This window comes from Rhizobium sp. BK619, assembly GCF_014195245.1.
GTDB lineage: Bacteria > Pseudomonadota > Alphaproteobacteria > Rhizobiales > Rhizobiaceae > Rhizobium > Rhizobium acidisoli.
Window position 1 is genome coordinate 1 of the sequence record NZ_JACIBH010000007.1, and the last position, 57,671, is coordinate 57,671.

The 57,671-nt window shown below is 62.1% G+C and carries 47 protein-coding genes, 1 tRNA gene and 1 riboswitch (1 of these 49 running past the window's edge); of the genes, 30 read left to right on the forward strand and 18 right to left on the reverse strand.

The genetic code is table 11. From position 1 onward, the window contains the following. Nucleotides 1-375 precede the first annotated feature (375 nt). The 17 genes from FHX14_RS14325 (at nt 376) to FHX14_RS14405 (ending at nt 20,062) form a co-directional block, all read left to right on the forward strand. The gene (locus FHX14_RS14325; RefSeq protein WP_003590427.1) at nt 376-714 is read left to right on the forward strand and encodes a hypothetical protein; all 339 of its coding nucleotides are present in this window, start codon (nt 376-378) and stop codon (nt 712-714) included. Between the two features lie 141 nt (nt 715-855). Further along, nucleotides 856-1,062, forward strand: coding sequence for a hypothetical protein (locus tag FHX14_RS14330; RefSeq protein ID WP_003590425.1), 207 nt, complete (start codon nt 856-858; stop codon nt 1,060-1,062). 151 nt (nt 1,063-1,213) lie between these two features. Further along, nucleotides 1,214-2,020: a pseudouridine synthase gene (locus FHX14_RS14335; RefSeq protein ID WP_179612309.1), complete on the forward strand. Its 807-nt coding sequence runs from the start codon at nt 1,214-1,216 to the stop codon at nt 2,018-2,020. 14 nt (nt 2,021-2,034) lie between these two features. Continuing rightward, a complete protein-coding gene (locus FHX14_RS14340; RefSeq protein ID WP_184377754.1) occupies nt 2,035-2,718 on the forward strand; it encodes a phosphoribosyltransferase in 684 nt (227 codons plus the stop codon). A 102-nt stretch (nt 2,719-2,820) separates the two neighbouring features. Further along, complete coding sequence (locus FHX14_RS14345; RefSeq protein WP_184377593.1) at nt 2,821-4,563, forward strand: SLC13 family permease; 1,743 nt, start codon at nt 2,821-2,823, stop codon at nt 4,561-4,563. A gap of 86 nt (nt 4,564-4,649) precedes the next feature. Beyond that, the gene (locus FHX14_RS14350; RefSeq protein ID WP_012558797.1) at nt 4,650-5,594 is read left to right on the forward strand and encodes a phosphoribosylaminoimidazolesuccinocarboxamide synthase; all 945 of its coding nucleotides are present in this window, start codon (nt 4,650-4,652) and stop codon (nt 5,592-5,594) included. Between the two features lie 104 nt (nt 5,595-5,698). After that, nucleotides 5,699-6,301 (forward strand): TetR family transcriptional regulator, encoded by a 603-nt coding sequence (locus FHX14_RS14355; protein ID WP_012558798.1) that lies wholly within the window; start codon nt 5,699-5,701, stop codon nt 6,299-6,301. Nucleotides 6,302-6,457: 156 nt separating this feature from the next. Continuing rightward, nucleotides 6,458-7,669, forward strand: coding sequence for an efflux RND transporter periplasmic adaptor subunit (locus FHX14_RS14360; protein ID WP_012558799.1), 1,212 nt, complete (start codon nt 6,458-6,460; stop codon nt 7,667-7,669). A 47-nt stretch (nt 7,670-7,716) separates the two neighbouring features. Continuing rightward, a complete protein-coding gene (locus tag FHX14_RS14365) occupies nt 7,717-10,827 on the forward strand; it encodes an efflux RND transporter permease subunit (protein WP_184377594.1) in 3,111 nt (1,036 codons plus the stop codon). 149 nt (nt 10,828-10,976) lie between these two features. After that, the gene (locus FHX14_RS14370) at nt 10,977-12,419 is read left to right on the forward strand and encodes an efflux transporter outer membrane subunit (RefSeq protein ID WP_012558801.1); all 1,443 of its coding nucleotides are present in this window, start codon (nt 10,977-10,979) and stop codon (nt 12,417-12,419) included. A gap of 174 nt (nt 12,420-12,593) precedes the next feature. Next, complete coding sequence (locus FHX14_RS14375) at nt 12,594-13,640, forward strand: LacI family DNA-binding transcriptional regulator (RefSeq protein WP_012558802.1); 1,047 nt, start codon at nt 12,594-12,596, stop codon at nt 13,638-13,640. Nucleotide 13,641: 1 nt separating this feature from the next. After that, nucleotides 13,642-14,664 carry an ABC transporter substrate-binding protein gene (locus FHX14_RS14380; protein WP_183697412.1) on the forward strand — a complete coding sequence of 341 codons (1,023 nt, stop codon included), beginning with the start codon at nt 13,642-13,644 and terminating at the stop codon, nt 14,662-14,664. 67 nt (nt 14,665-14,731) lie between these two features. Then, nucleotides 14,732-15,559, forward strand: a complete 828-nt coding sequence (locus tag FHX14_RS14385; protein ID WP_184377595.1) for an ABC transporter permease — start codon at nt 14,732-14,734, stop codon at nt 15,557-15,559. Then, entirely contained in the window at nt 15,556-16,335 is a 780-nt protein-coding gene (locus FHX14_RS14390) for an ABC transporter permease (RefSeq protein WP_003590404.1), read from the forward strand. Before FHX14_RS14385 ends, FHX14_RS14390 begins: the two co-directional genes overlap by 4 nt. Further along, nucleotides 16,328-17,353 carry an ABC transporter ATP-binding protein gene (locus tag FHX14_RS14395; protein WP_184377596.1) on the forward strand — a complete coding sequence of 342 codons (1,026 nt, stop codon included), beginning with the start codon at nt 16,328-16,330 and terminating at the stop codon, nt 17,351-17,353. Before FHX14_RS14390 ends, FHX14_RS14395 begins: the two co-directional genes overlap by 8 nt. A 4-nt stretch (nt 17,354-17,357) precedes the next feature. After that, nucleotides 17,358-18,278 (forward strand): nucleoside hydrolase, encoded by a 921-nt coding sequence (locus FHX14_RS14400; protein ID WP_184377597.1) that lies wholly within the window; start codon nt 17,358-17,360, stop codon nt 18,276-18,278. Continuing rightward, nucleotides 18,275-20,062, forward strand: a complete 1,788-nt coding sequence (locus tag FHX14_RS14405; RefSeq protein ID WP_184377598.1) for an adenine deaminase — start codon at nt 18,275-18,277, stop codon at nt 20,060-20,062. The genes FHX14_RS14400 and FHX14_RS14405 overlap by 4 nt, the downstream gene beginning before the upstream one ends. 172 nt (nt 20,063-20,234) lie before the next feature. Here the strand turns inward: FHX14_RS14405 and FHX14_RS14410 are convergent, their stop codons facing one another. The 6 genes from FHX14_RS14410 to FHX14_RS14435 form a co-directional block, all read right to left on the reverse strand. Further along, nucleotides 20,235-21,404: a M20 aminoacylase family protein gene (locus FHX14_RS14410; protein WP_184377599.1), complete on the reverse strand. Its 1,170-nt coding sequence runs from the start codon at nt 21,402-21,404 to the stop codon at nt 20,235-20,237. Between the two features lie 91 nt (nt 21,405-21,495). Next, complete coding sequence (locus FHX14_RS14415) at nt 21,496-23,001, reverse strand: tripartite tricarboxylate transporter permease (protein ID WP_184377600.1); 1,506 nt, start codon at nt 22,999-23,001, stop codon at nt 21,496-21,498. A 9-nt stretch (nt 23,002-23,010) separates the two neighbouring features. Then, the gene (locus FHX14_RS14420) at nt 23,011-23,472 is read right to left on the reverse strand and encodes a tripartite tricarboxylate transporter TctB family protein (RefSeq protein WP_179612298.1); all 462 of its coding nucleotides are present in this window, start codon (nt 23,470-23,472) and stop codon (nt 23,011-23,013) included. Nucleotides 23,473-23,672: 200 nt separating this feature from the next. Next, nucleotides 23,673-24,656, reverse strand: coding sequence for a tripartite tricarboxylate transporter substrate-binding protein (locus tag FHX14_RS14425; protein WP_184377601.1), 984 nt, complete (start codon nt 24,654-24,656; stop codon nt 23,673-23,675). Nucleotides 24,657-24,870: 214 nt separating this feature from the next. Further along, entirely contained in the window at nt 24,871-26,205 is a 1,335-nt protein-coding gene (locus FHX14_RS14430; RefSeq protein ID WP_184377602.1) for a sigma-54 dependent transcriptional regulator, read from the reverse strand. Next, nucleotides 26,202-28,076 carry a sensor histidine kinase gene (locus tag FHX14_RS14435; protein WP_281414170.1) on the reverse strand — a complete coding sequence of 625 codons (1,875 nt, stop codon included), beginning with the start codon at nt 28,074-28,076 and terminating at the stop codon, nt 26,202-26,204. The genes FHX14_RS14430 and FHX14_RS14435 overlap by 4 nt, the downstream gene beginning before the upstream one ends. A gap of 111 nt (nt 28,077-28,187) precedes the next feature. Between FHX14_RS14435 and FHX14_RS14440 the strand changes: the two genes are divergently transcribed. After that, nucleotides 28,188-28,850 (forward strand): sulfite oxidase-like oxidoreductase, encoded by a 663-nt coding sequence (locus FHX14_RS14440; protein WP_184377603.1) that lies wholly within the window; start codon nt 28,188-28,190, stop codon nt 28,848-28,850. Here the strand turns inward: FHX14_RS14440 and FHX14_RS14445 are convergent. Genes FHX14_RS14445 through FHX14_RS14455 form a run of 3 tightly spaced genes read right to left on the reverse strand, consistent with a single transcriptional unit; the run spans nt 28,835 to nt 30,484 of the window. Further along, nucleotides 28,835-29,464 (reverse strand): hypothetical protein, encoded by a 630-nt coding sequence (locus FHX14_RS14445; RefSeq protein WP_184377604.1) that lies wholly within the window; start codon nt 29,462-29,464, stop codon nt 28,835-28,837. The two genes, FHX14_RS14440 and FHX14_RS14445, sit on opposite strands and share 16 nt — an antisense overlap. 50 nt (nt 29,465-29,514) lie before the next feature. Continuing rightward, nucleotides 29,515-30,261 carry a CbtA family protein gene (locus tag FHX14_RS14450; protein WP_184377605.1) on the reverse strand — a complete coding sequence of 249 codons (747 nt, stop codon included), beginning with the start codon at nt 30,259-30,261 and terminating at the stop codon, nt 29,515-29,517. A gap of 13 nt (nt 30,262-30,274) precedes the next feature. Next, nucleotides 30,275-30,484 (reverse strand): CbtB-domain containing protein, encoded by a 210-nt coding sequence (locus FHX14_RS14455; RefSeq protein ID WP_184377606.1) that lies wholly within the window; start codon nt 30,482-30,484, stop codon nt 30,275-30,277. 12 nt (nt 30,485-30,496) lie between these two features. After that, nucleotides 30,497-30,639: riboswitch (adenosylcobalamin (AdoCbl) riboswitch) on the reverse strand. A 55-nt stretch (nt 30,640-30,694) separates the two neighbouring features. Here FHX14_RS14455 and FHX14_RS14460 point away from each other — a divergent pair. Both FHX14_RS14460 and FHX14_RS14465 read left to right on the forward strand, forming a co-directional pair. Next, nucleotides 30,695-31,249, forward strand: coding sequence for a histidine phosphatase family protein (locus FHX14_RS14460; protein WP_184377607.1), 555 nt, complete (start codon nt 30,695-30,697; stop codon nt 31,247-31,249). A gap of 409 nt (nt 31,250-31,658) precedes the next feature. Further along, nucleotides 31,659-33,230: a bifunctional diguanylate cyclase/phosphodiesterase gene (locus tag FHX14_RS14465; protein WP_003590375.1), complete on the forward strand. Its 1,572-nt coding sequence runs from the start codon at nt 31,659-31,661 to the stop codon at nt 33,228-33,230. A 9-nt stretch (nt 33,231-33,239) separates the two neighbouring features. On the opposite strand, the gene FHX14_RS14470 is transcribed toward FHX14_RS14465, so the two are convergent. Further along, nucleotides 33,240-34,841 (reverse strand): inorganic phosphate transporter, encoded by a 1,602-nt coding sequence (locus FHX14_RS14470; protein WP_184377608.1) that lies wholly within the window; start codon nt 34,839-34,841, stop codon nt 33,240-33,242. A gap of 291 nt (nt 34,842-35,132) precedes the next feature. Here FHX14_RS14470 and FHX14_RS14475 point away from each other — a divergent pair, with 291 nt between their 5' ends. Together FHX14_RS14475 and FHX14_RS14480 are read left to right on the forward strand one after the other, a co-directional pair. Beyond that, nucleotides 35,133-36,311, forward strand: a complete 1,179-nt coding sequence (locus FHX14_RS14475) for an acetate/propionate family kinase (RefSeq protein ID WP_179612291.1) — start codon at nt 35,133-35,135, stop codon at nt 36,309-36,311. A 72-nt stretch (nt 36,312-36,383) separates the two neighbouring features. After that, on the forward strand, nt 36,384-38,768 hold the full coding sequence (locus FHX14_RS14480) for a phosphoketolase family protein (protein ID WP_184377609.1): 2,385 nt from the start codon (nt 36,384-36,386) through the stop codon (nt 38,766-38,768). Between the two features lie 43 nt (nt 38,769-38,811). On the opposite strand, the gene FHX14_RS14485 is transcribed toward FHX14_RS14480, so the two are convergent. After that, a complete protein-coding gene (locus FHX14_RS14485; RefSeq protein WP_179612289.1) occupies nt 38,812-39,702 on the reverse strand; it encodes a helix-turn-helix domain-containing protein in 891 nt (296 codons plus the stop codon). Between the two features lie 118 nt (nt 39,703-39,820). Between FHX14_RS14485 and pobA the strand changes: the two genes are divergently transcribed. The 7 genes from pobA to FHX14_RS14520 all read left to right on the forward strand — a co-directional run bounded on the left by pobA (nt 39,821) and on the right by FHX14_RS14520 (nt 46,844). After that, entirely contained in the window at nt 39,821-40,993 is a 1,173-nt protein-coding gene (pobA, locus tag FHX14_RS14490) for a 4-hydroxybenzoate 3-monooxygenase (protein ID WP_179612288.1), read from the forward strand. Nucleotides 40,994-41,058: 65 nt separating this feature from the next. Further along, nucleotides 41,059-42,231, forward strand: a complete 1,173-nt coding sequence (locus FHX14_RS14495) for an ABC transporter substrate-binding protein (protein ID WP_179612287.1) — start codon at nt 41,059-41,061, stop codon at nt 42,229-42,231. A gap of 69 nt (nt 42,232-42,300) precedes the next feature. Further along, nucleotides 42,301-43,164: a branched-chain amino acid ABC transporter permease gene (locus tag FHX14_RS14500; protein ID WP_012558826.1), complete on the forward strand. Its 864-nt coding sequence runs from the start codon at nt 42,301-42,303 to the stop codon at nt 43,162-43,164. Between the two features lies 1 nt (nt 43,165). Continuing rightward, nucleotides 43,166-44,170, forward strand: a complete 1,005-nt coding sequence (locus FHX14_RS14505; RefSeq protein WP_184377610.1) for a branched-chain amino acid ABC transporter permease — start codon at nt 43,166-43,168, stop codon at nt 44,168-44,170. Next, nucleotides 44,167-44,931 (forward strand): ABC transporter ATP-binding protein, encoded by a 765-nt coding sequence (locus tag FHX14_RS14510; protein ID WP_184377611.1) that lies wholly within the window; start codon nt 44,167-44,169, stop codon nt 44,929-44,931. The genes FHX14_RS14505 and FHX14_RS14510 overlap by 4 nt, the downstream gene beginning before the upstream one ends. Continuing rightward, entirely contained in the window at nt 44,912-45,628 is a 717-nt protein-coding gene (locus FHX14_RS14515) for an ABC transporter ATP-binding protein (RefSeq protein WP_184377612.1), read from the forward strand. The genes FHX14_RS14510 and FHX14_RS14515 overlap by 20 nt, the downstream gene beginning before the upstream one ends. Before the next feature lie 364 nt (nt 45,629-45,992). Beyond that, nucleotides 45,993-46,844, forward strand: a complete 852-nt coding sequence (locus FHX14_RS14520) for a VCBS domain-containing protein (protein WP_348649253.1) — start codon at nt 45,993-45,995, stop codon at nt 46,842-46,844. A gap of 624 nt (nt 46,845-47,468) precedes the next feature. Here the strand turns inward: FHX14_RS14520 and FHX14_RS14525 are convergent. Beyond that, nucleotides 47,469-47,545: transfer RNA gene (locus FHX14_RS14525), tRNA-Met, on the reverse strand. A gap of 136 nt (nt 47,546-47,681) precedes the next feature. After that, on the reverse strand, nt 47,682-48,881 hold the full coding sequence (gene mnmA / locus FHX14_RS14530; protein ID WP_003590364.1) for a tRNA 2-thiouridine(34) synthase MnmA: 1,200 nt from the start codon (nt 48,879-48,881) through the stop codon (nt 47,682-47,684). 508 nt (nt 48,882-49,389) lie between these two features. Between mnmA and FHX14_RS14535 the strand changes: the two genes are divergently transcribed. Then, on the forward strand, nt 49,390-49,653 hold the full coding sequence (locus FHX14_RS14535) for a hypothetical protein (RefSeq protein WP_003590361.1): 264 nt from the start codon (nt 49,390-49,392) through the stop codon (nt 49,651-49,653). A 183-nt stretch (nt 49,654-49,836) separates the two neighbouring features. Here FHX14_RS14535 and serA read toward each other — a convergent pair whose 3' ends face one another. The 5 genes from serA to ftsH form a co-directional block, all read right to left on the reverse strand. Then, entirely contained in the window at nt 49,837-51,432 is a 1,596-nt protein-coding gene (gene serA / locus FHX14_RS14540; protein ID WP_012558832.1) for a phosphoglycerate dehydrogenase, read from the reverse strand. Between the two features lie 145 nt (nt 51,433-51,577). Next, entirely contained in the window at nt 51,578-52,756 is a 1,179-nt protein-coding gene (locus FHX14_RS14545) for a phosphoserine transaminase (RefSeq protein WP_184377614.1), read from the reverse strand. A 183-nt stretch (nt 52,757-52,939) separates the two neighbouring features. After that, nucleotides 52,940-53,776 (reverse strand): outer membrane protein, encoded by an 837-nt coding sequence (locus tag FHX14_RS14550; RefSeq protein WP_003590357.1) that lies wholly within the window; start codon nt 53,774-53,776, stop codon nt 52,940-52,942. Nucleotides 53,777-54,563: 787 nt separating this feature from the next. Next, on the reverse strand, nt 54,564-55,916 hold the full coding sequence (gene glmM / locus FHX14_RS14555) for a phosphoglucosamine mutase (protein WP_003590355.1): 1,353 nt from the start codon (nt 55,914-55,916) through the stop codon (nt 54,564-54,566). A gap of 243 nt (nt 55,917-56,159) precedes the next feature. Continuing rightward, nucleotides 56,160-57,671: the 3' portion of an ATP-dependent zinc metalloprotease FtsH gene (gene ftsH, locus FHX14_RS14560; protein WP_003590353.1), read on the reverse strand. The gene runs 420 nt beyond the window's last position; only the last 1,512 of its 1,932 coding nucleotides appear in the window; the start codon falls outside the window, past its right edge; its stop codon occupies nt 56,160-56,162.

Sequence of the window (57,671 nt, forward strand, 5' to 3'; positions counted from 1 at the left end):
GCCGCCCTCGTTCAGTGAGTGGGCTTATAGAACTAACCCCTTTTCCAAGTCAACACACCAAACCAAAGTTTTTTGACAATTTTGTAACAGGTTGATTCGCCTAGTGTTTTTGTCGGTCGATATTATCCACAGGGCACCCTTTCGGGACGGATTCCTGAAAATTCCTTTATCAGTTGGTCAAAAAACCCTCGAAAAGCCGCTCCCTGCCACCGAAAGATAACGAGAAAACAGCGGCTTGAGCGGATTTATGGTTAATGGAGGATGAAACTGCTTTCCGCCACGAGCTTTAAATTTCCGTCACAAATCAACGGCGAACATTTCGGAACCTATCGCCGTCTTAAGTGTTGTCTTTCCCATTGAAGGAAGGAGACCGATATGGCTGCCAACACCGATGATATCAGAGCATCTGTCAGCAAGGACATTGCCGCACTCCAGCAGGAAGTCTCGCGCCTGCAGAAGATGATTTCCGCTCAAGGCGCCGAAGCCTATTACGAAGTGCGCGGCCGCGCCGGCAAGGCTTACGACGAGGCCCTGCCCCGCGCTAAGAACGCCGTCGCCCAGATCAGAGCCGAAGGGGCAGCTGCTGCCGGCGCCGCCCGCGAACACCCGACCGCGGCAACCACTGCGCTGGTGCTTGCAGGCGCCATTGGATTCCTCGCCGGCTATCTGCTTTCCGGCAGCTCACAGCCGGAGCCTCGCCATTGGTGGCGCTAGGGCCCGCTGTATCCATTGAAAAATCATATTTTTACGCACCCGCCGATCCGTTTTTCGGCAGGGTGCGTAAATGCTTATGTCTTAGAAAAACCAATTTTTAATGCGATTGATGGGAACATAAAAAACGACAGGGAGGACAACATGGAAAACAAGAGGGCCAATTGCATCATTGAAGTCAGCGTCGATGGCGTCAACGGCCGCTACGCGGTCGGCATCATGAATATGCGTCAGGCACTCGACCTGCCCGAAATGCCAAGTCTGTCATATACGCATCCGGATCCGGTCAAGGCCGCTGCCGGTATCGTTGTCAGCCGCAAGGAACTTGCCGGCTTTATGGCCTGCCGCTGAGCCAGCGCAAACCTGCCATGCCGTAACAGCGCCTCCTCCAAAGCGCTGGCGTTTTTTACGCGTCTCTTCTCCCCCGCTTTTTCTTTGCCTTGCTGGCATCCTTGCTCCGTTCATGCCAAGAGAAGGCATCGAGGCAGCATAAGGACCGCAGATGAGGGAACGGCGCCCATCGCACAAGACCCGCGAGCGGACAAAGCCCGCCGCCGGCGGCGCAACCAAGCGGGTCACCCTCCCCCGCGCCCTTTCCAAACTTGGTTATTGCTCCAGAACCCAGGCCGAACGGCTGATCGCCGAAAGTCGGGTTGCCGTCGACGGCCACACCATCAGCGATATCTCCGCCTGGGTCGACCTCGCGACGGCCAGGATCAGTGTCGACGGCCTCGTCATTGCCGCCGAAGCGAAAATCTACCTGATGCTCAACAAGCCCCGCGGGCTCGTCACCACCCGCGATGATCCCGAAGGCAGGCCGACGGTCTATGATTGCCTGAGGGATTTCGACATCCCGCATCTCTCTCCGGTCGGCCGCCTCGACAAGGCGAGCGAGGGGCTGCTGCTGTTCACCAATGACACGGAATTCGCCCAGATCCTGCTCGATCCGGTCACCCATGTGACGAAGACCTATCATGTCCAGATCGACCGGATCATGGACGATGAGGGCATTGCCGCCATGACATCGGGCATCCGCCACGACGGCGAACTGCTGACGGCAACCGCGGCGCGGCGCCTGCGCCAGGGCGACCGGAATTCATGGATCGAGGTCGAGCTCGACGAGGGCCGTAACCGCCAGATCCGCCGCATGCTGGAGGCACTCGGGACCGAATGCCTGCGCCTCGTGCGCGTTGCGATCGGCGGGCTCGAGCTCGGCGAACTGCCGAAAGGCGCCGTGCGCGCGCTGACCGAAGCGGAATTGCAGTCGCTGCGGCGGAAAACCGGCATCGAGAAGGCGAGACGCAATTGACTGATGAAAGGGATATGGCGCCGCACGACTTCTGGCAGGAGGTTCATTCGCCCGGCACCTTTGCCGTCGACGGCGAATTCGCCTCCTTCTACGTCGCCGTCCTGGAAGACGGCCGTCAGATGCGCCTGCCGATCCGCGTACTCGCGGACGGCGATCACGCCCTCGCCTCGCTGATCATCAACCAGGCGAGCTTCGCCGTGCTCGACACGCTCGCCGAAAGCCTCGCTGAAAAAATCAGGCCCATGCGCATCGATGTCGTCGCCGGCCTGCCGACGCTCGGCCTGACGCTCGCCGCCGCCGTTGCGCAGAAGCTCGGCCACAGCCGCTATGTTCCACTCGGCACCTCGCGCAAATTCTGGTATCGCGATGAGCTCTCCGTCCCCCTGTCCTCGATCACCACGCCGACACAGCAGAAGCGCCTCTATATTGATCCGCGCATGCTGCCGCTGCTGGCAGGACGGCGCGTCGCTGTGATCGACGACGTCATTTCCAGCGGCGCCTCGATCGTCGCGGCTCTTGATCTGCTCGAGGCCTGCGGCATCGAACCGGTCATCATCGGTGCGGCCATGCTGCAGTCGCAGCGCTGGCGTGAAAGCCTTGCTGCCGCCGGCCCGCAATGGATCGCACGCACCGTCGGCGTCTTTACAACGCCCATATTGGAGCGGAACGCCGCGGGCCGGTGGCAGGCACCCGCCTGAGGCGAGAGATGAGGATTGGTCAATCTTTGCCCGAGGCCAGCTCTGTACAGCGCAGGAGGAACGACTACAGTCTGCCCAATCGATGAAACACCGGATCCACGCATGACGTTCGAGCAAGCATCCCTGCTGATCCTTCTGCTGGCAATGCTCGTTCTCTTCTCTTTCGATCGCATCCGCATCGAGGTGATTTCGATCGCCGGCCTGCTCGCCGGCTATGCGCTCGGACTTTATCCGGCCGACCACATCTTCACCGGCTTTGCCAGTCCCGTTGTCATCACCGTCGTCGAGATCCTGCTGATCGTCCAGGTGCTGGCGCGCGCCAGGCTCTTCGACAACCTCGCCGCCCGTTTCGCCGCCGCCAAGCCTTCCGGCTTCAAGGTCATCGCCGGCGCTTCCTCGCTTGCCGGCTTCATTTCCATCTTCATGAACAATATCGGCGCCTTTGCAATCAGCCTGCCGGTGACGCTGCGGCTCGGCATGGCGCTTACGATCCCCCGCCGCCAGCTTGTCATGCCCCTCTCGTTTGCGGCACTGCTCGGCGGCCTCGTCTCGCTGATCGGCACGCCGGCCAACCTGCTCGTCAGCGACGCGCTCGCCAAGGCGACCGGAGCAGGCTTTCGCTTTTTCGATTTCGCCTATGTCGGCCTGCCGGTCGCAATCGCCGGCATTCTGCTCATCGCCTTTCGCATCCAGCGTCTCTTTCCTGAACCTGACGAAACGCCGGCAACGATCTCCCCAGGCACGCGCCGCATCGTCGTCGAGCGCCGCATTCCCGACATTTCGCCGCTGATCGGCATCCGGCTTTCCGATTGTCCGGCGGGTTTCGGCATCAAACCGCACGCCCTGATCCGCGGCGACAATTTCGTCTTCGGTCCCCTCGATCAGTCGGTGATTTCAGCCGGCGACGTACTGCTTGCCGAAGGCGCCGATGCGGCTTTTGCCGGGCTTGCTGCTACCCAGGCGCTGATCGCCGATATCAATCCGCATGGCCATCAGCCGGATTTTTCCCGTGTCGAAGCCGTCGTCATGCCGGAAAGCACGCTGGTCGGTTCGCGCGTCCGCTCGCTTGAAGTCTTCCAAAGCCGCGGCGTCGCGGTTACCGCTCTATCCATGCGCGCGCCGCGCATCGAGGGCCGTTTCATCGACCTGCAACTGTCGATCGGCGATATATTGACGCTGGAAGGGCCGCGAACGGCAATCGCCGAAGCGCTCGAAGAAAGCGAGTGCCTGCCGCTCGCCCCGACAGCCCCGGCCGTACCGGCCGTCCTCTCCTGGCGGCCCTTCGCGCTCTTTGCCTGCGGCGTCGCGGCCTCAGCGGCCGGCTTGCCTCCCGACATCGCCTTTGCCGGTGTCGTACTTGTGCTCGCCTTGCTCAATCATCTGAACATCCGGCAGGCGATGGCCGATCTCAACTGGCCGATCATTATCATGCTGGCAGCGATGATCCCGATCGGCCAGGCGGTGGCAAGCACCGGCGCGGCCGCAATCATCGCCGGCTGGCTGAGCCTCGTCGTGCCGGTTAGCCAGCCGCTCTCCGGCATCGCCCTCATCCTCTTCCTCGCCATGGCGCTGACGCCCTTCGTCAACAACGCGACGGTGGCGATCGTCCTGACCCCGATTGCACTGGAATTCGCAAAGGCCGGCAGCCACGCGCCGGGCGCCTATTTGATTGCCGTCGCCGCCGGCGCTTCACTGGATTTCCTGACGCCCTTCGGCCATCACAACAACACGCTGGCAATGGGCATCGGCGGCTACCGCTTCAGTGACTTCCTGCGCGCCGGCTGGCCGCTTGCCGTTACCAGCTATGGCCTCGCTTTGTTTCTCCTGGCTCTGTTCTGGCTGTGATGCGATACTTGGCATCTGACTTGACTTCCCCCGCGATGAAACTAGAGCAGGAAGCCTTCACCCAATTACAAGGACAGTCGAGCGCCGTGCGAATTCTCTCCGAAGCCCATTTCCCGGAACTGCCGAACTATTATCGCGGCAAGGTGCGCGAGAATTACGATCTTCCGGACGGACGCCGCATCATCATCAGCACCGACCGGCTGAGCGCTTTCGACCGCATCCTCACCTGCATTCCTTATAAGGGCCAGGTGCTGACGCAGACCGCGCGCTATTGGTTCGAGGCGACGAAGGACATCTGCCCGAACCATGTCCTCGACTATCCTGATGCGAATGTCGTGATCGGCAAGCGGCTCGACATCCTGCCGGTCGAAATCGTCGTGCGCGGTTATCTCGCCGGCACCACCGGCACATCGATCCTGACGCTCTATAAGAAGGGTGAACGCGAGATGTACGGCATGCGCCTGCCGGACGGCATGCGCGACAACCAGATCCTGCCGGAGCCGGTCATCACCCCGACCAGCAAGGAATTCGACGGCGGCCATGACGAGCCGCTGACGCCTGCCGAAATCGTCAGCCGCGGCCTTCTGACCAAGGAGCAGTGGGAAACCCTGTCGCGATATGCGCTCGCCCTTTTTGCCCGCGGCCAGGAGATGGCTGCCAAACGCGGGCTGATCCTCGTCGACACCAAATATGAATTCGGCACCGACGGCGACGGCAACATCATCCTCGCCGACGAGATCCATACGCCCGACAGCAGCCGCTACTGGCTTGCCGAAAGCTATCCGGCCAGTTTTGCCGCCGGAAAACGTCCGGAAAGTTTCGACAAGGATTTCGTCCGCGCCTGGGTGGCGGAACGCTGCGACCCATATAAGGATGAGATCCCCGAGATCCCCACCGAACTGATCGAACAGACCTCAGCCGTCTATATCAGGGCCTATGAGGCGATCACCGGCGAGCGTTTTGTTCCCGACGATAGCGGCGAGACACCGCTTGCCCGCATCCGGCAGAACCTCGCCCCCCACTTCTCCTGAGATGGCAGCGCGCGAAAGCCTCCGGCTAATCATCGGCTTGCGGCATTTCGTGCAATCGCGCTAACATCAGCCAAAAGGATCGGGCCCGGCCCGGCGGGGGACGGATGGTAAGAAGGCCGAGACGCAAGGCCGAGGAAACGCGGGAGGACATTCTCTCCATGGCGGAGATGCTGTTTCGTCAGCGTGGCTACCTGGCGGTGTCGATCGCCGATATCGCCGGCGCGCTGCACATGTCGCCCGCCAATGTCTTCAAGCATTTCCATACCAAAGTCGCGCTGGTCGATGCGATCGCCGGACGCCATCTCGACAATGCCACCGAGCGTTTCGCAGCCTTTGACCAGGACCTGCCCCCGAAGGAGCAATTGCTCCGCTTCGTCCTGCGCCTGCTGGAAGGCCATCTGCAGGACATCCAGAAAAATCCCTACATCTTCGAAATGGTGCTTTCGACGATCGAGGCCAAACTCGAGGCCGGCAACCGTTATCGCGCCCGAATCGAGTTGAAGCTGGACGAAATCATCCGAGAGGGCATCGCGGAGGGACGCTATCAGTGCCGCGATCCCGAGCGCGCGGCACGCACCGTCGCAGACCTCCTGGCCTGCGTGTTGCACCCGATCCTGATTGCCCGCGACGACAAGGAAACCCTCGTGCATCGTGCCGAGGACATCGTCGGCTTTGTCGATGCCGCACTGCAAAATAACGCTTGCTAAGTGATGATTGCTGACTTACGTCACTTCGTAAAGCTTTTGTTAAATTCGGATAATGGCATTTGCAGCCAGATCAATCCTGACGCTTCTATAAGCCTTCGCTCGGCTGGGCCGAGCCCGTGGATCGAACGGCCATTGCCACCGCACAGGGAATTCAGAATGATACGGCGTGCCCTTCTCATCTCCTCGGCGCTGGCGTTCGGTGCACTGCTCGCAGCCTGCAGCGACAACGCCAGCAAGCCCGCCGGCAACGCAGGCGCTGCCGCGGCCCAGCAGGCCTCGCCGGTTGGCGTGATCACGCTGAATAAGGGTAGTTTTCCGGTCACCACGATCCTGCCGGGCCGCGCCGAGACCTTCCAGACGGCCGATATCCGGCCGCAGGTGAGCGGCCTGATCCGCGAGATCGCCTTCAAGGAAGGCGGCGAGATCAAGAAGGGCGACCTTCTCTACCAGATCGAGGATGCGCCCTATATCGCCGCCGTCGAGCAGGCCAAAGCGGCAATCTCCAAGGCCGAGGCGAGTGTGCCGAGCGCTGAAAGCAATCTCGACCGCTACCAGCGCTTGGTCGGCAGCGGCGCCACCCAGATCGAATTCGAAACCGCCAAGACGACGCTGCTCCAGGCCAAGGCCGAAGTCGAGTCCGCAAAGGCCGCGCTGTCCGCTGCGCAGATCGACCTCGACCACACCAGGATCATCGCCCCCTTCGACGGCATCATCGACCAGACCGCCTATAATGTCGGCAACGTCGTCTCCGCCAATCAGACGACGGCGCTGACGACGATCCGCCAGCTTGATCCGATCTACATTTCGCTGACGGAATCGAGCACCAATCTCTTGAAGCTGCGCGATGCGATGGCCGCCGGCGACATCAAGGGTGCAGCCAATGTCGTCTTCCACCTGATCCTCGAAGACGGCAAGGAATACAACCAGCAGGGCAAGCTCGACATGTCGAAGCAGGTGGTCAGTGAGACCACGGGCACCTTCATCATCCGCGTGCTCTTTCCCAATCCCGACCGGGTCGTCCTGCCCGGCATGTATGTCCGGGCGACTGTCGAACTCGGCGCCGAGAACGGTTATGCGCTGCCGCAGCTGGCGACGAGCCGTGACGCCAACGGCCGGCTGACGGCGCAATTCGTTTCGGCCGAAGGCAAGGTCGAGACCCGTGCTTTCGAAAACAGCTCGCCCTCCAACAATTCCTGGCTCGTGACCGAAGGCATCAAGGACGGCGATCAGCTGATCGTCAGCGGCCTGCAATCGATCACATCAGGCATGCCGGTGAAGCCGGTCCCGATGAAGATCACCGACAACGGCGTGGTCGTGGCTGCCGAGCAGCCTGCGGCCGGTGACGCACAGAAGCCCGCAGCGAAGTAATCGCTTCGAGCCCCGACGCCACCGTCTCAGCCGCACAGGAACAACCGATGGCCAAGTTTTTCATCCGACGTCCGATTTTCGCCTGGGTCATTGCGATCACCATCATGCTCGCCGGTCTGCTGGCGATCTTCACGCTGTCGATCTCGCAATATCCCGACATCGCCCCGACGACGGTCCGCATCAACGCCACCTATCGGGGTGCGAGTGCCGAGACTGTCGAGAAATCGGTGACGACGATCATCGAGGACGGCATGACCGGCCTCGACGACCTGACCTACATGACTTCGACCTCATCGACAGGTTCGGCCAGCATCCAGCTGACCTTCGGGACGAGCGCCGACCCCGATATCGCTCAGGTGCAGGTGCAGAACAAGCTGCAGCTGGTTCAGTCGCAGCTTCCGAGCGACGTTATCGATGCCGGCATCAGCGTTACCCGCTCGACCTCGAGTATCCTTCTCGTCGGCTCGCTCGTTTCGACCGACGGCAAGCGCAACTCGGTCGACCTCGGCAACATCATGTCGACCTCGATCGAGGATCAGATCCTGCGCCTGGAAGGTGTGGGCAGCATCAACGTCTTCGGTTCGGGTTACGCCATGCGTGTCTGGCTCGATCCGTTCAAGCTGCTGAAATACCAATTGACGCCGAGCGACGTTACGTCGGCCATCCAGGCGCAGAACACCCAGGTCTCCGTTGGTTCGCTCGGCGCCCAGCCGGCGACCCCCGGCCAGCAGATCAACGTCACCATCACTGCCCAAAGCCAGCTGACCACCGTCGCCGATTTCGAGCACATCATCCTCAAGGTCGAAAAGGACGGCGCGACGGTACGCCTGAGCGACGTCTCGCGCATCGAAATCGGCCAGGAAAGCTACGGCGGCGGCTCGCGGTATAACGGCCAGCCGTCGACCGGTTTTGCCGTCAACCTGGCGATTGGCGCCAACGCAATCGATACCGCCGCCCGCGTCCGCTCGGCTCTCGAGGTCATCGGCCGCGGCCTGCCGGCGGGCGTGGAGATTACCTATCCCTACGACACGACGCCCTTCGTGGAACTGTCGATCGAGAAGGTCGTGCACACGCTGATCGAAGCAATTGTGCTCGTCTTCGTCGTGCTGCTTATCTTCCTGCAGAACCTGCGAGCAACGCTGATCCCGACGATTGCCGTTCCCGTCGTGCTGCTCGGCACCTTCGGGGTGCTGGCGGTCACCGGCTACTCGATCAACACCTTGACGATGTTTGCCATGGTGCTGGCGATCGGCCTTCTCGTCGACGACGCCATCGTCGTCGTCGAAAACGTCGAACGCATCATGTCGGAAGAGAAGCTTTCGCCGCTCGAGGCGACGGAAAAATCGATGGGCGAGATCACCGGCGCCATTGTCGGCATCGCGCTCGTGCTGACCGCCGTCTTCATTCCGATGGCCTTCTTCGGCGGCTCCACAGGCATCATTTACCGCCAGTTTTCGATCACCATTGTCTCGGCCATGCTGCTGTCGGCCCTCGTCGCCCTCGTGCTGACGCCTGCCCTTTGCGCCACGATGCTGAAACCGGTCGGCGAACACAGGAAGCACCGTGTCGGCGACTGGTTCAACCGCAACTTCACGCGCTCGACCAATGGCTATATCGGCGCCATCGGCTATCTGCTGAAACGGCCGATCCGCGTCATGCTGGTTTTCCTGCTCGTCGGCGCCGGCTGCGCCTATCTCTTCACCCGCCTGCCGAGTTCCTTCCTGCCGCAAGAAGACCAGGGCGTGCTGCTGACCATCGTCACCACGCCGCCGGGCTCGACCACCCAGCAGACCCAGGCAGTGGTCGAGAAGGTCGAGAAATACTATCGTGAAAACGAAAAGGACGCGGTCGAATCCGTGTTCGGCGCGCTCGGCTTCGGCTTCAACGGATCCGGCCAGAACAGCGCCATCGTCTTCACCAAGCTCAAGGATTTCTCCAAGCGCACCGATCCGACTCTGAGCGCCCAATCGGTCGTCAACCGCGCGTTGCGCAACTTCTTTGCCATCCGCGAGGCGCAGGTCTTCGCGCTCCTGCCCCCGGCGATCCAGGGTCTCGGCGTATCGAGCGGCTTCTCCATGTATCTCGTCGATACTGGCGGCCACGGCAATGACGCCCTGACGGCCGCCTCCAAGCGGCTGATCCAGATGGGCAACACCTCGGGCAAGATCGTGGCGCTGCGCAGCAGCAGCAAGGAGGTCGAGCCGCAGATGCGCATCGTCCTCGATCAGGAAAAGATCGGCGCCATGGGTGTCGACATCGCCTCGGTCAATTCGATGCTATCGATCATCTTCACCGGCCGCGACGTCAACGACTTCACACTGAACGGCGAGATCAAGCCGGTCTACGTCGAGGGCGATGCGCCCTTCCGCATGCAGCCGGATGATCTCAACCATTGGTACGCCCGCAACACCGCCGGTGAAATGGTGCCCTTCTCCGCCTTTACCAAGACGGAGTGGGTGAAAGGCGCGCCCTCGCTTGCCCGCTTCAACGCCGTCAGCGCCATTCCGCTCGATGGCGCTTCCGCACCCGGTGTCTCCTCCGGCGATGCGATGAACGAAATGGAAGCGCTGACCGAACAGCTCGGCGGCGGTTATACGGTCGCCTGGCAGGGCATTTCCTATCAGGAGCGCCTTTCCGGTTCGCAGGCTCCGATGCTTTATGCGATCTCCGTTCTGGTCGTCTTCCTTTGCCTGGCGGCGCTTTACGAAAGCTGGTCGATCCCCTTCTCGGTGATCATGGCGGTGCCCGTCGGCATTCTTGGGGCGCTGACGGCAGCGACCTTGTTCGGTCAGGCAAACGACGTCTATTTCAAGGTCGGCCTGCTCACGACCATCGGGCTGGCGGCAAAGAACGCGATTCTGATCGTCGAGTTTGCCAAGGACCGCATGGAAAGCGGCATGGGCCTTTATGAGGCGACATTGGAGGCGGCGAGATTGCGCCTGCGGCCGATCATCATGACCTCGCTGGCCTTCATTCTCGGCGTCGTGCCGCTGGCGATCGCGACAGGCGCGGGTTCGGCGGCACAGAACGCCATCGGCATCGGCGTTCTCGGCGGCATGCTGGCGGCAACGATGCTCGGAATCTTTTTCGTACCGTCGTTCTTCGTCGTCATTCGACGCATCTTTGCCACACGCGGCAAAAATGCGGCAGGAGTGTGATATAAATGCACTGTGATAATGCTGTTTCGATTGCTACATTGCGCCCGACTGCTTCGGAATGGTGTTTTGGGTAAACGAGGCGCGGCGGCCGATAGTGAAGCATGAAGCTTCGGACAAGAATTGACTTGCTCGAGTACAGGATGAAATGAATGGTATCTCTTCGTTTTGCCGCCACACCGGCATTGCTGTTATTATTGTCGGGCTGCGTTGTTGGCCCGGATCATGTTCCTCCTGAGATGCCGCTGCCCGCCAAATTCGGAGAGGGCGGAACGAAGAGTGTAGGCGATGTTGCTACCGCCGCCTGGTGGACCGCCTTCAACGACCCCAAACTGAATGGCTATGTCAAAGCCGGCCTCGATCAGAACCTGACTGTCCAGCAGGCGATCGAGCGCATCAATGCGGCCTCCGCCAACGTCACCACCGCCGGCGCCGGCGCCCTGCCGAACCTGACGGTCGGCGGCTCACACACGGTCAGCGGCCAGAGGGGCGAGCTGCGCACGCAGTTCGACACGCGCAACACCAGTGCCGGCGAAGTCCAGCTGAGCTGGCTGCTCGATCTCTTCGGCCTCTACAAGCGCAGCACCGAGAGCGCGCTTGCTTCGCTCGATTCGGCCTACGCCTCCGCTGATGTCGCCAAGCTGACCCTGGTGCAGGATCTCGTCTCGAGCTATATCGACGTTCGCTACTATCAGCAGCGCCTGGCGCTTTCGAGGGCCAACCTGAAGTCGCGTCAGGAAACCTACGAACTCACCAAATTCCAGCTTGAAGCCGGCGCTGCCTCGCGTCTTGACGTCGTCCAGGCCGAAGGCCTGGTACAATCGACGCTCGCCGAAATTCCCGGCCTCGAAACCAACATCCGCATATCAGCCCATCACATTGCCACCTTGCTCGGCCTGCCGGCCTCGGCTCTCGTGGACGAATTGCTGAAGGGTCATGGACAGCCCGTATTCCGCGGCGGCATCAACTCCGGCATCCCTGCAGACCTGATCCGCAACCGTCCCGACGTTCGCGTCGCGGAGCGCGATCTCGCCGCCGCAACGGCCAATATCGGTGTAGCCCAGGCGCAGCTTTATCCGAGCATCTCGCTCAGCGGTTCGATCTCGCCGTCCTACATCAACCAGCGCGGCATCCATGGCGGCCTGACGCCTTGGTCCTTCGGTCCGACCCTCAACCTGCCGATCTTCGATGGCGGCCGCCTGCGCGCCAACGTCAAGTCTGCACAGTCCGACGCCGCGACCGCCTACCTCAACTGGAAATCGACGGTGCTGACCTCCGTCGAGCAGGTTGAGAACGCGCTCGCCGCTGTCCGGCGTGACGCCCGCACGGTCTCTGCACTCCAGGCGCAGGTGAAGACCACGCAGGAAACCCTCGAACTGTCGACTGCATCTTACAAGGACGGCGCCTCTTCGTTGCTCGACGTTCTCGACGCGCAGCGCCAGGTTTCGCTCGCCCAGGCAAGCCTTGCCCAGGCAGTTCAGCAGATGGCCAAGGACTATGTCTCCCTCAACATCGCGGTCGGCGGCGGCTATGCCCCCGGCGGCAAGACGACCGTGGCCAACACCACTGTCGCGGTGAAGCCGGCCAAGACCTGATCGGCTGCCTTGCGCCGTCTGGACATATAGAGCCCCGCGATCGTCTCGCGGGGCTTTTTCATGTCGGCCGAGTTTGTATCGCGGATAATGCGCGATAAGATGAATTGGGAATCGACAAGCGAAAAGAGCTGAGGTAAAGCTCTGATTAAACGATTAATCAGAGCGCCGTCGATCATGGCTTCATCGCGTTCGGGACCGAACCTCAGCAGGATAGCGACGTCGCTCGGCGTCTCCGTCGCCACCGTCTCCAATGCACTATCAGGCAAGGGCCGCGTCTCCGGCCAACTGGTCGAAAGGATTCGCGAGCATGCCGCCGAGCTCGGTTATGTCCCGAGCCAAGCCGGGCGAGCGCTCAGAACCGGCCGCAGCGGCGTTCTCGGCCTGGTGCTGCCCGATATCGCCAATCCGCTGTTCCCGAAAATCGCCCAGGCGATCGAATTCGCCGCTTCTGCCGCCGGTTACGGCGTGCTGATCGCCGATTCCCGCGGCGATGTCACCGCCCAGACCGAGGCGATCAATCGGCTGGTCGAGCGCGGCGTCGACGGCATGGTCGTCATTCCCCGCCGCGCCACCCGCATCTCTTCCGCCGCCTGTCCCATAGCCGTCATCGATACCCCATCGACGTCAGGCAACACCGTTGCCGCCGACCATTGGCAGGGCGGCTGCGAAATCGCCGGCCATCTCGCCGGCCTTGGCCATCGCCGCATCCTCATCATCGGCAATAATCAGGAATCCAGCGTCCAGAACGACCGCGCCGATGGCATCCACTCCGGCATGCGTCCGGACATGCATGCGGAAACGCTGTGGATCGACAGGCTCGAGCAGGATAGCGGCATCGGCTGCCCGCTCGGTCTCGCCGAAAAAGTCAGGCAGGGTTTCACCGCCTTCGCAGCCCTCTCCGACCTGCAGGCGCTGCGGGCGCTGACGGAGTTGCAGCAGGCCGGCGTCAACATTCCCGTCGATGTCAGCGTCACCGGCTTCGACGATCTCATCTGGTCGCCGGTCGTCACACCGTCGCTGACGACTGTTCGTATGGACATGGACGCGATTGCCGGGATTGCCGTGTCGGCACTGGTGGATACCATAAGAGCGAACAGCATCCGGCAGGGCATGCTGGTGACCGCCGAGATCGACCGTGTCCCCATGCAGCTGATCGTCCGCCAATCATCCGGGCCTTGCGAACCCGGCACCAAAAAAACCTCAGAGATGGAGAACATGTAAGATGAAAAAAGCGCTCATTGCCTCGGCAGCACTCGCCGCCCTGTCTCCGCTCGGAGCTACAGCAGCGGACCGCACATTGACCATTTCGGTCTATGCTTTTGCCCAGGACGATTTCAAGACGCTGGTCTATGATCCCTTCGAAGCCAAATGCGGCTGCAAGCTGGTGGTCGAGACCGGCAACAGCGTCGAACGCCTGGCCAAGATGGAAGCAAACAAGGCCAATCCCGTCGTCGATCTCGCCGCCGTTTCCATGGCCGATGCGCTGGCAGCCTCCCGTGCCGGCCTGATCGACAAGGTCGACACCGCTAAGCTCGCCAATTTCACCAAGCTCTACGACGTCGCCAAGGATCCGAACGGCGACGGCATGAGCGTCGGTTACACCTTCTACGCCACCTCGATCGCCTATCGCTCCGACAAGATGAAGATCGACTCCTGGGCCGATCTCCTGAAGCCGGAATATGTCGGCCACGTCGCCTTCCCGAACGTGACGACCAATCAGGGGCCACCGGCGCTCTACATGCTGGGCCAGGCGCTCGGCAAGGATACGCCGGATCTGAAGGGTCCGATCGAGGCGCTGGGCGAGAAGAAGGACGACATCGTCACCTTCTACGAAAAATCCTCGCAGCTCGTACAGCTAATGCAGCAGGAGGAAATCTGGGCCGCGCCGATCGGCCGTTTCTCCTGGGCTGGTTTTACCAAGCTCGATGTTCCGGTCGCCTGGGCGACCCCGAAAGAGGGTCAGACCGGCGGCATGAATGTGCTGGTGCTGACCAAGGGTTCGAAGAACCAGGATCTCGCCTTGCAGTTCATGGATTTCTGGCTCTCGACCGATATCCAGACCAAACTCGCCGAAAAGCTGGTCGACAGCCCGGCCAACAGCGAGGTCAAGCTTTCCGAAGCCGCCGCCAACAACCTCACCTATGGCGAGGAAACCGCCAAGAGCCTCAAGCTGATCCCTTCGGCCGTCGCCCTCGACAACCGCGCCGGCTGGCTGAAGAGCTGGAACGAAAAGGTCGGCCAGTAAGGTCTGCCTGAGAACCGGTCCCGGCGTCTCCGCCGGGACCATCCTCCGTCCGCTCGAAAGGCGCCTCATGTTCCAGAACCGCGCAGAAGCCTTGGCGCTGGCCTTGCCGGCAGCCGTCTTTGCGACCCTGGTCTTCCTGCTGCCCGTCGCGATCCTGCTGTCGGAAGGCTTCCGTGCCGGCGGCGGCTGGACGCTGTCGGCCTATGCCGGTTTCTTCTCCGAGACGCTGAACCGCACCGTTTTCCTGCGCAGCTTCCGGCTCGGCCTCGAAGTCACCGCCGTCTCGGCGGTCATCGGTTATGCCGCAGCCTTTGCCATCGTCAACCTGCCGCCGAATGGCAAGGGCCGCATGATTGGCCTCGTCACCCTGCCGCTGATGATCTCTCCGGTGGCGCGCACCTATGCCTGGATCGTCATCCTCGGCCGCACCGGCATCGTCAATCAGGCGATAACGGGCCTCGGTCTCAGCGCCGAGCCGCTGCGGCTGCTGTTCACCGAGACCGCCGTCTTCATCGGCCTCCTGCAGCTCTTTCTGCCGCTGATGATACTTTCCTTGATCAGTGCGCTCGAAAACATGCCGAAGGATGCGATCCCCGCTGCCCGCGTTCTCGGCGCCAACTGGTTCCAGGTCTTCTGGAAGGTCATCCTGCCGCTGACCAGGGAAGGCCTCGTCGTCGGTGGCACGCTTGTCTTCACCGGATCGCTGACCGCCTATATCACGCCCGCCGTGCTTGGCGGCTCCAAGGTGCTGATGCTGGAAACGCTGCTATATCAGCAGGTTTCCGTCACCAATGATTTCGTCTCGGCAAGCGTCATCGCCTTCATCCTGATCGTCATGAGCTTTGCCGCCAACATCCTGCTGAAACGCCTTGCGACGGCGAGGAACCGCCGATGACCCTGCGTCTGTTTTCGCCCGTGGTGCTTTTCCTGCTGCTGGTCTTTCTGATCGGCCCGTTCCTGATCATCATCGCCGCTTCGCTGTCATCAGGCGATACGCTGGCCTTCCCGCCGCAGGGACTGTCGCTGCGCTGGGTCATGAAGGTGTTCACCGTCGAGAGTTTCCGCGACAGCTTCGCCATGTCGATGTTCCTTGCCGTCTTCGGGACGCTCGCAGCCCTCCTCCTCGGCATCCCGGCCGCCTATGCGCTGTCGCGCTACCGGCTGCCGGCGGCCGAAACCGTCCGCACCGTCGTCTCGCTGCCGATCATCGTCCCCGGCATCATCGTCGGCCTGGCGCTGCTGCGTTATCTCGTCGTGCCCTTCGGCTTCAACATCACGCTCGCGCTGTTCTTTGCCCATACCGCCCTGGTGCTGCCCTATGCCGTGCGCGTCGTCTCGGCGAGCCTCGACAATCTGCGTTCGGATATCGAGGAGGCCGCCGTCCTCCTCGGCTCCTCCAGGCTCGGCGCCTTCTTCCGCGTGGTGATGCCGAATATCCGCGGCGGCATTCTGGCCGCCTTCATCCTCGGCTTCGTCACCAGCTTCAATCAGGTGCCAGTCTCGCTCTTCCTCTCCGGCCCCGGCGTCCGGACGCTGCCGATCGACATGCTGGGTTACATGGAAACCACCTACGATCCGTCCATTGCGGCGCTCTCCGCCCTTCTCGCCTTTCTCTCCATCGGCATCGTCTTCCTCGCCGAACGCTTCCTGGGATTCTCGCGTTATGTCTGATGCCTATCTTCAACTCGACAAGCTGACGCTTGCCTATGGCGACACGGTTGCGGTCGGAGATCTCGACCTTACGGTCGGCAAAGGTGAGCTCGTCGCCCTTCTCGGTCCCTCCGGCTGCGGCAAGACGACGACGATGCGCGCCATCGCCGGCCTGCTGACGCCCGCCTCCGGCCGCATCCGTCTCGACGGCGCCGATATCACCCGCGTTTCCGCCAACAAACGCGCGGTCGGCCTGGTCTTCCAATCCTATGCGCTTTTCCCGCATCTGACGGTCTACGAAAACGTCGCCTTCGGCCTGCGTCTCAAAGGGATGTCGGGCGCCGATCTCGACACCCGCGTCGGCGGCGGCCTGAAATCGGTCGGCCTCTCAGCCTTCGCCGGCCGCAAACCCGCCGAGCTCTCCGGCGGCCAGCAGCAGCGCGTGGCCCTCGCCCGCTCGATGGTGATGGAACCGAAGGTGCTGCTGCTCGACGAGCCGCTCTCCAATCTCGACGCACGGCTTCGTCTCGAAATGCGCGCCGAATTGCAGCGCGTCCAGAAAGAGACCGGCGTCACCATGATCTTCGTCACCCACGATCAGACGGAGGCTCTGGCGCTCGCCGACCGCATCGTCGTGATGCTGAACGGCGCCATCGAGCAGATCGGCACGCCTGAGGAGATCTACAACAATCCGGCCTCCGCCTTCGTCGCCGATTTCGTCGGCTTCGAGAATGTCTTCGCGCTGAAAGACGATAAGCTTGCGACGCCGAACGGGCCTGTCGCGCTTTCCGCTCCGGCCCCGGAAGCCGCGGCCGGCCTCGCCTGGCGTCCGCGCATGGTGAACCTTGGTTCCGGTCCGTTTCAGGGCACGGTGCGCGGCACCTCTTTCGCCGGCAACACCCGCGAATATCTTCTCGATACGCCGCTTGGGCCCATCAAGGCCGAGATCGATGCACGCCTGCCGCCGCACGAGATCGGCAGCGCGCTCGCCTTCGACCTGCCGGTTGCCGGCGCGGCCAATCTCAAACGGTTCGGGTGAAATCATGGGCGTCTGGATCGACACCGACATGGGCTTCGACGACATCGCCGCCATTCTGGTGGTGGCACAGTCGGATTACGCGATCGACGGCGTGTCGCTGGTCTTCGGCAATGCGCCACTGCCGCAGGTGAGAAGCAATGCCGCCGGCGCCGCCAGCGCCTTCGGCTGGAATTTCCCCATCCACACCGGTCGCGCCATGCCGGTTCTCGGCAAGCTCGAAACCGCCCAGGCGATCCTCGGCGCAACCGGCATCCCAACCATCGGCAAGAGCCTGCCGGAAGCATCAGCCCTTGCCGAGAGCGATGCCTTCGCAGCACTGTGCCGCTGGCTGGACGGCCAGGGCCAGCGCCGCATCCTGGCGCTTGGCCCGCTCACCAATATCGCCGCCGTGGCACTCGCCCGCCCCGATCTTGCCGCCCGTATCAGCGACCTCGTCTGGATGGGCGGCGGCGTCACGTCGGGCAATCACACGGCCTCTGCCGAGTTCAATGCGCTCGCCGATCCCGAGGCTCTGTCCATCGTCATCGCCCATGGCCTGCCGCTGCGCATGGTCGATCTCGACCTCTGCCGCAAGGTGCTGGCAAGGCCGGAGGATGCCGAGCCGGTGCGCAATGCCGGCGGCGCCAATGCCGAGCTGATCGCCGATCTGTTTGCAGGTTACATCCGCATCGGCACCAGCCGCGGCCGTCCCGGTATGGCGATCTACGATCCTTCTGCCGCGGTCGCCTTCGTCGCTCCCGATATCGTCGGCTTTCGCCCCGCGCGCATCGACGTCGAGCTTCAGGGCAGCCTGACGCGTGGCCGCACCGTCGTCGAGACCCGCGCCACGCATGCGACCTTCAACGCGCAATTCGCCGCCGAAATCGATGCCGAGAGGGCGCGCGGGATCATTCTCGCCGCCCTGGTCAACGAGGCCCGCAAATGAACGCCACCCCTCGCCAGGAACCCGCCGATCTCAACGATCCCGCCCTGCGTGCCCGCGCCGTTGCCGCCGCGCGCGGCGACGCCCCCTTCGATGTGCTGATTACCGGCGGCCGCCTGCTCGACGCAGTGACCGGCCTGATCCGGGAGGCCGATATCGGCCTCGTCGGCGCGCTGATTGCAAGCGTCCATGTCCCGGCAAGCCGTACTGATGCGGCCGAGATCATCGATGCGGCGGGCAGCATCGCAACGCCCGGCCTGATCGACACCCATATGCATGTCGAAAGTTCGATGGTGACGCCGGCCGAATATACGAGCGCCGTGCTGCCGCGCGGCGTCACCACCATCGTCTGGGATCCGCATGAATTCGGCAACGTCCATGGTCTCGACGGCGTGCGTTGGGCGATCGAAGCGGCGCGCTCACTGCCGCTGCGCATGATCCTGCTCGCTCCCTCCTGCGTGCCATCGGCACCGGGGCTGGAACTTGCCGGCGCCGATTTCGATGCCGCCGTCATCGCCGAGATGCTGCGCTCGCCGGCCGTCGGCGGCGTTGCCGAGGTCATGAACATGCGCGGCGTCATCGACGGCGATCCGCGCATGAGCGCCATCGTCAATGCCGGCCTTGCCTCCGGCAAGCTTGTCTGCGGCCATGCCCGCGGCCTCGAGGGGGCCGATCTCAACGCCTTCATGGCGGCGGGCGTCACCTCCGACCACGAACTGACCTCCGGCGCCGACCTCGCCGCCAAGCTTTCAGCCGGCCTGACGATCGAGCTGCGCGGCTCCCACGACCATCTGCTGCAGGAATTCGTCGAGGTGCTGAACGGCCTAGGCCACCTCCCCGCGACCGTGACACTTTGCACCGACGACGTCTTTCCCGATGAACTCTATCAAAGCGGCGGCCTCGACGATGTCATCCGCCGCCTGGTGCGCTACGGCATGAAGCCGGAATGGGCGCTCCGCGCTGCGACCTTCAACGCCGCTGAGCGCCTGAAGCGCTCCGATCTCGGTCTCCTCGCCACCGGCCGCCGCGCCGACATCGTGCTGTTCGAAGATCTTGAGGAATTCCGGGCGCGGCTGGTCATCTCGAGCGGCCGCATCGTCGCCCGCAACGGCGGCATGCAAGTCGACATCCAGCAGTTCGACACGGCGCCGCTTGAAAATTCGGTGAAGCTCCCGCAATTTACCGAGGATGATTTCCGCATCCCCTCGAAAGGCGAACGCGTCCGGGTCGCCACCATCGACCGCCCACGTTTCACACAATGGGGCGAGGCGGAGACGGAGGTCAGGGACGGCTTCGTCGTGCCGCCGGCCGGCAGCGCCATGATCGCCGTCGCCCATCGCCACGGCAAGGCCGACGGCATCCCGCGCCTCGGCTTCCTCACCGGCTGGGGCGAATGGCGCGGCGCCTTCTGCACCACCGTCTCGCATGACAGCCACAACCTGACCGTCTTCGGCGGCAATGCCCGTGACATGGCGCTCGCCGCCAACGCCGTCATATCAGCCGGCGGCGGCATGGCGGTCGCCAGAGACGGCGCGATCGAGGCAATCCTGCCGTTGCCGCTCTCCGGCCTGGTGACCGACGCATCGCTGAAGGAGACAGCTTCGGCCTTCGCCGGCATCCGCAAGGCCATGGAAAAAATCGTCGATTGGAAACCGCCTTATCGGGTCTTCAAGGCCTGCTTCGGCGCCACGCTTGCCTGCAATGCCGGCCCGCACCAGACGGACCGGGGGATTGCTGATGTGGTGACGGGCAAGGTAGTGGAAGGCCCGGTGCTGGAGGTTTTGTAAGTCAGAACGCACATACCATAAAGTGAGGGATTGCTGTGCAGCCCCCTCATCCGCCCTACGGGCACCTTCTCCCCGAGGGGTAGAAGGGGGAATCGAGACGTTGCCACCAGTCCCTTCTCCCCAGCGGGGAGAAGGTGCCCGCAGGGCGGATGAGCGGGCCACAAGCGCTACTCTAAACCTTTAACTCCCGCTCCACCAACGCCACCCAATAAGCCGCCCCATACCCAAGCGCCTCATCATTGAAATCATAAGCGGTGTTGTGATGCAGCGCCCCGTCCACCGCCGGCCCGTTGCCGAGCCAGACGTAGCAGCCTGGCGCATTCTGCGCGAAGAAGGCAAAGTCGTCGCCTGCCGTCGACGGCGGAAAGCTCGTCCGGACCTTCCCGCCGAACACCGTGCCGGCGGCGGCAAGCGCTCGGGCGGTCGCATCCCCATCATTGACGACGGGCGGAATGCGCCGCTCGAAACGATAATCGGCCGATATGCCGTACATGGCGGCCGTTCCGCTGGCCAGCCGGCCGATCTGGCTCTCCAGCTGATCGCGCACATCGGGCGAATAGGCCCGTGCCGTTCCGCCGATCTCCACGATATCGGGAATGACATTCAAAGCCTTCGGGTCGCCCGCCTGGAGGAAACAGGCGCTGACGACGGCCGGCTGCAGCGGATCGACCACCCGCCCGACGATCGTCTGCAGCGATGACAGGAAGGTGGCGGCGGCGGTGATCGGATCGCGGCCGAGATGCGGCTTGGCGCCGTGCGTGCCGATGCCGCGAAAGGTGATGCGCCAGCTGTCGGAGGAAGCAAGCTGCGGTCCCTCGACCACGGCGATCTCATCGACCGATAGCCCCGGCATATTGTGCAGCCCGTAGACGGCGTCACAGGGGAAAAGCTTAAACAGCCCCTCCTCCACCATGCGCTTCGCGCCGCCGCGGCCCTCTTCGGCTGGCTGGAAGATGAAATGCACCGTGCCGGAAAAAGCCCGCGTCGCCGCAAGATATCGTGCGGCGCCAAGAAGCGTCGCCGTATGGCCGTCATGGCCGCAGGCATGCATCTTTCCCGGTACAGTCGATTTATAAGCCCGCTCTGCCGTTTCAGGCATGGCGAGCGCGTCCATATCGGCCCTGAGCCCGATCCTGCGCGTGCCGTTGCCGACAGTGAGCGTGCCGACGACGCCGGTGCCGGCCATCCCGCGATGCACCGTGATATCAGCCTCCTCGAGAAGCCTCGCGACGATGCTGGCAGTGCGCTCCTCCTCGAAGCCGAGTTCGGGATGGGCATGCAGATCGCGGCGCAAAGAGGTCAGGAACGGCAGATCGTCCTTGATCCGGGCGGGGATACTCATGAGCCTGGATATCCTGTCTAGCGGTACGGGCGCCCACCGGCGCCCGCGTCAGATCATCCTTTGTTGATCAAACAGCCCGCAAGTTCAACCATCAAGTCTCCTCGACGAACACCTCTTCACGCTTCTTCTTGACGCTCGGCAGGAAGACGACGATGAGCACGGCGACTGCGATCGCCAGAAGCGTGGCGCTGATCGGCCGTGTGACGAAGGTAGTGGGATCGCCGCGCGACAGGATCATCGCACGTCGCAGGTTCTCTTCGAGCAGCGGCCCGAGCACGAAGCCGAGCAGGAGCGGCGCCGGCTCGCAGCGAAGCTTTGCCAGCACGTAGCCGATCAGCCCGAAGAAGGCGACGGCATAGAGGTCGTAGACATTGGCGTTGACGCTGTAGACCCCGATCGAGCAGAAGGCCATGATGATGGGGAAAAGCACATAATAGGGCACGGTCAGCAGTTTCACCCAGAGCCCAATCAGCGGCAGGTTGAGGATGACCAGCATCAAATTGCCGATCCACATCGAGGCGATGATGCCCCAAAACAGCGCCGGCTGCTCGGTGGCGACATTCGGTCCCGGCACGATCCCCTGAATGATCATGGCGCCGACCATCAGCGCCATGACGGGATTGGCCGGAATGCCGAGCGTCAAAAGCGGAATGAACGAGGTCTGCGCCCCGGCATTGTTGGCCGATTCCGGACCCGCCACGCCGGCGACGGCGCCCTTGCCGAATTCCTCCGGTGTCTTCGACAGGCGTTTCTCCACCGTATAGGAGGCAAAGGAGGCAAGGATCGCCCCACCACCCGGCAGGATGCCGAGCGCCGAACCGATCGCCGTGCCGCGAATGATCGGCGCGATCATCTCCTTGAATTCCTGACGAGACGGCAAAAGGCCGGACACCTTGGCCATCAGCACCGAGCGGGTCGACTCGCCTTCAAGATTGCGCAGGATTTCCGCCACGCCGAAGACCCCGACCGCGAGCGCCACGAAATTCAGTCCGTCGGCATATTCGCGGATGCCGAGCGTGAAGCGCGGCGTGCCGGTATAGATGTCGGTGCCGACGAGACCGAGCAGCAGCCCGAGCGCCACCATCGCCAGCGCCTTGACGACGGAGCCGTGCGCGAGCGCAATCGACGAAACAAGGCCGACGATCATCAGCGAGAAATATTCCGCCGAGCCGAATTGCAGCGCGATGGCGGTAAGCGGCGGCGCGAAAATCGCAACGAGGAAGGTCGAGACCGTGCCGGCAAAGAACGAGCCGAGTGCGGCGATCGCAAGCGCTGCTCCCGCCCTGCCCTTGCGCGCCATCTGGTAACCGTCGATTGCGGTGACGGCGGAGGAGGATTCGCCCGGCATGTTGATGAGGATCGCCGTCGTCGAACCGCCGTACTGGGCGCCGTAATAAATGCCGGCCAGCATGATCAGCGAGGAGACCGGTTCGAGCTGGAAGGTGATCGGCAAAAGCATGGCGATCGTCGCCGTGGCGCCGATACCGGGCAGCACGCCGATCAGCGTGCCGAGCAGCACGCCGATCAGGCAGAAGAGCAGGTTATCCAGAGTGCCGGCTGTCGCAAAGCCGAGCGCGAGATTGCTGAAAAGATTCATCATCGTCTCCTAGAACCGGACCCAGGGGCCGAAGCGCTCGAACGGCAGGCCCAGCCCATAGCTGAAGACTCCCACCGAAAAGACCGTCAGCAGCAGCGAAAGAATGATCGCGAAGAACACGTTCATCTTTTGCGACGCGAAGCAGGCGATGAATGCGGTGAAGAACAGCGCCGGCGCAAATCCGAGCCCGCGCACCGTCAGCCCGAAGAAGACGGGCGCCGGCAGGATGAACAGCATGCCGCGCCAGGCGAAGAGACCGATCGGCTCCCCCTCGACGCGCAACGCTTGAATGAAGATGATCGCGCCGAGAAGCACGAGCACGCCGGCCAGCACCAGCGGAAAATAACCAGGCCCCATGCGCACCGCCGTGCCGAGGTCTAGCCCCAGCGACTGGATGGCGAAGAAAGCGCCGGTCGCGACGAAAAGCCCGCCGCAGATCGCGTTGGTGGTATCGAAACTGATGGATTTCATGGTGTCTCCTGGAGTTGGAGATGGCGTCGTTACTGCTGCGATTGCCCCTCATCCGCCTGCCGGCACCTTCTCCCCGCCAGCGGGGAGAAGGGGATCCGCCGCAAACCTCTCGCCTTTCCCGCCATTGTTCGGAGCAAGTCCACTCTCCCCGTTTACGGGGAGAGGGTTAGGGTGAGGGGCTATTCCTGGCGCATCCCTCACTAGTCCGCATATTCGCCGGCAGCCTCGATCACCGGCTTCCAGCGGGCAATCTCGCTTTCGAGCTTGGCCTTCAGTGCAGCCGGCGTCGCATCGGCGTCGGAGGAAGGCGTCGTGCCGAGCTCGGCGAAGCGGGCGCCGACATTCGGATCCTTCAGAGCGACCTGCAGTGACTTCGACAGGCGTTCGTTGATGGCGGCCGGCGTGCCTTTCGGCGTGTAGATGCCGTGCCAGATGCCGACTTCGAAGCCCGGCAGGCCGGCTTCGACCGCCGTCGGAATGTCCTTCATCACGTCGAGGCGCTTGGGCGAGGTCACGGCATAGGCCTTGATCGTGCCGCCCTGGATCTGCTTGGTCGTGTTGGTCGTCTGGTCGCACATGATGTCGACCTGGCCACCGAGCAGGTCGGTCATGGCAGGGCCGGTGCCTTTGTAGGGAACGGTGGTGAGCGGCGTCTGGATGGCACTCATGAACATCATGCCGCAGAGATGCGAGGCCGCACCGATACCGGCATTGGCGACCGTCACCTTGTCCTTGTTGGCCTTGACGTATTCGATCAGGCCCTTGAGGTCGGTCGGCTCGAAATCTTTGCGGGCGACGATCGTCATCGGCACCTCGGTGACGAGGCCGACATAATCGAAGGCGCCGAGCGTGTCATAGGCGAGCTTGCGATAAAGCGTGGCGCTGGTCGCCATGCCGATATGGTGCAGCAGGATCGTGTAGCCATCGGGATCGGCACTCGCCACGCGGCCGGCGCCGAGCGTGCCGCCGGCGCCTCCGACATTTTCGACGACGATCTGCTGGCCGAGATCCTTCGACATGGATTCGGCGATGAGGCGCGCGACGGTGTCGGTCGGGCCGCCGGCCGCAAAGGGCACGACCATGGTGATGGTGCGTTCGGGATAGGTCTGCGCCGAAGCGGCGCCGGCGAGAAGAGAGACTGCGGCAGCCGCGGTCAGGCCGAGCATGGCCTTCAGAATTTTCATCGTTTCCTCCCTGATGAAACAAGCAAGCCCGCCGACACATCCTCCGTGCCGGGCATGGCCTATTTGCCGCCGGGAAAAACCGAGCCGCAATCATTGCAGCCACTTCCGAGAGATGATTTTGCGACAGTGCGATGCAGCATGGGTCGATTTGGAAACAAACGGCTGATGCGATGGGTGGATTTCCACCCATCGCGAACACGGGCCGCGGCCGGAATTAGCCTTCGGTGGTCAGCATCCGCTTGTCGAGCCCGTATTTCTGCATCTTTTCGTAGAGTGTCTTCCGGGAAATGCCGAGTGTCTCATAAACCGGCTTGAGGCTGCCACCATGCGCCACCAGCGCGCTGGCAATGACGCCCCGTTCGAATTCGGCGACGCGCTCCGCAAGCCCGGTCGCCTCCTCGGACTGCGGCCCGCCATCGTCGAGACCGAGAACCAGACGGTCGGCGGCATTCCTGAGTTCGCGCACATTGCCCGGCCAGTCGCGCTGGGCGATGTCGGAGATCACCTCAGGCGGTACGGCCACCTCGTCGCGACCATAGCGGGCCGCCGCCTCCCGCACCAGCTGGAGAAAGAGCAGCGGAACATCCGGCCGGCGCTGCGACAGCGACGGCACATGCAGCGTCGCAACATTTAGCCGATAGAAGAGATCGGCGCGGAAGCGCCCCGCCGCCACCTCCGCCTCCAGGTCCACCTTGCTCGTGGCGATAAAGCGCACGTCGAGCGCCACCGTCTCATTCGATCCCAACCGGGAAATCACCCGCTCCTGCAGCACCCGCAGGAACTTCGCCTGCAGGTCGAAGGGCATGGAGCCAATTTCGTCGAGCAGGATGGTGCCGCCGCGCCCATGTTCGAACTTTCCGTAGCGCGGCCTCACCGCCCCCGGAAAGGCACCGATCTCATGGCCGAAGAGCTCGCTCTCGATCAGGTTTGCCGGCAGCGCGGCGCAATTGATTGCGATGAACGGCCGGCTCGCTCTGGCGCTGATATCGTGAAGCGCCCGCGCCACCACTTCCTTGCCGGCCCCGGTCTCGCCGACAACGAGCGTATCGGCATCGCTCGCCCCGATCGCCCGGATGCGGTAGCGCAGATCCACCATCACCTGCGTGCGCCCTGGCAGCCGCGCTTCGAGATCGTCGCGCTTGCCGGCGACTGCTTTCAGCAGCCGGTTTTCGAGCACGAGGCCGCGCCGCTCCATCGCCCGGCGGATGACGCCGGCCAGCATCTCCGGCGTGAACGGCTTCTCGATGAAATCATAGGCGCCTTCACGCATCGCCTTCACCGCAAGCTGAACGTCGCCGTGGCCGGTAACCAGAATGACCGGCACTTCCGGGTCGAGTTCGCGGATCTTCTGCATCAGCGTCATGCCGTCCATGCCGGGCATGCGGATATCGCTGACGACGACGCCGGGAAAACTGTAGCCGATCAATTCCAATACATGATCGCCGTTCGAAAAGGTCTCGACGCTAAAGCCGGACAGCTCCAGCGCCTGCGCCGTCGAGCGGCGCAATTCCTCCTCGTCGTCGACCAGCAGGATCTTCGCATCGTTCATTCCGCCGCCTCCGGCATCAGCCCCGCCGCCGATTGCAGCTCGATACGGAACACCGCGCCCCCTTCCGGATGATTGGCCGCGGAAAGGCTGCCGCCGAAATCCTTGATGATATTGTAGGAGATCGACAGCCCGAGACCGAGCCCCTTGCCCACACCCTTGGTCGTGAAGAAGGGATCGAAGATACGCTCGGCAATCGCCGCCGGCACGCCCGGCCCATGGTCCCGCACTGTCAGCACCACCTTGCCCGCCTCCTCGAAGGCCGAAACCTCGATCCGTCTGTCCTCCAACCCTTCCGCCGCGTCGGCCGCATTGGAAATCACATTCACCAGCACCTGCTGCAGACGCACCGAACCCGCACGCACCACTGGCGGCCGGGTTCCCAGATCAAGCCGGAGCTCGGCATCGGCCGCCTTCAGCCGCCAGGCGATGATCTCGAGCGTGTCATGCATCGCTTCATCGAGAGAAACAGAGCCGAGCTTCTCATTCGGTTTGCGGGCGAAATTGCGCAGGTGCCGGCTGATCGCGGCCATGCGGTCGATCAGCCCGCCGATCCGCCGGATATTGTCCCGCGCCTCCTCCGTCCGGCCGCGATCGATAAGAACGGAGGCGCTGTCCGTATAGGTCTTGGCGGCGGCGAGCGGCTGATTGAACTCATGCGAAAGAGCAGCCGACATCTGCCCGAGGCCGGCAAGCTTGCCGGCCTGAATGAGATCGGCCTGAGTCTGACGGAGCTGCTGCTCGGTCAGGCGACGTTCTGATATTTCCTCTTCGATCCGGCTGTTGACACGGGCAAGATCGGCCGTGCGCTCTTCGACACGCCGCTCCAGCTCGTTTCGGGCCTCCGTTTGCAGCTGCATGCGCTCAGTAAGCCGCGCCCGTCGCTGGCGCAGAACCGCGACCGCGAGCCCGGCAATGCAGAGGATAAGAAAGACTGCCGCCAGCGCGGTGCGCGCCTGGGTGCGGATGGAACTGGTCTCCATCAGCACGTTCACCGTCCAGTCCTCGGCCGGCATGTAGTGCGAAAGTACCAGATATTCGCTCGAGCCCCGCTCGCCGGCGAGCGTCATCAGTTCATGCGGCTCGAAGCGCTGGCGCGTCACCGGCAACTCTGTCAGCCTGGCATTGGCATAGCGCCGCGATGCTTCCGTGCGTGCGATGCGGTCGGCCGTCAGCGGCAGGATTGCGCCGTAAAGCCATTCCGGGCTGCCGGACATGAAGATGATGCCTTCCGGATCGGAGACGAAGATCTTGTATTCGCCGCCGCCCCAGGAGGATTCGATCATGTCGATATCGACCTTGAAGACGATGACGCCGCGAATATCCGCGCCGGTCCGGATCGGCGCAGCGAAATAATAGCCGCGCTTCAGCGAGGTGGTGCCGAGCGCGTAGAACCGCGCCTGGCGGCCTTCGATCGCATCCTGGAAATACGGCCGATAGCTGAAATTCTGTCCGACGAAGCTTCCCGGTCCGTCGTAATTGCTGGCCGCGATCGTCTCTCCATCCGGCTTGACCACATAAATATCGGAGGATTTCAGCAGCCCGTTGATCTCCTTGAGATAGAGATTGGCCGCATCGCGCAAGGCTGTGTCGTCGGGCGCGCTCACCAGTTCCTTGATGTCGTCGTGATCGGCAATCAGCGCCGGCAGCGCCTCGTAGCGGTTGAGATGGCCGCTGAGCGCCGAGACGGCAAGGCGCAGCGCCGTTCCCGCCTGCGCCGATGCCTCCCCCATATAGGCGCGCGTCGCGATCGCGCTTCCATAAGTGAAGAAGGCGAAGATGATCAGCGGCACCACCAACAACGCCGCTATCGCGTGATATCTCGAAGACAGGTCCGGCTCCTCCCTTTCCGCCTCCACTCCCCAGCGAGGCATACCCGACAGTCTCAAGTTTAGTGACGCCGAAAGGGATTTCCAAGAGCCTGCCGAAACTTGACACCCGGCAGGCCGAATGTCCTATTGCGGCATCGCAAGGAGGCTCCGCTCATGAGCGACGACAACACGCCCGCCGACAGCAAGCTTACCAGCTCCAAGCGGCGCTGGGCGGCTGAGGGCAAGTTCCTGACCGGCCGCATCGCCCGCCCTGAAACCGAGCGCCTGCCGCCCGGCCAGCACCTCGTCAAGAACTGGCCGGTGCTCGATCTTGGCCAGCAGCCCGCCATCTCCACCGATAGCTGGCGGCTCGATGTGGGCGGCCTCGTCGAAACGCCGCTCAGCCTCAGCTGGGCCGACTTCCAGGCGATCGAGCAGAGCACCAAGGTCAGCGATATCCACTGCGTCACCACCTGGTCGCGCTACGACAATAGATGGAAGGGTGTTTCGACCCGCGATCTGCTCGATCTCGCCATGCCGAAGCCGCAAGCCGGTTACGTCATGCTGACGAGTTATGACGGCTATACCACCAACCTGCCGCTTGCCGATTTCGCCGCCGAGGACGCAATCCTTGTGACATCCTGGGAAGGCCAACCGCTGACGCCGGATCACGGCGGCCCGATGCGACTCGTCGTGCCGCATCTTTATTTCTGGAAAAGCGCCAAGTGGCTGCGCCGCATCGAGCTGATGCCGGACGACGAAGCCGGCTTCTGGGAAAAGAACGGCTACCACATGTATGGCGATCCGTGGCGCGAGCAGCGCTATTCCGACGATTGAGCCGTCGGCCGCAGACCGTGGCGAAGTGCAAACACCACAAGCGCGAACAGAGCGGCAAGCCCCGTCAGCGACGCCATGCTGGCTAGATGAAACGGCACCTTATTCCAGCGTGGTTTGACGACATCGGCGGTGTTGAAGGCCTCGCCGCTGAACCGGCAGGTGATGAGCGCCAGGCTGCGCCGCACCATGTCGGCATCGACCGCGGAAATGATTTCATCAGCCGCAACGGCCTCCCCCGGCATCTCGCGCATCGAGAGCAAGACCGCCTTGGCCGCCGCCAGATAGGCATGGGCGCATTCGTTGAATGGGCTCTCCTCGTCGCCCACGCTGCCCGGCATCCGGCCCCAGAGACAGTAGGAATACTGGATTTCGGCATAGTTCAGAATGCGCCGGAACGGCTCGTTCGTATCGACCGCGCGGGACGCCAGGTCGATAATTCGGCCGCGATAGTCTGAAATCACCGCCATCTCTCCATGCGAGATTTCAGGGATATCGAGGCCGGCATGGCTGCCGCCGTCGCTGCGGCCATGCGCAAGGGCGTTTTCAGCAGGCAGGCAAAAGAAACCGGCGGCAAAAGCCGTCGACAGGAGTGTTATGGTTCTGCAGCTTTTCATAGTGGCCCGAAAACCTAAAGGCGCCGGCAAAACGGCGCCCCTCGATGCGTTCAGTGGAAGGCCCTCGCCGGCCGGCTCCGCTGCCCGTCCTTCACGGCAAGCCGCTTTTCCGCCAGCGCCCCGAAGGCAAGGCCAAGTGTTGCCCAGAGGATCGCATGCATGGCGAGCGTTGTCGTCCGAAAACGCCAGAGCACCATGGCCGAGAAGTTCTCCGGCACCTCGTTGATCGGCGGCAGCAGATAGAGCACGAGGCCGATGAAGACGAGATAGGCGATGCCGGCGATGATCGCGCCGTTCCAGAGGCCGAAACGCTGGGAGAGGCGGCGCGACAGAGCCACCGCGGCGATCAGGGCGGAGAGCGAAACGACGATCATCAGGAAGAACAGCTCAGTCCTGACGCCGATCGTATCGGCATTGCCGACCGCCGGCGGGTTGGCCGGATATTTGAAAGCGGGAACGAGCACGATCGCCACGAAGGCGGCAAGGGCGATGACCGCCGAGGTGCCGCGCACCGAAAGATTGCTGACGCGGCCATGCACGAAAGCGAAGGCGAGCGCGAAAAGACCGCCGACGGCAACGCTGTAGGCCATGACACCGGTGAAAAGGCCAAGACCGGCCTGTGTGGCCCGGCTGACGATTTCAGGTTCGGCAGCTTCGCCGGCCGCCTGGGCGCTCGCCTCCTCGAAGGCGATTGCCGCATCGACCAGCGGCTCGCCGAAGATATGGGCGAAAGCAAAAACCAGAATGCCAGCAATCAGCCCCGCGAGCATGCCGCGAAGTAGAAGATTTCCGACCATGTCAGTATCCCCCTTAGTGGCAGGGAAAGCCGAGGAGGTGGCGGGCGTCATGCACGAATTCGTGCACATACATGCCGTTGAACAGCGCGGTCGCGCCTTCCTCGGTGCCGACGAAATAGATGGCGATCAGCATCAGCAGGCCGCCGAACATCGCCCAGGGCAGGATTTCTCCTACTGGGATCGGTGCCGGTGCCGCGACGGGCGCGAAAGTGGTGTCAGACATGTATTCCTCCGGAATGACGCGTTCAGTCGAAAGAGTGCTTGTGCGGTAAGGTCTGACTTCCAGCGCGAAGAACCTTCGACACGCTGGTCACAGTGGCGCGACCGCGCCGGATTTCCACCGGCTTCCAAACCCGCAACAGCCCGGTTATATCTGCACGCCGAAGACACTGTCAACGATACTTCACCTGCCGGCCAAGGGCTGCCCTACTGTATGAACATGCGCCTTACCTGGATCTGCCATGGTGCAACGGCGGCGAGCCGCAAAGCCCTGTTTCCGATCGACGAACCGCTGGAAGCCAAGGCAACGGAGGAAGCCGGCAGGATGGTCGCCCTGCCCCGCGCCGATCGTATTGCCGTAAGCCCGGCTTTGCGTGCCCGCCAGACTGTCGACGCGCTCGGCCTTCAAGCTCGCATAGACCCTGCACTTGGCGATTGCGATCATGGCCGCTGGGCCGGCAAGTCGATCGCGGCGATCGAGGCCGAGGAGCCGGAGAACCTCATGGCCTGGATGACGAACCCGGAAACGGTCCCGCACGGCGGCGAGAGCCTTGTTGATCTTCGAACACGCGTCGCCAACTGGATGGACAATGAGACCGCCCTCGGCGGCCATGTGATCGCCGTCAGCCACGCCGCCGTCATCCGGACAGCGATCACGCATGCGCTCCAGGCGCCGCCCTCCTCCTTCTGGCTCGTCGACATCGAGCCGCTCGCCGTCATTCGCATGACCAGCAACGGACGGCGCTGGTCTCTGCGCTTCCCGCATTAGCGATCCCTCATCTTATCCAGCCTTACACAAGCAAATCGCGTCATCTCTATTGAACCCGGTTTCGCCGGGACTACTTCCTTGTCCCAAGGAGATGGAAGACATGACATATGATTGGAGTGGGGAGCGCACGCGTCGCCTGCGTTTAATGCGTGTCGCCACAATCACGGTTCTGGTCGGTCTCATCGTCAGCGTTCCGCTGTTGATGGTCACCGCCTGAAACACGAGAAAGGGCGAGCGATGCACCAGCACGCTCGCCTTCGTTCTTTCCCTTCCCCGCGTCACGAGAAGCGCGTCCGTCTCTCGACGGTGCAGCAACAGGCTGCTGTCCCCAAAAATTCGCCTTCTGGTTTCAACGAACATTTCAGACTTCCATGATAGTCCGGCATAGGGTGGAGATGGAGAAGGCCATATGCCGGTGTTTTTCCAGAGCAGGGCCGGAAGGCAATGCGTATCGATCGTCGGGCTTGGGATAACTCTCTGGCTCCTCGGCGCGCTTTTGCAGCTTGACGACAGCCTTGTCTTCTTCATGACCGGTTTCGGCGAATATGGTGCCGACAAACTCGTTCTGGCTCTCGGCATCGCCGGCGCCATGAGCTTCATCTATTCGGTGCTGCGCATTGCCGACCTGCGCAAGGAAACGGAACTGCGCGCCGCCGCCCAGGCGAAGGCCGATTGGACCGCAACTCACGACCATCTGACCAAGCTGCCGAACCGCTACGCCTTCGAACGCAAGATCCTGTCACGGCCGATCAAGGACGACGAGGACCAGATCGAGGAGTGGGACCAGAACGTCACGCTTTTCTCCGTCGATCTCGACGGCTTCAAGAAAGTCAACGATCTCGTCGGCCACAAGGGCGGCGATATTCTGCTCATCGAGGTTGCCAGAAGGATCTGCGCGCTCGGCAATGCCGATTGCGTCTATCGCTTCGGCGGCGACGAATTCATCATTGTGGCCTTTGCCCTGACGGCGCAGCGCGAGGAGCGTTTTGCCAAATTGTTGATCCAGGCGGTCACCCGGCCGATCCATATCGATGGTTTTGCCGTCGAAGTCGGCGCCAGCGTCGGCTACGACCGCTGGGCCGAGGGAACCGAACCGCTGGAGGATGCCGCTCATCGGGCCGACCTCGCCATGTACGAGGCGAAATCACGCGGCCCCAACCATTATTTGGTTTTCGAACCGGCTATGCAGGACAAGGTAGCGGAACGCGCTGCGCTGGAAACCAGGCTACGTGCCGCAATCTCCAACAAGGCGATCAAACCCTTTTATCAGCCGCTGATCGACCTGAAGACCGGTCAGCTCTGCGGCTTCGAGGCGCTGGCGCGCTGGATCGGCGAGGACGGCGTCAACATCCCGCCGCCGGTCTTCATCGATATCGCCGAGGAAACCGGGATGATCACGGCCTTGTTCGAGGATCTTCTCGCCCAGGCCTGCAGCGACGCACTCACCTGGCCGGACCATGTGATGCTGTCCTTCAACGTCTCGCCGGTACAGATGGAAGACAGGCTGCTGACGTCGCGCATTCTCAAGGTGCTTTCGGCAAGCCGGCTGCCGCCGCAGCGCCTGGAAGTGGAGATCACCGAAAACGCGTTGATCCAGGATCCGGCCATCGCCGCCGTCATCCTTGATGAACTCCACGCGGCCGGCATCCAGATCGCACTCGACGATTTCGGCACGGGTTATTCGAGCCTGGCCCAGCTCGCCCGCTATCGTTTCGACAAGATCAAGATCGACAAAAGCTTCATCGCCACCTATCGCGGCGACGAACGTCAGGAAAAGATCGTCCGCGCCATGCTTGGCCTCGGCCGGAGTCTCAACATCAAGACCACCGCTGAGGGTGTCGAGGAGCACGGGCAGCTCGCCTTCCTGCTGCAGCTCGGCTGCGACATCGGCCAGGGCTATCTTTTCGGCAAGGCGATGCCCGCCGCCGAGGCGGGCATCTTCATCAGCGATCGCAATGCCAGTCTGGCCTCCACGGCCTGACGCTATGGCTTAAAAGACTTGGCGCAGGATCACGAAGAGCACGAAGGCAATCGCGATCGAGGCCGGCAGCGTCAGCACCCAGGCCATCAGCATGTTGCGCACGGTCGACCATTGCAGGCCGGAACCGTTCGCCGCCATGGTGCCGGCGACGCCTGACGACAGGACATGCGTGGTCGAGACCGGCAGGCCGAGGTGATCGGCCGAAGCGATGGTGACCATCGCCACGACTTCGGCTGCCGCGCCCTGACCGTACGTCAGATGCGTCTTGCCGATCTTTTCGCCGACGGTGACGACGATGCGCTTCCAGCCCACCATCGTGCCGAGGCCAAGCGCGATCGCGACCGCCACCTTCACCCAGAGGGGGATGAACTTCGTCGCATTGTCGACTGCCTTGTGGTAGTTCGTGACCGCCGAGAGATCGCCGGCATCCATCGGCAGCAGCTTCTGCTTGTCGATCAGCTTCAGCGCCTCGCCGATCAGGTAGATGTCGTTGCGGACGTTGCCGACGAGATTGGTCGGCACCGCTTCGAGCGTCGGGAAGGCGGCGACTTCGGCGCTTGTCTGATGGATATATTGCTGCAGGGCCGGTGTCGTCGCATCCGTCCAGGTCTTGTTCTTGACGGCGTTGCTGACCTCGGCCTTGTAGTCGGTGACGGCGACACCCGGCCTCACATATTTGGCGAGCGCGGTTTCGACCTGGACCGATGCCGACTTGTAGGCTTCGAGATAGTTCACATCAGGCGTGCGGTTCAGCGCGAAGGCCGTCGGCACCAGGCCGATCAGGATGAGCATGATCAGACCCATGCCCTTCTGGCCGTCGTTGGAGCCGTGGGCGAAGCTGACGCCGGTGCAGGTGCAGATCAGGATCGCGCGAATCCAGAGCGGCGGCGGCTGGTTGCCCTTCGGCTCGGCATAGAGCGCCTTGTTGCGCACCAGCAGCTTCATCACCAACAGCAGAACAGCGGAAAGACCGAAGCCGATCAGCGGCGAGATCAGCAGCGACAGCCCGATATTGGTCGCCTGCGACCAGTCGACGCCGCTCGTCGCCGTGCCTGCCGGCGCCAGGAACTGGTTGGCGAGGCCGACGCCGATGATTGATCCCACAAGCGTATGCGAACTCGACGACGGCAGGCCGAGATACCAGGTTCCGAGATTCCAGACGATCGCGGCGATCAGCAGCGCGAAGACCATGGCAAGGCCGGAACCGGAGCCGACCTGCAGGATCAGTTCCACCGGCAGCAGCGCCAGAATGCCGAAGGCGACGGCGCCGCTCGAAGTCAGCACGCCGAGGAAGTTGAAGAAGCCCGACCAGATGACGGCGAATTCGGCCGGCATCGAACGGGTGTAGATGACGGTGGCGACGGCATTGGCCGTATCGTGGAAACCGTTGACGAATTCGAAGCCGAGCGCGATCAGCAGCGCAAGGCCCAGGAGAATCCAGGGAACTGCAACTGCGGTTGTCAGGTCGCGTCCGAGTGCATAGGCGACATATCCAAGACCGCAGACCAGAACGAGCGCGAAGAGCGGCAAGAACCATTTGCCTGATGAATTCGAGCTGTGGAGCGGGTGGGAAGTGTCGCTATGAACCTGGCTGGGGGCAATATCGGCCATGGCATAGTTCCTTATTCCGTTTTGCAAATTTGCCTTTTGTTAATAATTCCGCAGCGTGAAGCTCTCATGACGCCTGTCTGGTTCGCCATCTAAGGCACTGACATCAGTCGATATTGGCCATTACCGGCTTGCCGCCCGCGCATTCGTGAGGGATGAGCGTCACAGTCCAAGCCGGTTACGGTGATAGGCTACACAGCGACAAAATAAGCCAGGGGCGAACAGATGCCTTCCCGTCCGCAGCCCCGGCGCTAAGTTCGGCCATCTCACCTCCGCGCGGAGCCCCTGAAGATCATGTCATCGACCGACCTCCTCCTGACCTTCAATGCCGGTTCCTCGACCGTCAAGATCGGCGTCTTCGCCATGGATGGCGCCGAGGCGCGGCGCATCGGCAAGGGTGTAATCGATTTCCGCGCCGAACCGCTCTCGCTCGGTCTGAGCCAGGGAGCACAGACAGTCGACATGCCGTTGAAGTCCGAGGTGACGGAAGACCTGCACGGTGTCATCGATGAGGCCTTCGCGCTTCTCTCCGATCATTTCGACATTGCCGCCACCCGCGCCGCCGGCCACCGCGTCGTCCATGGCGGCGACCGTTTCACCAGCGCAATCGCCCTCGACGCCGCCGCAATCGATGCCGTCGATGCGCTGACGCCGCTGGCACCCCTGCATCAGCCGCAGGCGCTGCGTTTCATCCGCGCGCTGGCGCATCTGAAACCGCATCTTGTCCAGACGGCCTCCTTCGACACCGCCTTCCATGCCACCCAGGACGATCTCGTTCGCCGCTTCGCCATTCCCCGTGCCTTGCATGCGGAAGGCATCAAGCGTTACGGCTTTCATGGCCTTTCCTATAAATTCATCGCCGGCGAGCTAACCCGCAAGGCGCCGCACGCGGCAAAAGCGGCAGTCGCCCATCTCGGCAGCGGCGCTAGCCTTTGTGCGCTCGATCAAGGCGTCAGCCGCGACTGCAGCATGGGCTTTTCGACGCTCGACGGCATCCCGATGGCGACGCGCCCAGGGGCACTCGATCCTGGCGTTATTCTGCATCTGGCCGGTCAGCGGAAACAATCCTTCGAAGAAATCGAGGACCTGCTCTATCACCGTTCCGGCCTGCTCGGCCTATCGGACATCAGCGCCGATGCCCGCGACCTTTTAAAGGACGCACGGCCCGAAGCGCGCCTGGCAATCGACCTCTTCACGCTGCGCATTGCCGGTGAAATTGGCCGCATGGCTGTAACGCTCGGCGGTCTTGATGCCGTCGTCTTCACCGCCGGTATCGGCGAGCATCAGCCGGAGATCCGCGCCGGCGTAGCAAAGCGACTCTCCTGGCTCGGTCTTGCGATCGACGAAAAGGCCAACATCGCCAATGCGTTCACGATCAGCACTGGGGAAAGCCGTATCACCGCCCACGTCATCGCCACCGATGAGGAGCAGGTCATCGCCGACGAGGCGCTGTCCATTCTTGGCACTGGCTGATCGAGATCAAACAACATGCCGGCGCCAGCCGGTAGAACAGACGTTGAAGACGTTTTCGAACGGGAGAAACCCATGGAAAAGCATGTCTCGACCGCCGCCCTGACCGACGCCGAACTCACCCTCGCGGACCGCTACTGGCGGGCCGCCAATTATCTCTCGGTCGGGCAGATCTACCTGCTTGCCAATCCGCTGCTGCGCGAGCCGCTGAAACCGGAGCACATCAAGCCCCGCCTGCTCGGCCACTGGGGCACGACACCCGGCCTCAACTTCATCTATGCGCACCTGAACCGTCTGATCCGCGCCCGCGACCTGGACGTCATCTACATATGCGGCCCCGGCCATGGCGGGCCGGGCATGGTGGCCAATACCTATCTCGAAGGCAGTTATAGCGAGCTCTATCCTGACATATCAGAGGATGCCGAAGGCATGCGCAAGCTCTTCCGGCAATTCTCCTTCCCGGGCGGTATTCCGAGCCATGTGGCGCCGGAAACCCCCGGCTCCATTCACGAAGGCGGCGAACTCGGTTACGCCCTCGTCCATGCCTATGGCGCCGCCTTCGACAATCCCAACCTCATCGTCGCCTGCGTCGTCGGCGATGGCGAGGCCGAAACCGGGCCGCTCGCCGCCAGCTGGCAATCCAACAAATTCCTCAATCCTGCCCGCGACGGCGCCGTGCTGCCGATCCTGCATCTGAACGGCTACAAGATCGCCAACCCGACCATTCTCGGGCGTGCGGATGGTGATGACCTCAAACGTCTCTTCGAAGGCTACGGCTACGAACCCTTCTTCGTCGAAGGCCATGAACCGCATGATATGCATCAGCAGATGGCCGCGACAATGGACGAGGTCTTCGACCGCATCCACGCGATCCAGAAGCAGGCCCGCAACGGCAAGGCCGCGGAGGGCTGCCCGCGCTGGCCGATGATCGTGCTCCGCAGCCCCAAAGGCTGGACCGGCCCAAAGGAGGTCGACGGCAAGAAGGTGGAAGGCTTCTGGCGCGCCCATCAGGTGCCGGTCTCCAACTGCCGCGGGGATGATGGCCACCGCAAGATCCTCGAGGATTGGATGCGCAGCTACGATCCGGAAGATCTTTTCGGCGCCGACGGCCGGCTGAAGCCCGAACTGCAGGCGCTGGCACCCGTCGGCAAGCGCCGCATGGGCGCCAATCCCCATGCCAATGGCGGCTTGCTGCGCAAAGAACTCGATGTTCCCGATATAAGCGACTACGCGGTCGAAATCGGCAAACGCGGCAGCGCCATGGTACAGTCGACGGAGATCCTCGGCCATTACCTGCGCGACACGATGAAGCGCAACGCGGAGGCCGCCAACTTCCGTATCTTCGGCCCCGATGAGACGGAATCCAACCGCCTCGGCAGCGTCTTCGAAGTCACCGACCGCATCTGGATGGAAGGTATCGAACCTTACGATATCCACCTCTCCCGGGACGGGCGTGTCATGGAGGTGCTCTCCGAACATCTCTGCCAGGGCTGGCTGGAAGGCTACCTGCTGACGGGCCGGCACGGCCTCTTCTCCTGCTACGAAGCCTTCATCCACATCATCGATTCCATGTTCAACCAGCACGCCAAATGGCTGAAGGTGACGCGCGAGCTCGAATGGCGAAAGCCGATCTCATCACTGAACTATCTGCTGACCTCGCATGTCTGGCGCCAGGACCATAACGGCTTCAGCCATCAGGATCCGGGTTTCGTCGATCTCGTCGCCAACAAGAAGGCCGACATCGTCCGCATCTATCTGCCGCCGGACGCCAACACCCTGCTCTGGGTCGGCGACCATTGCCTGCGCACTTACGACCGCATCAACGTCATCGTCGCCGGCAAACAGCCGGAGCCGCAATGGCTGTCGATGGATGAAGCGGTGAAACACTGCGAGGCCGGCATCGGCATATGGCACTGGGCGAGCAACGAGGAAGACACGATTTCTCCCGACCTCGTCATGGCCTGCGCCGGCGACGTGCCGACCATGGAAACGCTCGCTGCCGTCGACCTCCTGCGCAAGGCCATCCCCGAGCTGAAGATCCGCACCGTCAACGTCGTTGATCTGATGGCACTGCAATCCAAGGATCAGCATCCGCACGGCCTGACCGACGAGGCCTTCGATGCGATCTTCACATCGGACAAGCCGGTGATTTTCGCCTATCACGGCTATCCCTATCTCATTCACCGCCTGACCTATAAACGCACCAACCACAGCAACATCCACGTCCGCGGCTTCATCGAGGAGGGCACGACGACGACACCCTTCGACATGACCGTCCTCAACCAACTCGACCGCTTCCACCTCGCCATCGAAGCGATCGAGCGAGTCCCGGGTTTGAAGGAGAAAGCATCGGATGCACTCACCGCCTTCCGTGGACAGCTTGCGAAGCATCACGACTATGTCAGGGAGTATGGCGAGGACATGCCGGAGGTGCAGAGCTGGACGTGGCCGGCGGCATAACGGATTCGAGCCCGGGAATGCGTCGTAGGTGAATGCCCGAAACCTATGCGCGCTCGAGCCGAACCTTTTCCTTCACACGCCAGACTCGCGGCGTTTCTCCCGTGTATTTGAGAAAGAAGCGCGAGAAATAGGCGGGGTCGGCAAAGCCGAGCCGGAAGGAGATCTCCTGAACGCTGCCGAGCGTAAAAACGAGCTGGCGTTTCGCCTCCTCGATGAGTTTGCCGGCGATCAGCTCGTGCGGCGTTCTGCCGGTCATCGACCGGACGATCCGCGTGAGATGCGTCGGCGAAATTCCAAGCTCGCTGGCGTAGAAGGAAGCGGGCTTGTGCGATCGGAAATGCTGTTGAAGAAGCTCGTTCAGCATCTCCATGCGCCGCTCATTCTCATTCGACGCAAGCTCGTAACTATCTCCCTCATGCGAAATCCTCTCCGTCAGTCGCAGCGCCAGGGCAACGTAAGCCCCCAGCGTTTCGTTGCGGCCGCTGCGGCGATTTTCGAACTCGTCGCCCAGCCGGCGCAACGTCTGGATGACATAGGCAGCCTCGGCATTATCGGGATCGAGCGGCGTCAGATGCGGCGTCGCCAGCCATTCGCCGAGCTGGCTTCGGTCGCCGAGCGGGTGGCTGAGATGCGATCTCAACAGCGTGATGACGAGGCCGTCGATGTCGCGCGAAAAGCGAAAGCCGTGGTTGAGCCCGGGCGGCACGGTGATGATTGCCGGCGGGCGGATGGCATGGCTCTTTTCGCCGAAGATCGCATCACCCGAGCCGCTTTCGATGTACAATATCTGAAAGAAACTGTCGTGGCGGTGCAGGCGGATTTCCCATTGATGCAGGCTGCTGCGGGAGCGAATTGTTTCGCAGTGCAACCAAAACTCCGGCGATCGTCCGATGTTTTCGCCGTAGAGCTCGTAGGTCGGTATGTGTCTGCTCATCGGCTTCCTCCCGCGCCAATGTTCGATTAGTGCAATTTTTAGGCTGGAATGTCCATTGTGACGATCCGGCCGGCGCGGCAGAATCTGACAAAACGCAAAAATGTCAGGGAGGACGCATTTGCGAACCCAGGTCGCCATCATCGGTTCGGGACCATCCGGCCTGCTGCTCGGTCAGCTTCTGACCGAGGCCGGCATCGACAATGTCGTTCTCGACCGCGTCAACAAGGATTACATCCTTGGCCGGGTGCGCGCCGGCGTTCTGGAAGAAGGCACGGTCAGGCTGCTGGATCAGGCCAAGGCGGGAGCGAGGCTGCATGCCGAAGGCCTGCCGCATGACGGCTTCTCCCTGGCTTTTGACGGCCGCGACCATCGCATCGACCTACACGACCTGACCGGCGGCAGGCGCGTCACCGTCTACGGGCAGACCGAGGTGACGCGCGATCTGATGGAGCGCCGCGAAGCAAGCGGCGCCCTGTCGATCTACGATGCCGCCGATGTCACGCCGCATGATTTCGACGGCCGCTTAGCCTTCGTCACCTACACCAAGGACGGCGTCGCGCAGCGCATCGATTGCGACTTCATCGCCGGCTGCGATGGCTTTCACGGGGCGAGCCGCAAGGCCGTTCCCGAAAGGGCGATCAGGCATTTCGAAAAGATCTATCCCTTCGGCTGGTTGGGTCTGCTTGCCGACGTCGCACCTGTCAGTCACGAACTGATCTACGCCAACCATCCGAGAGGCTTTGCGCTCTGTTCGATGCGCTCGGCCACGCGCAGCCGCTATTACATCCAATGCGCGCTCGACGAGAAGATCGAGGACTGGAGCGACGATCGCTTCTGGGACGAGCTCAGAAGGCGTCTGCCGGCGCATCATGCCGAAGCGCTGATGACAGCGCCCTCCTTCGAGAAATCAATCGCTCCATTGCGCTCCTTCGTCGCCGAGCCGATGCGTTTCGGCCGGCTTTTCCTCGTCGGCGATGCCGCCCATATCGTGCCACCGACCGGCGCCAAGGGATTGAACCTTGCGGCAAGCGACGTGCATTACCTTTTCTCCGGACTGATCGAGCATTACCGCGAAGGCTCGGATCGGGGCATCGACGTCTATTCGCAGACCGCGCTTGCCCGCGTGTGGAAGGCCGTGCGGTTTTCCTGGTGGATGACGACGATGATGCACCGTTTTCCCGATACCGGCGATTTCGACCAGAAGATCCAGGAGGCGGAGCTCGATTATCTCACCCATTCCCGTGCGGCCTCGACGGCGCTCGCCGAAAACTATGTGGGATTGCCATTCTGATATGAAGATTTGAGACTGGTGCGAACCATCGAGGTCCGCATTTTGAAAAGGGAGGAACCAAAACCATGAAGAAGCTCGTTCTCGCCGCGCTTGCGGCAATCGTGCTCAGCAGCGTTGCCCATGCCGACACCATCAAGGTCGGCGTCATCGGCCCATTCTCCGGTCCGTTCGCGCTTCAGGGCAAGAATTTCAAGGCCGGCATCGACGCCTATATGGCGGTCAACGGCAGCAAGGTCGGCAATGACACGATCGAGATCGTTTATCGCGACGTGCCGCAGGCCGACCCCGCCCAATCCAAGGCGCTGGCGCAGGAGCTGGTCGTCAAGGAAAAGGTCCAATATCTCGCCGGCTTCTATTTCACTCCCGATGCCATGGCGGTGACACCGATCCTGAAACAGGGCAATGTGCCGATGGTCATCATGAACGCCGCCACCTCGGCGATCGTGACCAAGAGCCCGCTGGTCGTACGCACCTCGTTTACCACCTGGCAGACCTCGACGCCGATCGCCAAGGTCGCCTTCGACGCCGGCGTCAAGAAAGTGATCTCGGTCGTCAGCGATTACGGCCCGGGCATCGACGCCGAGAATGCCTTCAAGACCGGCTTCGAAAAGGCCGGCGGCCAGGTGGTCGAGGCGATCCGCATGCCGCTCGCAACCAATGACTTCAGCCCGATCATGCAGCGCATCAAGGATTCCGGCGCGGAAGGTGTCTTCGCCTTCCTGCCCTCCGGCCCGACGACGCTCGGCTTCGTCAAGGCCTATAATGAAAACGGCCTGAAGGCCGCCGGCATCAAGTTCTTTGCGCCGGGAGATCTGACGCAGGAATCCGACCTGCCGGCCCTTGGTGACGCCGCACTCGGCATCCAGACGACCTTCCATTATGCCGTTTCGCACGACTCGCCCGAAAACAAGGCTTTCGTCGAGGCCGCCGCCAAGGCGATCGGCAACAAGGCCGAACTCTCCTTCCCCGCGGTCAGCGCCTATGACGGCATGTATGTCATCTACAAGATGATCGAGGCGACGGGCGGCGAGCAGGATGCCCAAAAGGCTGTCGATGCGGTGAAGGGCCTGGCCTGGCTAAGCCCGCGCGGCCCGGTTTCGATCGATCCGGAAAGCCGTCACATCACGCAGAACATCTATCTGCGCGAAGTCGCCAAGGCCGATGACGGGGCCTACATCAACAAGGAGGTCCAGACCTTCGAGAAGCAAGGCGATCCGGGCCTGGCCGCCGCCAAGTAACATCCGGCATCGTGATAGGCGGCGGACGCGGGCCCACCCGCGCCCGTCGCATCGAAGCAAGGTATTTCCATGCAGACAGTCTTCAGCATAGCCGTCGACGCCTTTGCTTATGGCATGGTGCTCTTCGTCATATCGATCGGCCTTTCCGTAACCATGGGGCTGATGCGGGTCGTCAACCTGGCGCACGGCGCCTTCGCGATGATTGGAGGCTATATCGCCTCCTATGCCGCCCGCGATCTCGGCCTCGGTTATGCGATAGCGGTCATCGCCGCCATCGTCGTCACGATCCTTGTCGCAATTCCGCTCGAGCGTTTTCTCTACCGCCGGATCTACGGCGCGCCGGAGCTGACCCAGGTGCTGATGACCATCGGCATCACCTTCTGCGTCATCGGCCTGGCGAATTACGCGATGGGGCCGACGCTGAAAACCATACCGCTTCCAGCTGCGCTGCAGGGATCAGCCGATCTCGGCTTCCGCACCATTCCCGTTCACCGGCTTTTCGTCATTTTCTGCGGCCTCGCCGTTGCTCTCGCACTTTGGTTCGCGATCGAAAGGACGAGCTTCGGCGTCAAGCTACGCGCCTCCGTCGACGATGCGGCGATGGCCGCGGCACTCGGCGTGCGCACCGAGATCATCTATGCCGTGAGCTTCGCCGTCGCCGTCGGGCTTGCCGCCTTCGGCGGCGTGGTCGGCGCCGAACTCCTGCCGGTCGAGCCCTATTACGCACTGCGCTACATGGTCACCTTCCTGGTCGTCGTCTCCGTCGGCGGCGCGGGCTCCATTCCGGGCGCGCTGATCGCTTGCCTGCTGCTCGGGGCGATCGATACGACGGGACGTTATCTGATGCCTGAATTCGGCGAATTCTTCTTCTACCTTGCGGTGATCGCGATCATCTGCGTCTTCCCCCGCGGCCTTGCCGGGAGGGCGAAGTGAGATGGCGCTCGTAATGAACAACGAAAACGGACGTCTTCAGCGTCGGCGCGGGGCCCTCGCCCGCGATCTGATCGGAATAGCGGTGATGCCAGCCATCGCCGCGATCGGCTACTTCGCCTTCCCCGATAATCTCGCCCTTCTGACCCGGATGATCACGATCGCGCTGCTCGTTCTGTCACTCGATCTCGTGACCGGCTATTGCGGCGTCGCCACGCTCGGCCATGCCGCGCTGTTCGGCTCCGGCGCCTATGCCGCCGGGATCTTGTCGGCGCATTACGGCATCAATGATCCGCTGCTGATGATGCTAGCCGGCATTGCAGGCGGCGCCATTGCCGGGCTGCTCAGCGGCGCAATCATTCTGCGGGCGCACGGACTGCCGCAGCTTGTGCTGTCGATTGCGCTCATCAACCTCTTCCACGAATTCGCTAACAAAGCGTCGTCATGGACAGGAGGCAGCGATGGGCTTTCCGGCATCGCGCCGGACCCGATTTTCGGCATTTTCGAATTCGATCTTTACGGTCAAACCGCCTTTTTCTTCGGAATGGCGTTGCTGCTTATTGTCTTCGTGCTGCTCAGATTCCTGGTCCGCTCGCCCTTCGGCATACTCTGCCGCGGCATCAAGCAGGACCCGCTGCGCATCCGCGCTATGGGTGCGTCGCCGAAGGCGGCGCTGATCAGGATGTACGTCATTTCGGGCGCCGTGGCCGGGGTCGGCGGCGCCTTGAATGCGATCTCGACGCAGGTCGTCGGTCTCGACAGCCTGTCTTTCACCCAATCGGCCGAAGCGCTGGTTATGCTCGTGCTGGGCGGTACCGGCTCTCTCTTCGGTGCGCTCTCCGGCACGGTCATCTTCATGCTCTTCGAGGACTATGTCTCGGCCGCCAATCCCTTCCACTGGCTGACCATGGTCGGTGCGCTGCTGATCGCCGTCGTGCTTTTCGCGCCGAAAGGTCTCTACGGGACCGCCGCGAGCTTTATCGGCCGCCGCCGGGAGCAGCGCTCATGAGCCCGGTCTTCGAAGTTGCCAATCTCAAAAAAGCCTTCGGCGGCCTTGCCGTTACCAATAATGTCTCGCTAGCGATGTCGCCGGGTGATCGCGTGGCGCTGATCGGCCCGAACGGGGCCGGCAAGACTACTTTCGTCAACCTGGTGACCGGCAACCTTCCCCCCGATTCCGGCGAGGTGCGGCTTGGCGGCGAGGTGGTCACGAAAGTCGGCGCGATCGGCAGGGTCAAACGCGGTCTGGTGCGATCCTTCCAGGTGACACGGCTTTTCCAGGATATGACACCGGCCGAACATGTCGGGCTCGCTATTCTTCAGCGGGACGGACGCAGCGGACGCATGTTCGGCAATTTCCTGCATATGCCCGAGGTCACGGCGGAGGTCGACGATCTCCTGGGAAAGCTCGGGCTGACGCCGCTGATGCATCGCAAGGTCAGCGAAATCGCCTATGGCCAGCAGCGGCTTCTCGAGATCGCCGTGGCGTTGGCGCTGAAGCCGAAGGTGCTGCTGCTCGACGAGCCGGCAGCCGGCGTGCCGCAAAGCGATACCGGCCGCATCGAGCAGGCACTGGCCGATCTGCCTGCCGATCTCGCCGTCCTGATGATCGAACACGATATGGATCTTGTCTTCCGTTTTGCCAAACGTGTCATCGTGCTGGCCGCCGGCGCGATCATCTTCGATGGCCGGCCTGAAGACGTCACCAAGGATGCCCGCGTGCGCGAGGCCTATCTAGGGAGTTATTCCAATGCCAGCCCTGTCGCTTGAGGTCGAAAATCTCTCGGCCGGATATGGGCCGACGCGCGTGCTCGAAGCCATTTCCTTCTCCATACCGGCTGGCGCCCGGCTAGCCGTTCTCGGCCGCAACGGCATGGGCAAGACCACGCTTCTGGCCACGCTCGCCGGGCAGACCAGACGATATGACGGCCACATCCGCCTCGGCGGCTCGGATGTCACCACGGCGCCGAGCGCCACGCGCGCGCATAAGGGTCTCGGATATGTGCCGCAGACGCGCTGCGTCTTCCCGACGCTGACGGTCGAGGAAAACCTCTTCGTCGGCCTGAAGGCGCGGCCCAAAACGGCGCTTGAGGAAGCCTATGCCATGTTCCCGCGCCTGAAGGAGCGCCGCCGCAACCTCGGCAGCCAGCTCTCCGGCGGCGAGCAGCAGATGCTCTCAACCGCCCGCACCATTCTCGGCCGCCCGTCCGTCCTGCTGCTCGACGAACCGCTGGAGGGTCTTGCACCGGTTATCTGCGAGGAGCTGATGGCTGCCTTCGCCGCGCTCGCCAAGACAGGCGACATGACCATCGTGCTGGTGGAACAGCGCATCCAGAGCGCCCTCGATTTCGCCGATCAGGTCGTCATTCTCGAACGAGGCAGACTGGCCTGGTCGGGAACGCCGGAAGGCCTCGCCAGGGATCATGAGACTGTCGAGAGCCTGCTGGGCGTCGGTGGCCTGCATTGATTGATGGCCGGCAGAAGTTGGGCCGTCGGTGATCCCGCTCCGCCTTCCAAATCGCCCTTGGCACGCCGAGCCATTCATGCAGTATATCGTCATTACGACGTCATCGTTGACCTGCCATTATTATCCTGACCGAAAGCTTCATGCCGGCCGAATTGATTCATCACCTGAAGAGGCGAGAAACATGATGGTCGACCGTGCGGCAGCAGTGCAGGATAAGACGTAAAACCCTGGCTCCTGAACCTTCTTTACTTGGGTGTTTTAGCTACAGCCGGCCGGAAATTCATTGGATTGACAGGAACTGTTCTGATGCTCCGAGCAATTGGGGTTGCCAGACACCCGACAAGGTTGCATAGTCGAATTCCACATCACACGGGAGGTAGAAATGGCAAATCATAAGCCGGTCGCAGGTGACGTATACCAGCCTATTTTCAACATCGACAACCCGATCGACGGCAACATATTGGATAGCACCAGTTCCACAGATGCCGACGGAGATCTTGTGCGCCTCAACTTCGTGAACGGACAGCGAATTCCGCAGCCGGCCGATCCGGATGGCCCCGCCACGACGACGACAATCGAGGGAAAATACGGCACGCTGACCGTCTATTCCAACGGCAACTACACCTATGAACTCGATCACTCCAACCCGGTGGTATCCGCGCTCGGCCCGGGCGATCAACTCGTCGACCAATTCAATTTCAAGATCTCGGACGGCAAAGGCGCCACCGATTTCGGCTTGCTCAATATCGCTGTCGACCTGCCGGAACGTGGCGACATCTTCGTCAATTTCGAGGATGTCGGCAAACACGATTTTCCCACGGGCTACAAGGGTTTTGACTGGGGCGCTTGGCATGATGGCGACGACGCAACGATCCATAAAGAAGCCGACGGCAACCACTACCTGTCAGGCGGTGTGTTCTGGACACCCATCCAGGCGGCCGATGGCGGCACCTTCCAGATCGAGCAATTCAGCGTAGCAAATGGCACATCAGACTATGACAACGTTCTGACGATCGAAGGCAGGTTGAACGGCGATACCGTGTTTCTGGTCACGGTCAACGTGACCGCCGACAGCATTCATGATCCGCAAGTGATTGATCTCAGCGCCTATGGCCAGATCGACTACCTCGTGCTCGACACCGAGCCGGTCATCACCGAAACGAGCGGTCCTGATTATTATGGCGCGCAATACGACAATTTTCATTTCATCGTTTGAGTGGCGTCTCGGATGAACCAGCAGTCGGCCTTCCGGCCGCATCGGGAACGAGGTGATGTTCCAGATGCCAGGAAGGCCAAACGGTTCATCATGGTGAAGAACCATTACGAACGTTGTCGCTCGGGAAGCATCCTCACACTGTAGCCGCCTGCCTAGTACCAATTTCTTGCGATAGCGGACAGAGCTGCGTGTTTGCTAGCATGAGAATGTCCGAGGAGGACACGGATGCTGGGACGGAGGAAATGATGCAGCCAGTCGGAATCAAGTTAGCGGCGGTGACGTTCTCGCTGGCCGTATGGGCTATTATTATCGCTGCCGCATCCCACCTTTGGACGATGAAGCTGCCAATATTGCTTCTGACGCAATAGTCCTGTCTTCGGCGCTAAAGCATGTCGCGCAAAAGTGTGCAGCGGTTTTGCGGCAACGACATGCGTGAAAACAGATAGCTAAAGCGCGTCGCATGAATCAAGTTTGACGCGATGCACTTTAGCGGAAATCCTGCTGATCGGAAGCTGAGCGGCTTTGCCGGCTGCAGGTCTGTGTGCGCTGCTACCGATGAACCGCCGCGGCTGCCGGCACCGGCTCGAAGCAAGCCGCAAAAATCGCCAAATCTACAATGAGAGTTGGTAGCGGAGGAGGGATTTGAACCCCCGACACAAGGATTATGATTCCTCTGCTCTGACCTACTGAGCTACTCCGCCACTGGTCAAACGATACCTGCTCGCGAAGCGCTGCGGGCTCGTGGGATGAGCGGCTTATAAGGTGCGCTTCGGCTTTGTGTCAAGCGCATGATCGAGAAAAACGGTGGGCTTTGCCGCCCGCCCTCTCCTATCGGTTTCAGGCGGCGACGGGACTGGCCAAGAGGGCCTTGAGCGAAGCCTCGGCCGAAGGTTCGCGCTCGGAGCGCTCGATGAAGCCGCCGCCGAAGACGCGGGCATTGTCGCCGGGCGCGGAATAAAGCGCGCAGGCCTGGCCGGGGGCGATGCCCGCCTCACCGACCGTCAGGTCGACATAGGTGCCCGTGGCATCGATATGCAGCACGGCAGGCGTCGGCGCCCTGGTCGAGCGAACCTTGGCGTAGCAGGCAAAACCGTCACCGGCGGCGGCCTGCGCAAGCGTCTCGTCGCCCAGCCAATTGACGTCGCGCAGATAGACGCGATGGGTTTCCAGCGCCTCCTTCGGCCCGACGATGACGCGGCGCGAGCGGGCGTCGAGAAAGACGACATAGAGCGGCTCGCCGGTGGCGATGCCGATGCCGCGGCGCTGGCCGATGGTGAAGTGCAGGATGCCCTCATGGGTTCCAAGCACCCGGCCGTCGAGATGAACGATCTCACCGGCGAGCGCCGCATTCGGCTTCAGCTTGGTGATGATGTCGGAATATTTGCCCTGCGGCACGAAGCAGATGTCCTGGCTGTCGGCCTTCTTGGCGACGACGAGGCCCATTTCTTCGGCGAGCCTGCGGGTCTCGGCTTTCGGCAGGCCGCCCAAGGGAAAACGGAGGTAGTCGATCTGTTCCTGCGTCGTGGCGAACAGGAAATAGCTCTGGTCGCGGTCGGCATCGGCCGGGCGGTAAAGCGCACGGCGGCCGGGATGCTCCGGCGACGGGTTCGGCCGCGAGCGGATATAATGGCCGGTCGCCAGCGCATCGGCGCCGAGCTCCTTGGCGGTCGCCAGAAGATCGGCGAATTTGACGGTCTGGTTGCAGGAAACGCAAGGGATCGGCGTTTCGCCGGCGACATAACTTTCGGCGAAGGGATTGATCACCGTCTCGCGAAAGCGCTTTTCGTAATCGAGCACGTAATGTGGAATGCCGAGCGTTTCGCAGACGCGGCGCGCATCGTCGATATCCTGGCCGGCGCAGCAGGAACCAGCGCGGTGAACCGCGGCGCCGTGGTCGTAAAGCTGCAGCGTGATGCCGAGCACGTCGTAACCCTGCTGTTTGAGAAGGCCGGCGACGACGGATGAATCGACGCCGCCCGACATGGCGACGACGACACGGGTCTCTTCCGGCTGCTTGTCAAAATCCAGTGTGTTCAACGGTGGTGCCAAATTCTGCGTGGGTCACGATCCGCCCTTGCGCTGCAATTGCGGCGGATTTGCCGATATCAGGCGGGATCGGCCGCCATTTCTCGATGAGCAACCGATATAGAAAGGATTGTATCGAGACGCAAGGGGCGGCCTCGGATAGCGGATTTTTGGAATTCCCGGGCAAAGCAAGGCGTAGCCTGAGCCACGCCTTGGAAGCGGGGGTGCGGCTCAGGTACCGATCAGCTTGTTGCAGGCGAATGCGATGCCCGGATTGGCGATGATGGCGGTCAAGAGCGCCAGTCCGATTATCGAGAATGAATAGCGTTTCATAGACATCCTCCTTTCCAGCCCGTGGGAATTATGCCGGTTGGCCCACAATTCTCAAAATAACGAATGCTTGAGCAGGGCGGTTGAACCGAAAATCATTCGACAAAATAATTTAGGCGCCCCGGAACATTTCCCTCTATCATGCGTTGCGGGTGATGAATGTCGCAATCGAATGTCTGTGGAGGGTTTGATGGCCAGGTTCGGAACGACAGCGGATTACAGCAGGATCAGACACTGGATCGAGGAACGCGGCGGCCATCCCGCCCGTATCAAGGACGCCCGGGATAGCGAAACCGTCGGCGTCGATTTCTCCTCGGCGCCGATGGAAGAAATTTCCTGGGACGAATTCTTCCAGGGTTTTGACGGCAGCCGGCTCGCTTTTCTACATCGCACAAAGGCGCAGGACGATGCCGCCCGCCTCGGCCGGATCGTCCGCCGACGCAAGCACCACTGAATTCTTCCATTGCTGATGCAGCAAAAACCCGGCGCCGTTTCCAGCGCCGGGTTTTGTTATTTTCCTTGGGAGGAAAAAACTTAAAGCGCGTCGCAGTTAACTTGATTCATGCGACGCGCTTTAGCTCTTTGTTTTATGCATGTCGTTATCCGGGAAGTGCTGCACACTTCCCGGCGACATGCATTAGTCGATATTGAAGGTGAGCAGCTTTGCCTGGCGGATCGCCTGGTTCGCCGTCAGCTGAGCAAGCACGGTGTCGTCCACGTCGCCGTCGACATAGAGCAGCGCGATGGCGTCACCGCCCTGCTTGTCGCGGCCGAGCTGGAAGTTGGCGATGTTGACGCCGGCAGTACCAAGCGTCGTGCCGATGAAGCCGATCATGCCGGGAACGTCGGTATTGGTGATGTAGATCATGTGCGAGCCGACATCGGCATCGAGGTTGATGCCCTTGATCTGGATGAAGCGCGGCTTGCCATCCGAAAACACCGTGCCGGCGACCGAACGCGTCATGCTCTCGGTCGTCACCGTCAGCTTGATATAGCCGTCGAAGACACCTGTCTTGTCGCGCTTGACTTCGGAAAGCACGACGCCCTTTTCCTTGACCATGATCGGCGCCGAAACCATGTTGACGTCGGCGACCTGCGGGCGGATGAGGCCGGCAAGCACCGCGCTCGTCAGCGCCCGGGTGTTCATGTTGGCGGTGATGCCGTCATAGAGGATCTCGATTTCCTTGATCGGCTCCTCGGTGACCTGGCCGACGAAGGCGCCGAGCACATCGGCAAGCCGGATGAAGGGCTTCAGGATCGGCGCTTCCTCAGCCGTGATCGACGGCATGTTGATGGCGTTGGAGACCGCCCCCTTGACGAGGTAATCCGCCATCTGTTCAGCCACCTGCAGAGCGACGTTTTCCTGCGCCTCGGTGGTCGAGGCGCCGAGATGCGGCGTGCAGACGACGTTCGGCAGGCCGAAGAGCGGGCTTTCCTTGGCAGGCTCGACCTCGAAAACGTCGAAGGCGGCACCGGCGACGTGGCCGGACTTGATGGCTTCGGCAAGGGCTGCCTCATCGACCAAGCCGCCACGGGCGCAGTTGATGATGCGAACGCCCGGCTTGGTCTTTGCCAGTGCTTCCTTGTTAAGGATGCCGCGCGTCTTGTCGGTCATCGGCACGTGTAGCGTGATGAAGTCGGCACGGGCGAAAAGCTCGTCCAGCTCGACCTTGGTGACGCCCATCTCCTCGGCGCGCTCCTTGGACAGGAACGGATCGTAGGCGACGACATGCATCTTCAAGCCGATGGCGCGGGCGCAGACGATCGAGCCGATATTGCCGGCGCCGATGACGCCGAGCGTCTTGCCGGTGATCTCGACGCCCATGAATTTCGACTTTTCCCATTTGCCGGCCTGCGTCGAGGTATCGGCTGCCGGAAGCTGGCGGGCGACGGCGAACATCAGCGCGATCGCGTGTTCGGCCGTGGTGATCGAGTTGCCGAAGGGCGTGTTCATGACGATGATGCCGCGGCGCGAGGCGGCCGGAATATCGACATTGTCGACGCCGATGCCGGCACGGCCGACGACCTTGAGGTTCGTCGCCCCCTGGATGATCTTTTCCGTCACCTTGGTGGCGGAGCGGATGGCGAGACCGTCATATTTGCCGATGACGTCGAGCAGACGGTCCTTGTCCTTGCCGAGCTGCGGTTCGAAATCGACTTCGACGCCGCGGTCGCGAAAAATCTGGACGGCGGTTTCCGATAATTCGTCGGATACGAGAACGCGAGGTGCCATTGTGGCCTCCTTCAAAAGTGTTCAGCGATGGATGAAATCAGGGATGCCAGAGCATGATGCCGAAAAGTGTATGCGGTTTTCGGACGACATCATGCTCTTATTCTTTGATCCACTCCGCCCTGTGGCGGAGCCGGATGCGATCACGTCAGGCGGCCGCCTGAGCGAGCTGCGCCTTCTGCGTTTCGAAGGCCCAGGAAAGCCAGGGCATCAGCTTCTGCATGTCGGCTGCCTCGATCGTGGCGCCGGCCCAGATGCGCAGGCCGGACGGCGCGTCGCGGTAATGTCCGACGTCATAAGCGACGCCTTCCTTTTCCAGGAGGCCAACCAAGCCCTTGGCGAAAGCCGCCTGGCCGTCATCATCAAGCGCCGTGATGTCCTTATCGACGATCTTCAGGCAGACGGAGGTGTTGGAGGCCGTTTCCGCCTTGACGGCGAGATTGGCGATCCAGTCGTTGGCCGCGACAAAATCATGGATGACCTTGGCATTGGCATCGGCGCGCGCAATCAGCGCCTTGAGGCCGCCGAGCTTCTTGGCCCAGACAAGCGCATCGATATAGTCCTCGACGCAGAGCATCGACGGCGTGTTGATCGTCTCGCCCTGGAAGATGCCTTCGGTCAGCTTGCCGCCCGAGGTCATGCGGAAAATCTTCGGCAGCGGCCAGGCGGGCGTATAGGTGACCAGACGCTCGACGGCGCGCGGCGAAAGAATGATGACGCCGTGTGCACCCTCGCCGCCCAGAACCTTCTGCCAGGAGAAGGTGACGACATCGAGCTTGGCGAAATCGAGTTGCTGCGCGAAAGCGGCCGAGGTGGCATCGCAGATCGTCAGACCCTTACGGTCGGCAGGGATGAAATCGGCGTTCGGCACGCGCACGCCTGATGTGGTGCCGTTCCAGGTGAAGACGACGTCACGATCGAAATCGACGGTGGAGAGATCGGGAAGCTCGCCGTAACCGGCTTCGAGCTTGCGCACGTCCTTGAGCTTCAGCTGCTTGACGACATCGGTGACCCAGCCGGCGCCGAAGCTTTCCCAGGCAAGCATGTCGACGCCGCGTTCGCCGAGCAGCGACCAGAGCGCCATTTCGACGGCGCCGGTATCGGACGCCGGAACGATACCGATGCGGTAATCCGCCGGCACGTCGAGAATTTCACTGGTAAGGTCGATGGCCTGCTTCAGCTTGGTCTTGCCGACCTTCGCGCGGTGCGAACGGCCAAGGGCCGCGTCGGAAAGAGCGTCGAGCGACCAACCGGGGCGCTTCGAGCAGGGGCCAGAAGAAAAATGCGTATTATTCGGACGGATGTCCGGCTTTGCGGTCTTCGCCATGATGCTATCCTCTCAGATAGAAAGCCCTTCGTTGGGGAAGGGTGTCCCGCCGCCGTGTGTATGGATAGCAGGCGTCTTAGTCAAGATCGAAGTGTCGCAGAGAGAGGATATTTTGACGCAGGCACGCTTGACGCAGCAAAAAGCCGCCCGGGCGGGCGGCTTTCTGATGGAAGAGAATGAAGCTTACTTGTAGACCGCCGGCTGCAGCGGGATTTCCGGCGGCGGTTCGTAGCTCGCCTGGGCGCAACCGCCGAACAGATAGCGGGCGCCGACGCGGGCTTCGTGGACGCTGAGACCCTTGTCTCGGCCGGGGCCGCCATTTTCGGCATAGCCAAACATGTTGCCGCCGTCGATATGCAGGTAGCGGTAGCCGACATCGGCCTTGACGTTGCAGGTGACGTCGATCGAGGCACCGGCCATGAGGGCGTAAGTAAAGCGCCAGTTGCCCTTGCCGCCGTGAGTGACCTGATCATCGCAGAAGCTGCCGTCATCGGCGCAGGCGACGTTGCGCAGGTTCTTCCACTTGACGTAGGAACCACCGATACCGGCGCCGACGTAGGGCGTGACATAACCATAGGTGCCGAGATCGACGTAAGCGTTGGCAAGCAGCGTGTAGGCGGTCAGCGAAGAGCGGTCGCTCGACGTGCAATCCACCAGGGGGAAGCCGCACTGTCCGACCGTCGAGCCCTTGAAATCAGCCTGAGTCAGATAGTCGAAAGTCAGGTCGGTTCGCAGATAGCTGTTGATCTGATAACCGACACCGCCGCCGACCGTCCACGCGTCGTCCAGATCGGCACTGTCGAAATCGACCTCGTTGGAGTTGCTGCCCTGGAAATAGCGGGCGCCGCGCAGATCGGTGAAGGCATAACCGACATCACCGCGCAGGTACCAGCCGGTCGCTTCGCTGACCGTGACCTCAGGCGGCTGCTCCGGGATCGGCTCGGCAGGAGCGAGGTCCGCGGAATAGGCGTTTGTCGCGATCAACAATGCGGCGAAGATGCCGGACAAGCTTCTTTTCATGGATCCCACTCCAAAATTCGTTGAGGCGGCAGGCTCAAGTCGCTGCCAAACTGATACGCTTCGGATGGATAATGAACGGGAAACGTTAAAAGCTGCTTAACCACGATTATTTACCGTATATCTTGAAGCTTCTGGTAGAGGAAACATGGATTGCCGCGGTAAAAGTCTTTGAAGCGATGACCTGATGAAGGCGATTTGGCTGGATAACGCACCAGCTCTTCCCGTAATCTTCGTCTGGCCGCCGCACGGCATATGATCATCACCGGCGGTGATAAATTGGCGAGGGCGTAGTAAGTGCCGGTCTAACGAAGCACCGCTGTGGTGTGTCTCTGCACGCTGACGGGAGGGTTGGCGAGAACGCTAACCACACTCTCCGTCTTCCCAGGCCTTGAGCCTGGGATCCATACGGCAGCTGCTGTGGACGCGAGTGGATGCTCGGCTCAAGGCCGAGCAGGACGGAGGGTGGGCGGGCAGAAGAACCCATTCATAAACTGACTTGGTGAGGTGAGTGGGTTGATCCTTGCGCTAGATTTTCTGCAGTGGAGCGTAGCATCGAACGAGCTTCGCGAGCAAAGCACACTGATCGGCCGATCAGCCACACGGCACGCCGATCAGCCCTCATCCTGAGGTGCCCCGAAGGGGCCTCGAAGGACGGGGGCGGGTGGCTGCGCACTCACAGCCATCCGAATTGTTGCATAGCGCATCGGTGGCCGGCCTCGTCCTTCGAGGCCCCTGCGGGGCGCCTCAGGATGAGGGCGGAGAGAGGGCCTCGCCCATCCTCAAGCAATCAGGCGGCAGTCCGCACGTTCGAGATCGTGCCGATCAGCTCGTTGACGATGCGCTCGATCTGGGCGCGGTCGTCGCCCTCGGCCATGACGCGGATCAGCGGCTCGGTGCCCGAGGGGCGGATGACGAGGCGGCCGTTCTTGGCCAGTTCGGCTTCGGCATCGGCGATCGCCTTCTGCACCTGGATATCCTCCAGCGGCTTGCCGCCGCTGATGCGGACGTTGCGCAGGAGCTGCGGCACCGGCTCGAAGCGGCGGCAGACCTCGCTGACGGTCCGGCCGGTCCGCTTGACCGCGGCCAGGATCTGCAGCGCTGCGACCAGACCGTCGCCAGTCGTGCCGTAGTCCGAGAGCACGATGTGGCCCGACTGCTCGCCGCCGACATTGTAATTGTGCTGGCGCATATGCTCGACGACGTAGCGGTCGCCGACGCGCGTGCGGGCAAGCGCCATGCCGCGATCGTCGAGGAAGCGCTCGAGGCCGAGATTGGACATCACGGTGGCGACGATGCCGTTGCCGCGCAGCTGCTGGCTCTCGGCCCAGCTCTCGGCGATGACGGCCATGAGCTGGTCGCCGTCGACGATCGAGCCGTTTTCATCGACAATGATGACGCGGTCGGCATCGCCGTCGAGCGCGATACCGATATCAGCGCGCACTTCGTCGACCTTCTTCTGCAGCGCGACCGGGCTGGTGGAGCCGCAATTCAAATTGATGTTGGTGCCGTTCGGCTCGTTGCCGATGGTGACGACTTCGGCCCCGAGCTCCCAGAGCACGGCAGGCGCCACTTTGTAGGCGGCACCATTGGCGCAGTCGATCGCGATCCTCAGACCCTGCAGCGTCACGTCGCGCGGCAGCGTGCGCTTGGCATGTTCGATGTAGCGGTCATGCACGCCGTCAACGCGCTTGGCGCGGCCGATATCGTCGGATTTGGCAAGCTGGGCGTTCAGGTCCTTTTCGAGCAGATCCTCGATCTCGGCTTCGAGGTCGTCGGAAAGCTTGTAACCATCAGGGCCGAAGAGCTTGATGCCGTTATCCTCGTAAGGATTGTGCGACGCCGAGATCATCACGCCGATATCGCAGCGCAGCGAGCGCGTCAGCATCGCGACGGCAGGCGTCGGAATCGGGCCGAGAATAAAGGCATCCAGGCCGGCAGCGGTGAAACCTGCGACCATGGCGTTCTCAAGCATATAACCGGAAAGACGCGTATCCTTGCCGATGACGACGCGGTGGCGGTGATTGCCGCGGCGGAAAATCGTGCCGGCGGCAATGCCGACCCGCATGGCGAGATCCGGTGTCATCGGGAAGACGTTGGATTGGCCACGAATGCCGTCCGTACCGAAATAGCGTCTCTTCATCTGCACTCCTGCGCTTTTCGCGCGCCATTCAAGGCAGCGCACCGTTCCAAGCGAATCCGGCTTCCATGGAATGTCGTCAATCCAGGAGCGTGATTCACGCTTGCCTCAATTCAGCGGAATGCCACAAAATGCGGCGATCGGCACGTAAATTAGCAAGAAAAATGATTATATCCCGTTACCAATAGAAAAGGCCGGATCTCCCCGCTGGGGAAATCCGGCCTTGTTCACAATCGTGGCAGCCGCTCAATGCGGCTGCGGTTCAAGGCCGGCTTCGGGCTCATCACCCTTGGCGGCAGGCCGTGCGCCGGCTTTCGGAACCGCCGAGCCGCGGCTTGGCGGTGAATCATCGCCAAGATCGCGCGACGGCTTCTCGCCGCGGATCAGCGCCTTGATCTCTTCACCGGTCAGCGTCTCATATTCGAGCAGACCTTCGGCAAGAGCGACGAATTCGTCGTGCTTATCCGTCAGGATCGTGCGGGCCTGCGTATAGGCTTCGTCGATCAGGCGGCGCACTTCATTGTCGATCTTCTGCGCGGTTGCCTCCGAAACATTCTTCGACTGCGAAACCGAGTGGCCGAGGAAGACCTCCTGCTGATTCTCGCCATAGGCGACCTGACCGAGCTGGTCGGAGAAGCCCCATTGCGTGACCATGGCACGGGCAAGCTTGGTGGCCTGCTCGATGTCGGAGGAGGCACCCGAGGTGATGTTCTCCTTGCCGAAGGTGAGTTCTTCGGCGACACGGCCGCCCATCATGATGCAGAGGCGCGACACCATCCACTTGTAGCTCATCGAGTAGCGGTCGCCCTCGGGAAGCTGCATGACCATGCCGAGTGCACGGCCGCGCGGAATGATCGTCGCCTTGTGCAGCGGATCGGCGACGGCGACATTGAGCGCGGTGATGGCGTGGCCGGCCTCATGGTAAGCGGTGAGCTTCTTTTCCGCCTCGGTCATGGCCGAGGATCGGCGCTCGGCGCCCATCATGATCTTGTCCTTGGCGTCTTCGAATTCCTGCATGGTGACGACGCGCTTGTTGCGGCGGGCGGCCATCAGGGCGGCTTCGTTGACGAGGTTCATCAGGTCGGCGCCGGAGAAACCGGGCGTGCCGCGGGCGAGAACCTTGAGATCGACATTCGGCGCCAGCGGAACGTTGCGGGCATGTACCTTGAGGATGCGCTCGCGGCCGACGATATCCGGGTTCGGAACCACGACCTGACGGTCGAAACGGCCGGGACGCAGCAGCGCCGGGTCGAGCACGTCGGGGCGGTTGGTGGCGGCAATCAGGATCACGCCTTCATTCGCCTCGAAGCCATCCATCTCGACCAGCAGCTGGTTCAGCGTCTGCTCGCGTTCGTCATTGCCGCCGCCGAGACCGGCGCCGCGGTGACGGCCGACGGCATCGATTTCGTCGATGAAGATGATGCAGGGCGCATTCTTCTTCGCCTGCTCGAACATATCGCGCACGCGGCTAGCGCCGACGCCGACGAACATTTCGACGAAGTCGGAACCCGAAATAGTGAAGAAGGGCACGTTGGCTTCGCCGGCAACCGAGCGGGCGAGCAGCGTCTTGCCGGTGCCCGGAGGACCGACGAGCAGCACGCCGCGCGGAATCTTGCCGCCGAGACGCTGGAACTTCTGCGGATCGCGCAGGAATTCGACGATTTCTTCGAGATCCTGCTTGGCCTCGTCGACACCGGCGACGTCTTCGAAGGTGACACGGCCATGCGCTTCGGTCAGCAGCTTGGCCTTCGACTTGCC

Coding starts and splice junctions, on each gene's coding strand:
- FHX14_RS14325 (WP_003590427.1), top strand. CDS start 376: ATGGCTGCCAACACCGATGATATCAGAGCATCTGTCAGCAAGGACATT.
- FHX14_RS14330 (WP_003590425.1), top strand. CDS start 856: ATGGAAAACAAGAGGGCCAATTGCATCATTGAAGTCAGCGTCGATGGC.
- FHX14_RS14335 (WP_179612309.1), top strand. CDS start 1,214: ATGAGGGAACGGCGCCCATCGCACAAGACCCGCGAGCGGACAAAGCCC.
- FHX14_RS14340 (WP_184377754.1), top strand. CDS start 2,035: ATGGCGCCGCACGACTTCTGGCAGGAGGTTCATTCGCCCGGCACCTTT.
- FHX14_RS14345 (WP_184377593.1), top strand. CDS start 2,821: ATGACGTTCGAGCAAGCATCCCTGCTGATCCTTCTGCTGGCAATGCTC.
- FHX14_RS14355 (WP_012558798.1), top strand. CDS start 5,699: ATGGTAAGAAGGCCGAGACGCAAGGCCGAGGAAACGCGGGAGGACATT.
- FHX14_RS14360 (WP_012558799.1), top strand. CDS start 6,458: ATGATACGGCGTGCCCTTCTCATCTCCTCGGCGCTGGCGTTCGGTGCA.
- FHX14_RS14365 (WP_184377594.1), top strand. CDS start 7,717: ATGGCCAAGTTTTTCATCCGACGTCCGATTTTCGCCTGGGTCATTGCG.
- FHX14_RS14370 (WP_012558801.1), top strand. CDS start 10,977: ATGGTATCTCTTCGTTTTGCCGCCACACCGGCATTGCTGTTATTATTG.
- FHX14_RS14375 (WP_012558802.1), top strand. CDS start 12,594: ATGGCTTCATCGCGTTCGGGACCGAACCTCAGCAGGATAGCGACGTCG.
- FHX14_RS14380 (WP_183697412.1), top strand. CDS start 13,642: ATGAAAAAAGCGCTCATTGCCTCGGCAGCACTCGCCGCCCTGTCTCCG.
- FHX14_RS14385 (WP_184377595.1), top strand. CDS start 14,732: ATGTTCCAGAACCGCGCAGAAGCCTTGGCGCTGGCCTTGCCGGCAGCC.
- FHX14_RS14390 (WP_003590404.1), top strand. CDS start 15,556: ATGACCCTGCGTCTGTTTTCGCCCGTGGTGCTTTTCCTGCTGCTGGTC.
- FHX14_RS14395 (WP_184377596.1), top strand. CDS start 16,328: ATGTCTGATGCCTATCTTCAACTCGACAAGCTGACGCTTGCCTATGGC.
- FHX14_RS14400 (WP_184377597.1), top strand. CDS start 17,358: ATGGGCGTCTGGATCGACACCGACATGGGCTTCGACGACATCGCCGCC.
- FHX14_RS14405 (WP_184377598.1), top strand. CDS start 18,275: ATGAACGCCACCCCTCGCCAGGAACCCGCCGATCTCAACGATCCCGCC.
- FHX14_RS14410 (WP_184377599.1), bottom strand. CDS start 21,404: ATGAGTATCCCCGCCCGGATCAAGGACGATCTGCCGTTCCTGACCTCT.
- FHX14_RS14415 (WP_184377600.1), bottom strand. CDS start 23,001: ATGAATCTTTTCAGCAATCTCGCGCTCGGCTTTGCGACAGCCGGCACT.
- FHX14_RS14420 (WP_179612298.1), bottom strand. CDS start 23,472: ATGAAATCCATCAGTTTCGATACCACCAACGCGATCTGCGGCGGGCTT.
- FHX14_RS14425 (WP_184377601.1), bottom strand. CDS start 24,656: ATGAAAATTCTGAAGGCCATGCTCGGCCTGACCGCGGCTGCCGCAGTC.
- FHX14_RS14430 (WP_184377602.1), bottom strand. CDS start 26,205: ATGAACGATGCGAAGATCCTGCTGGTCGACGACGAGGAGGAATTGCGC.
- FHX14_RS14435 (WP_281414170.1), bottom strand. CDS start 28,076: ATGCCTCGCTGGGGAGTGGAGGCGGAAAGGGAGGAGCCGGACCTGTCT.
- FHX14_RS14440 (WP_184377603.1), top strand. CDS start 28,188: ATGAGCGACGACAACACGCCCGCCGACAGCAAGCTTACCAGCTCCAAG.
- FHX14_RS14445 (WP_184377604.1), bottom strand. CDS start 29,464: ATGAAAAGCTGCAGAACCATAACACTCCTGTCGACGGCTTTTGCCGCC.
- FHX14_RS14450 (WP_184377605.1), bottom strand. CDS start 30,261: ATGGTCGGAAATCTTCTACTTCGCGGCATGCTCGCGGGGCTGATTGCT.
- FHX14_RS14455 (WP_184377606.1), bottom strand. CDS start 30,484: ATGTCTGACACCACTTTCGCGCCCGTCGCGGCACCGGCACCGATCCCA.
- FHX14_RS14460 (WP_184377607.1), top strand. CDS start 30,695: ATGAACATGCGCCTTACCTGGATCTGCCATGGTGCAACGGCGGCGAGC.
- FHX14_RS14465 (WP_003590375.1), top strand. CDS start 31,659: ATGCCGGTGTTTTTCCAGAGCAGGGCCGGAAGGCAATGCGTATCGATC.
- FHX14_RS14470 (WP_184377608.1), bottom strand. CDS start 34,841: ATGGCCGATATTGCCCCCAGCCAGGTTCATAGCGACACTTCCCACCCG.
- FHX14_RS14475 (WP_179612291.1), top strand. CDS start 35,133: ATGTCATCGACCGACCTCCTCCTGACCTTCAATGCCGGTTCCTCGACC.
- FHX14_RS14480 (WP_184377609.1), top strand. CDS start 36,384: ATGGAAAAGCATGTCTCGACCGCCGCCCTGACCGACGCCGAACTCACC.
- FHX14_RS14485 (WP_179612289.1), bottom strand. CDS start 39,702: ATGAGCAGACACATACCGACCTACGAGCTCTACGGCGAAAACATCGGA.
- FHX14_RS14495 (WP_179612287.1), top strand. CDS start 41,059: ATGAAGAAGCTCGTTCTCGCCGCGCTTGCGGCAATCGTGCTCAGCAGC.
- FHX14_RS14500 (WP_012558826.1), top strand. CDS start 42,301: ATGCAGACAGTCTTCAGCATAGCCGTCGACGCCTTTGCTTATGGCATG.
- FHX14_RS14505 (WP_184377610.1), top strand. CDS start 43,166: ATGGCGCTCGTAATGAACAACGAAAACGGACGTCTTCAGCGTCGGCGC.
- FHX14_RS14510 (WP_184377611.1), top strand. CDS start 44,167: ATGAGCCCGGTCTTCGAAGTTGCCAATCTCAAAAAAGCCTTCGGCGGC.
- FHX14_RS14515 (WP_184377612.1), top strand. CDS start 44,912: ATGCCAGCCCTGTCGCTTGAGGTCGAAAATCTCTCGGCCGGATATGGG.
- FHX14_RS14535 (WP_003590361.1), top strand. CDS start 49,390: ATGGCCAGGTTCGGAACGACAGCGGATTACAGCAGGATCAGACACTGG.
- serA (WP_012558832.1), bottom strand. CDS start 51,432: ATGGCACCTCGCGTTCTCGTATCCGACGAATTATCGGAAACCGCCGTC.
- FHX14_RS14545 (WP_184377614.1), bottom strand. CDS start 52,756: ATGGCGAAGACCGCAAAGCCGGACATCCGTCCGAATAATACGCATTTT.
- FHX14_RS14550 (WP_003590357.1), bottom strand. CDS start 53,776: ATGAAAAGAAGCTTGTCCGGCATCTTCGCCGCATTGTTGATCGCGACA.
- glmM (WP_003590355.1), bottom strand. CDS start 55,916: ATGAAGAGACGCTATTTCGGTACGGACGGCATTCGTGGCCAATCCAAC.